The sequence below is a fragment of the Vreelandella arctica genome, assembly GCF_037070215.1.
Lineage (GTDB): Bacteria > Pseudomonadota > Gammaproteobacteria > Pseudomonadales > Halomonadaceae > Vreelandella > Vreelandella arctica.
The window spans coordinates 1-57671 of the sequence record NZ_JBANSN010000003.1 but is presented as its reverse complement, the minus strand read 5'-3'; the positions used below and the strand labels follow the sequence as shown (position 1 = coordinate 57671).

The following is a 57671-nucleotide window of genomic DNA, read 5'->3' as shown; positions in this document are numbered from 1 at the left end:
TCGTTTAGCGCTTACCCGCACTCCCGCGGCATGACGCTTTCGTTCTCAGGCTGGCGGGACGGGCAAACGCCCCTAATCGAGCAGGCGATTGAGCAGCTTAAAAACGCAGAGATTGACGACGGTGCTTTTGAGCGCGTGCGTTACCAGCTGCAGCGTGAATGGCGCAACGCGCCCCAGGCGTCGTTATATGGCCAAGCCAGCCGTACACTGGGCGAAGCCTTGCTTACACCTCAGTGGTCGACTGCGGATCTACTCGCCGCCAGTGAACGCTTTGACCGTCACCACCTAGAGAATTTCCGCCAACGTTTTCTGGATGATCTCTATGTCGATGCCATGGCAGTCGGCAATCTTGATGCCGAGCTGGCTCGCGAACAAGCAGAGCTGATACGCGCCGAACTACGTCCACGCTTAACCCGCGAGGAGATACCCAGCCTAACCCCGCTGGCGGTAAATAAAGAGCACACTGTGCTTCACCCTCATAGCTCGCGAGATGAATCGTTGGTGCTGCGCTATCTGCAAGCGCGTGATCACACCCCTGAAGAGCAAGCGACAACCAGCGTGATTGCCCAGTGGTTGGATACGCCGTTCTACCAGCAGCTGCGCACTGAACAGCAACTTGGCTACATCGTTAACGCTGGCTATTCGCCCCTTCTAGAAGCACCGGGCATTGCGTTAGTGGTGCAATCGCCAGATGCCGACAGCGATACGATCGCCGAGCGGATGGATGCGTTTCTTGAGGACGCTGGCCAGCGACTCGATCAGTTAAGCGACGAAGCGTTAGCGCCCCACCGCCAAGCAGTTCACGACCAGCTGCGCCAGCGCGACACGAGCTTATCGGGCATGGCCAACCGCTACTGGCAGGCCACGGCTCTGGAAGACGTGCGCTTTGACCGCCGTGAACAACTGGCGGAATTAGCCCTTAACGTTAGCCTTGATGACATCAAGGCCCTTTGGCCATCGCTACGTGAACACATGCTAGACGTGCGTTTCAATCCAGGCGATGAACCCAGCGATGTCGCCGATTATCGGGAGGCCCGCTCACCACTGCCCAGCGTGCATGAGCAGCAAGCCACCCCGTAACACTTAATTGTAACGACTCGTTATTGATAGCGGCTCAGGCGTCAAACGCCTGAGCTGGCATCATGGCTTCGACGAACATGACCAGCTCTTCCAGAATCTGCCGCTCGCGATCAGTAAGCGTTTGCTGATTGTACTGAGCGATCTCCCGCGCAAACGCCTTTAATGTAAAGCCCGCTAGCGCAGGGTCATTAATGCGCATCCAGCGATACGCCTCCCACTGCTCACGCTCTTCGCCTTCCAAGGTGTCGGGGTAGCTACGCGCACGAAAGCGAAACAACATCTCTTCCAAGCGTGGATCTTGGAACGCAAAACGCTGCCCCACTAAGTCCCACGGCTCCATTTCACGCACACGCTCCATCTGCTGGCGGTCGGCGGCGGAAAAGAAGCTGCCTGAATAGAGCATTAGATCTGGGTCTTGCGGTGCATCTTCATAGCCTGCGTTAAATACCTCTGCGACCTTCTCAGCCACACCGCTGGCATCACGCAGGGTTTTCCAATGCTGCCGACAGGCCGTCACATCCAAGCCTAAACGTTCAACGATAGAGCCATACTCCCCCTTTTGTGGCCCATCGACATCTTTTAAGGCACTGGCAGGAAAGACCACCGGGCAGCGGTTGATATGAATCACTTTCAGCGGAATGCGTACATCGCCTTCGGCCAAATCTTGCTGACTAACAAACACACGGTCACGAATCTGTTCCACCGACATACTAAGCATATCGCTGGGATCAATGCTTAAATCGTAAACGATGACCCCGTTGGGGTTGGTCGGGTGTTCAGCCAACGGCATCACCAGGGCGCTGCAGCCACGGCTAGCGGGATAACGGCGGGAAATATGCAATAGAGGTTTGGCATTGGCCAAGTCGAGCTGCTTAGCCACCGCACGCTTACCGCGCAGGCCGAGCAAGTAATCAAACAGCTTCGCATTGCGCTCCTTGAGAAGACGCGCCAAGGCGATTGTTGCGCGCACATCGGCCACTGCGTCATGAGCCCCCTCATGGGCAATACCGTTCGCTGCCGTTAAGTGCTCAAGCTTAAAACTGGGCGCACCATCTTCGCGCAGCGGCCACTCGATGCCCGTAGGGCGCAACGCATAAAAAGCGCGCACCACATCAATCAAATCCCAGCGGGAGTTGCCGTTTTGCCACTCGCGGGAATAGGGGTCGAGCAGATTTCGGTAAAATAGGTGGCGGGACACTTCGTCATCAAAGCGCAGGCTGTTGTAGCCGACTACGCAGGTGCCCGGTTCACTCATATGGCGCTGAATTTCGCCCGCGAACTCTGCTTCAGCCAAGCCATGGCGTTGCGCTTTTTGAGGGGTAATACCGGTGATCAAACAGGCGGCGGGGTGCGGTAAATAGTCATCGGCCGGTTTGCAGTAGAGCTCAATCGGCTCGCCGATCTCGTTCAATTCGGCATCAGTGCGCAGGGCTGCGAACTGGGCTGGACGATCGCGACGCGGGTCAGCCCCGAAGGTTTCATAGTCATGCCAGAGAAAACTGGCAGGGGCAGCATTGGGTGGCGCCATGAACAAACACTCCGCTGGGCAATGAAAAGCCCAAGCGTAGCACACCCGCTACCCCTTTCGCCGCGTCTTACGCTCTTAAGATCCGCTCTTGGGAAGCGTAACGTTTAGCTCCAGCACGGAGCAGTTGTCTTCGCTATCCAATGAAATCTGAATGGCATCGTCATCTACATGCACGTAACGGCGAATTACTTCAAGCAGTTCGCGCTCAAGCAGCGGCATATAGTCGGGCTGACCGCGCTGGCTACGCTGATGCGCCACAATAATTTGCAAACGTTCTTTGGCTACCGAGGCGGATTTCCTGCGCTCACGCTTCAAGAACTCCAGCAGTTTCATCGACGACCTCCCCCGAACATGCGGCTCAGCAGGCTTTTACGTTGCATTTCGTGGAAACGCAGCGGCATGTCTTCACCGAGCAGGCGAGATACGGTGTCGCTATAGGCTTGGCCCGCGTCACTCGCGATATCGTGAGTAACTGGTACGCCCTGGTTGGAAGCACGCAGTACGGCTTCTGACTCAGGAATCAAGCCCAACAGGTTGATCGCCAGTATTTCACGGATATCGTCCAGCGTCAGCATGTCGCCGGAGGTAACGCGTTCCGGGTTATAACGGGTAACCAGCAGGTGCTCCTTGATAGGGTCTTCGCCCTGCTCCGCACGCCGGGTTTTAGAGGCAAGCAGCCCTAAAATACGGTCAGAATCGCGCACTGACGATACTTCAGGGTTGGTAACCACGATGGCTTCATCGGCAAAATACATCGCCAACTGAGCACCACGCTCAATACCGGCGGGTGAATCGCAAAGAATGTAATCGAAGTCTTCTTTCAACTTCTCGAGAATTTCCGCGACGCCTTCCTGGGTCAGGGCATCTTTATCGCGGGTTTGAGAAGCCGGCAAAATAAACAAATTTTCGACGCGTTTATCACGAATCAGCGCTTGATTAAGCCCCGCTTCGCCTTGAATCACGTTGACTAAGTCATATACCACACGCCGTTCACAGCCCATGATGAGATCAAGATTACGCAGACCTACATCAAAATCGATGACGACGGTTTTTTTACCGCGCAGCGCAAGCCCTGTGGAAATTGCCGCCGCACTGGTGGTTTTGCCGACCCCTCCTTTACCAGAGGTCACTACAATTATCTTGGCCAAGAGTCACTTCCTTCTTGAAGTCGTTCTTCGCGAGCGCGAGTCATTATGCCGCTCTGCGCATAACGGGAACGTCAATGTCATCAACAAGCCATACTGTAACGGATAGCGTCTTCGGCGTCGCTAGTCATGAAACACCAACGCAGCCTCATACCAATACATTAGCCTAATGGCTTAATTTCAAGCTGTTCTTTTGTAAAGTGAACTTCTGTGGGGCGCCCCAGAAGCTGTGCATCAATATCTTCCGAACGTTTGTAATTGCCTGCCACTGACAGCAACTCGGCTTCCAGCTCACGGCAGTAAATACCCGCCTGGGTGTTGCCATGGATACCTGCGAGAGCACGGCCACGCAGCGCGCCGTAAACATGAATACTGCCTGCTGCAAGCACTTCTGCCCCCGCATTTACCGCCCCAATCACGACCAAATCCCCTTCAGAAGCACTAACCTGCTGCCCCGAGCGAACGGTACCACGGTATAGGCGAGTGGCAAGTGCCGGAGCGTCTACGTCGCTTATGGGAGCCTCTTCACGGCTGTCTTCCTGCACGGGAGAGCTATTAACGCTTTCGAGCACCCGCGGACGCCCCTCTTCGACCGGCGGGAACCAACCCAACCCCAGCGCCCAGGCCGACTGGCGCACAGGCTCAGCGCCACCGCGCACTGCTACCGGCAATAGCTTATGGTCGCGGCACACGGCACAAATACGCTCAAGGGCTAAGTGCGGTTCATCTAGCTTTTCCACGCTGAGCACAACCGGTGTATGCTGAAAGAAAGCAGGCGATTGGGAAAGTTTGCCAGCCAACTGCTGCCGGATTCGTTCCGGGTCAGCGCTACTTAGCTCCATGACGGTCATCGGCAGCATGCCGCCTTTGAAGGTAAAGGCCACTGCGGCACTATCCACGTTAAGGCTCATGGCCGAACTCCCTGTCATGTTCAGATAAGATAAAGGTAGCGTACTATCACGCATTGTGGTCTAGAAAATAGTCGCTTACCACACCATGCTTATTACAAGATAGTAAGGCCAAGCTAAGCGACAGCGCCGGCGACTGCAACCGCCGCATTGCTGACTAACGATTTTTTTCACGCTACGCACCAGCAGGATGATCCATGCACGGACTGTTAAGACGCCTGTTCGCACCTCGGTGGCAGCATCCCGACCCCGAAGTACGTCGTCAGGCCCTCCAGCGACTCGACCCTGAACAATCAGAACAGCGCCAGGCGCTGCAGTCGCTCTCTCAAGATCCCGATAGCCAGATACGCCTTGCTGCGCTGCTGGCGTTGGATGACTGCGCAGGCTTAGTCGATGCTTATCCGCATCATCAGCAAAATGAAGCCTGGTTCAATGCGGTTTGCCAACGGCTAAGCGGGCGTGAAGGCCATACCGACCTGCAGCAGCGTCAAGCGCTGGTTGAGCTTGTTGAAGAGCCGCGAGCGTTAAACGCGGTGGCCTTACAGGCCGACAATCTAACATTACGCTTAATGGCATTGAGCAAGCTTACTGATGAGAACGACCTGATACATCAGGCCTGCCATAACGGCGTGGCCGCGGTTCGTCACCAGGCTGCTGAGCGCATTGAGGATGAAGAGGGACTCAAACGCTTATTGAAAGAAGCACGCCGTGACCGCCAAGTGGTTCGTTTAGCGCGGGAACGCCTTAACCGCTTACGTAGCGATGCGCAGTGGCTAGAAGCTGAAGCACAGCAGCGTGAAACACTGCTTAGCCAACTGGAACAGCATGCCCGCGCACCGTGGGAGCCGCTTTACGGCGGCCGTTTCCGGCATCTTGAACGGCAATGGGAACAACTCACTCAACCACCAACCGTTGAGCAGGAGCAGCGTTTTCACCAAGCGCTGCTCAATTGCCGCAAAACACTGCACGATCATGAGACTCAAGAGCAGGCTCGCCAACAGAGCGCAGAGCGCCGCGACGAAGCCGAAAACACGCGCGAACAGTTACTTGAAGGGATTGAAGAAACCCTCGACGGCCTACGTCACGCCTCTGCCATGACCGTACAGGACATAGACAGCCTGCGCGCTCAGCGCCAGCTACTCGGCCAGCGCTGGCAAACGCTTTCCGATATGCATCCGCCGAGCGACACTATACGCCAGCGTTATACGGTAGCGATTCAACACTACGATCAATGCCTGGAAGCTTGGCAACGCTGGTGCGTGGTTAGCGCCAATATGGAAACAGCGCTGGCTAATGGTGACCACGCCACCTTGGCGGCACAGGTTAGCGAGTGCCAATGGCCCGACACGTTAACGCCCCCCGCGCTATTGGATCGGGCCCATGCGGTACTTAGCGACGAAACTACCGCCCCATCGCCTCCGGCGGAAGATCAAGCCACACTCACGACCTATGCGGGCGAACTCGATTCCTTTGAGCGCTTGCTAGAGCGTGGCGCCTTCAAAAGCGCCAGCCGCCTACACCAGCGGCTTAAACCTCGTATTGAAGAGCTAGAAAGCGCTGCCGCTCAACCGCTCAAAACTCGCTTGAAGCACTTAGCAGCACGGCTAGCGGAGTTACGCGATTGGCGTGGGTTTGTCGCCGGACCAAAGCGTGAGCAGCTATGTGCCAGCATTGAAGCGTTAGCCAACGACCTTCACATGGCAGAAGAAGCGCTTGACCGTCACCATCGTCAGTTGGTTAAAGAGTGGAAATCACTAGGTGATGCAGCGGCCAACCGCGAACAGTCCGCTCGTTTTCGCAGCGCCTCGGACCGTATTCATGAGCGTCTCGCTCCTTGGCGGGATCAGCTTAGCAAAGAGCGTGAGACCAACCTTCAAGCCCGCGAAGCGCTATGCGATCAACTTGAAAGCTTGCTGGCCCAGCCGGCTGAAAACGCCGACCCCGATGTCCTTCGGCAAATTCGCGACAAGGCACGCCACCAATGGCGTCACTACAGCCCGGTACCCCGTGACCGCTCAGAAGCCGTTGGTCGCCGCTTTGGCACTATTCGTCATCAGCTACAGGCGCTAATTGATCAGCGTGCCGACACGATCGCCTCACAGAAACGGGAGCTGATCAATCAGGTGTCCGCGCTGCGCAGTGATGACAGCCAGCCTTTGGCACAACGCATTCACCACACCAAACAGCTACAAGAGCAGTGGCGAGCGCTCGGGCGAGCCCCAAAAGGCGAAGAGCAAACGTTGTGGCAAACCTTTCGACATGAGTGTGACCAGCTTTTTGCCCAGCGCGATGCGCATAAAAATGAGCAAGCGGCACGCCAACAACAGCAGCTTGATGAGATGCAAGCGCTCATCAATCAAATGGATAGCTGGCAGCCCATTGAGGCCAGCGAAGCCGCCACATTGGATAACTTTCTAAACCAGGCCAACCAGCTCGAGCCGCTGCCACGCAATCGTCGCAGCGAAGGCATGCAGCGACGCATGAGCGGCATTGTGCGGGCGCGACGCGAACGCTTAAATCGTCTCGCCGTCGCCAGTACGATTCAGCAGTGGCACGCCATTATGCCGCTAGTGAATGCTCACTTGGCCGCCGACCAGAGCTACCTTGGCGAGGGAACACCCACCGAGGTGGACGCGCAAGCGGCACTCAGCTCCCCCCTTCCTCCCGCCTTTAAAGAAGCACACACCACCCGCAATCAGCAGCGCCATCGTGTAGCGGTGCCATTATCTGATAATGACTATGCCAAGCTGGCGGAGTCTCTCGCCCGATTGAGGGTACATCTCTCTATGTTGGCCATTGGTAGCGTCCGGCAAAGCGATGAGCCGCTGCGACTAGCCATCCAGGTAGAACGCTTGAACGAGGCTTTCAGCCAGGAGCGCAGTCGTGATGAAGAAGTCACCGACATTCTAGCCGCGCTTTTGGCACTGGGACCGATGCCTGCCGCACTATGGGATGAAGAAGTAGAAGAGTTGGATAACCTGCTAAGCCGCTTGGCAAGAGTTCCCCTGCCTTAACAAATGACGAACACATCAATAACAACGGGAGGCTGAGCGCCTCCCGTTTGCGTTCTCCTCTGAGTCAAGGAGCTAGTGTTTATCAGCCAGTGGCGAACCCCTAGCCCATAAACTGACCACCGTTGATATCAATGTTAGCACCGGTAATAAACCCTGATTCCTTGTCGGCTAAGAAAGTGACCAAGCGGCCAATCTCTTCTGGCGTGCCATAGCGCTTCACTGGGATTGTTTCCCGAATGGCTTCGCGCACTTTTTCGGGAATATTCATGATCATATCGGTAGCGATATAACCAGGCGATACCGTGTTAACCGTGATCCCTTTGGTCGCCGTTTCCTGCGCCAGCGACATGGTCAAGCCGTGCATACCGGCTTTCGCCGCCGCGTAGTTCACCTGACCAAACTGCCCCTTACGGCCATTGATGGATGAAATATTGATGATCCGGCCATAACCACTTTCAAGCATCATCTCAATGACACTACGGCAGGTATTAAAAACACTGTTGAGGTTGGTATCGAGCACTTCGTACCACTGCTCGTAAGACATTTTCTTCATGGTGCCATCACGGGTAATACCCGCACAGTTCACTAGCACACTGATGGGGCCGTACTTATCATGAATTTCACGGGCACCTTCCAGGCAAGCATTATGGTCAGAAAGGTCGACGCCGGACAATTCGATATTGTTATAGCCGTCAGCACGCTGCGTTTCTAGCCAGGTTTTGGCCTTATCGGGGTTGCGGTAACCCGCAACAACCAAATATCCCGCATCTGCCAACGAACGACAAATTGCCGTACCGATACCACCAGTTCCACCAGTTACCCAGGCGACGGGGGCTTGATTGGTCATTGACTACCTCCCTGAAATGACAAATGGCTTGGGTCTAAAAGTATATGGGTTGTGTCACAAGCCATTGTGAATAAGCGCGGTTGCGCCTGTATTACCCTAGTGCATTACTGGCTTGAGCAAGGCACCAACGTAAGCTTTTTGTTATGGCTATCTAAAGCATAGCTGCACTCCTCTCATGTTGCAGCAGGATGCTCGCTACTGCCATAAGCCGAACGTGTTAATCCCCTTATTGACTTCATGAGAAATCTCTGTAGAATACGCCACACGTTGATGCGGGGTGGAGCAGTCTGGTAGCTCGTCGGGCTCATAACCCGAAGGTCATCGGTTCAAATCCGGTCCCCGCTACCAATATTTTGAAAGGCAGATCAGTTACTTACTGATCTGCCTTTTTTGTTTTTATTTGCTGGCTAACTTCCTGTGACATATCTGTGACGTATATGTGACACATTGGCTTTTTTCTCTCCCTCAGAAATTTTTTCCTACGACCTTAAGGCAACCGACTGTCTTATCGCTTTGTGATTGTTTATTTTCCCCGATCGTCATCAAATTCGAGCAAATCCCCTACCCCACAGTTAAATAATTTGCATAACTTATCCAGCGCGTCCAACTCAATGCGCTGAGCTGTTTCTTTGTAAAGCAGCGTGATGGTGTTGCGGTTCAAACCTGTTTCACGCGCCACATCAACGATCTTCATTTTGTGCTCGCCCATCAAGCGCGCAAGATGACAACGAACCATCAAAACCTCCTGTAAATGCTTTTTGTCATCCTGAATGGCAAAAAACGCTTGCAAATGGTTTTTTGCTGCCTAAAATGCCATTCAGGGTGACATTCTGATATTTGGAATGCCTTTTAGTCACGCAGAATACCACTCCTTTTGGAGGCTTTCGATGGAATCATCTTATACCTATCTCACGACCGAAGAGCTTGCCCAGCGCATCAAGTACGACTGCCGTACTATCCGACAGCAGCTAAAAGACAGCGTCCTTATCGAGGGCACCCACTACATCAAGCCATTTGGCCGACGGAAAATTTTGTTCTTATGGGAAGCCGTTGAAAAAGAAATGCTGAAAGCCGCTCATGGCACTATTTCCATTCCGATGGCAAATGGAGGCTATAGCCATGGGTAAGGTTCGCCAACGAAAAGAGACGGGTAAGCTCTATCTGGATTTTTTCTACCAAGGCCTACGGTTGCGTGAACAAACCGCACTGAAAGACACGCCTACTAACAGAAAAAAGGTGGAGCAATTACTGGCAAAGGTAGAAGCAAAGATTTTGCTAGATGATCTCGACTATGCCGAGTTTTTCCCTGGCAGTAAAAATTTGCAGAAGTTGGGGTTAAATAACACCGCTAAAAACCAAACTCTTCAATCTGCCCAGATCGAGAACACTCTACCGGCTGTGGAGACACCACTCTTCAATGATTTTTCTGATCAGTGGTTCGACGAGAGCAAAATCCAGTGGCGTGCTTCCCACGTCCGCAATGTGAGTTCGATCTTGGATAGCTCGTTGAAGCCAGCGTTTGGGAAAAAACACATCGGAGATATCACCAAGGCGGACATCCTGGCGTTCCGCACCAAACTAGCCAAGCGCAAGGGCCGTGGGGCCACGGGGCTGGTATCGCCTAAAACGATCAACAGCCATATGTCCATTTTGCGTATGGTGCTCGATGAGGCGGCCGAGCGTTTCGATTTCGAGACGCCTTACAAAAACATCAAACCCTTAAAGCTACAGAAGACGCACATCGAGCCCTTCTCGCTCCATGAAGTCCACCGCATCATTGATAACGTGCGCCCCGACTATCGCAACTACTACACGGTGCGCTTTTTTACCGGTATGCGTACCGGTGAGATAGATGGATTGAAGTGGAAAAATGTCGATTTCGCTAAACGAGAAATCTTGGTGCGCGAAACATTGATCAATGGCGAAACGGAATACACCAAGACTGATGGCTCACAGCGTGAAATCCCCATGTTTGGGCAGGTATACGACGCTTTAAAAACGCAGTACGCCGCAACTGGGCGTATGAGCCAGTACGTGTTCTGCAATCAACTGGGGCAGCCGCTTGATCACAACAACGTGACGAAACGCGTGTGGTATCCCCTACTACGGTCACTGGGGATGACCAAACGCCGCCCGTACCAAACGCGCCATACTGCCGCGACGCTGTTTCTAGCCTCGGGTGAGAACCCAGAGTGGGTAGCGCGCATGTTAGGCCACAGTTCAACCGAGATGCTGTTTAAGGTCTATTCGCGCTATGTGCCTAATGCCACGCGTATGGACGGCTCAGCCTTCGAGCGTTTATTAGGCAATGCCACATCCACCAAGCCCGAGAAGGAGCACCGCCATGAAACTGCCTAATCAACAAGCTCCAGCACACCTGTCTCGCACTTTTACGGGCACTTATCGCCTTACGGGGCGCGTGGTGGAGTTCGACAATGCAAAAACGCCTTTTCTAAAGCTTCGGCTAAGCGACTGCGAAGGTGATCGTATCGCAATGCTGAATTTGGCCAAGACACACGTACCTGAGCGCATTGGCCATTTGGATTTTGTTACTGCATCAGGAGTAAAGTGCTTATCAGGCCAATTCCTACTTGATGAGTTCCGCAAGGCGACCCGTGAGGAAGTCCACTCACTGGACACGCTACAATCGCTACCACGTGTGTACGCCCCCGCACCAGCGGTGTTCGATCAATTAGTGAAGACCGTACAGTCGCTGCAATCGGAGCACTTACGCAGTTTTTTAACACGGGTATTGGAACGTAAGGACCGTATCGAGGCGTTTCTGAATGCACCCGCCAGCGTGACCTACCACCACGCCTATCCAGGTGGGCTGCTAGAGCATTCGCTGAACGTCGCGAATAATGCTGTTGCCATGCTGCGCTTAAATGAGCCAGCTATGCCGCGCCTGATGCAGGAAACGTGCTTTGTAGCGGGGCTGTTGCACGATATTGGTAAGACGTATACCTACGACTCGAAAGGCAAGCCTAACGCGGCGTGGAAGCTCTGTAGCCACGATGCGTTTACGCTAGAAGCGTGTGCCTATGGCCTTGCCTATTTAGACCAACATGAGCCTGATATTGCGATGACCTTACGCCATATCTGGACATGCGCTTCCCCGGGGGCGCGTTATGGCCAGCCAGCCGCCATGACACTGGCTCGCTACATTCGTGATGCAGATGGGCAAAGCGCCATGACAGATAACCAACAACGTGCGTTTCGTAGCAAAAGCCAGTGGGGCTTTAGCCGGATTGGGCAAAACGTTTTCTGGCGGCCAGAGACACCTATGTTGCAGGCACAATAGCGCTAGAGAGTAGAAGCATTAGCCTGCCGCCGACGCTAACGCGTGGCGGCTTTTATTTATCAGCAAAAGAAGTAGGCTCATATAGAGCGACATCAGTTGCACCGATCATCATTCTTTGAAGGCAGCATCCCTTTCAACTACACAGCATTTACCCACTCAGGCATCAAGCAGCCTGACTGAAACCCAAGCGCTTTAAACCTATGCGCCTACAGTTGAAATTACTAGTAACTCATACAGCTTTGCCAAACCCAACGCACAGTGGGGTTGGCAATGTACCCGACCTGAGCCCTTCTTGCTGTCGGGAAGCCTGCACCTATGGGCTGGCGTATTTGGATAAGCACGCGCCTGACCTTGCCATCATGCTGCGGCATGTTTGGACATGCGCCTCTCCGGGTGCGCGCTACGGTCAGAAAGCCGCCATAACACTCGCTCGCTATATCCGTGATGCCGACGGGCAAAGTGCAATGGCCGATAACCAAAAGCGGGCATTTCGTACCAAAAGCCACTGGGGCTTTAGCCGGCTTGGTCAGAACCTTTTTTTGGCAGCCTCAGCTAGCCCATTCGTTAACGCCGTAACGTCGGCACCTTGTAAAAACCGTCAGTTCACGATTCGGCATACTCTGCTGTTATGTGCGATCGACCCGTGTGCCGTTCAATCATGAAATTATCTATCAACTTCAGAATAATTGGCTATTTTAACAATAGAAGCTGTGGCTTTGACTCGGCAGCCGTTTTCCACTGGGCTAGAGTCCGCAGCAAAACGCTGAGGTTGACTGTCCTTGTGTCTTTTTTGTGGCTATTAAAGACCACTCCCTCTTCTAGCCATGAGCACGCTTCAGCATAAAAAGAGGTAAATAGCGCCATGCAAAGTCTAGATATCCGCCCCCCCTGCTCGTAGCTACCCTGCTGGTTAGCTCTGTCGCTTACAGTAACGAAAAACCGCAATCGTAATGAGGCATGTATGCAGCAAGCCTTTAGCACTCTCGATATGGTCACCTGCATATCAAACGAATATGAGCGTCAGGATCAGAGGCTCAATGAAAACGTGCTGGGGAGAACGCACATTTCTATGACCCGCAAGCACGGCAATTCAAGTGGATCTTAGCGCATTCGCTATCCTGAGGAGGTGATGCCTTCCCCTCAGGGGGTAGCTCGCCCCTTTTCTTTATCACGAAGGCGAGCATGATGACCCAACCCCGGCTCCGGCACTTCGAGGAGGCCGCGGGCCTATCGACAAATGCGGTTCGGCAGCCCGCTGAACCTCTGGCTGTCCAATCAGCGAAATCAGGAGCTCGGCCGGGGCAATCGACAGTGCTAGTGAACATTCCTAGCAACTGACGCTGAGTCTCAAGGGCCGGATATCAAAGATTATGGCCACTAAAGTGGCTTCAGCATATAGGTGTCTCGGAGCTACTGGCAGATTGCCGCGTCGTTGACCTCGACCAGCGAGATGCTAGTGATCTGCTGAGCCCCTTGATGGTTCAGATGCTTGGATTACGCACCTAATTGTACTGAATAGAATATTACCCGGCATGACAATGGGTAAGCCTATCGACCCGAACCATTAGCAAGGAGCTATGGGGCGGTCACAAATAGAAGTAGAAAAAATTAGTTCAAACAAATAATTGTTCGAAGAGATAGAAGTTCTATGTGTTGGTGTTTAGTAAGAATGCATGAAAAATAAATTCAAATTCCTATTTTCGTGCAATTCCCTCGAGAGGGTGCCATGGAGCTATCCTGCCAAGGCACCCGACAATAAACAGATGAATGCGAGGAGCTTACAATGTGGAGAGTAGGAATAGACGTAGGTGGTACGTTTACAGACTTGTTTGCATGGGAGGAAAGAACTGGTAAGCAAGTTTCCGCCAAAGTACTTACAACAAAGCAAGATCGTTCGATCGCCGTTCTGGAATCGATTGAAAAAGCTGGAATCGATATCTCTGATATCTCGTATCTCATGCATGGTACGACAACGGCAACCAACGCGTTGATCGAGCGCAGCTACCCGAATGCGGCCCTCATCACTACCGAAGGTTTTCGCGATACCATAGAAATCGGTCGACAGCATCGCCAGCACCTCTACGATCCTTACCAGACGAAACCCAAGCCGATAATCAACCGCCGGTATCGCTTTACTGTTCCCGAGCGAACCAATGTCCACGGTGAGAGTGAACGTCCCCTGGATGTTACCGCAGCACGTGAGGTGGCAGAAAAGGTCAAGGCCGCGAAGATCCAGTCTGTCGCCATCGGCTTCATCAACTCCTACGCAAGCGGAAAGCATGAAGAGCAGATGCGCGATATCTTACGCGAATGCTGCCCGGATATACATATTGTGCTGTCCTCCGAGACTCGACCTATATTCCGCGAGCATGGTCGTTTCGTCACCACTGCGGTGCGTGCTGCTTGCATGCCAGTGATGGTTAAGTACATGGACGACCTGGAGAACCGACTGAGCCAGAACGGTTTCTCCGGGAAACTTCTGATTCTGAAGAGCAGCGGTGGTGTGATGTCGGCGGATGCGGCGCGGCAACACCCAGAGGATATGCTGGAGTCCGGTCCGGCAGGAGGCGTGGCCTATGCAGGCTATCTGACTGAGAAAGTCGGGTTTGAGCGTATTCTGCACACCGATGTCGGTGGCACCAGCTTCGATGTCTCCATCGTAGAGCATGGCAAGGGACTAATCACTCGTGATCATGAGCTGGAGTGGGAAGTTCCAATTGTAGTTCCTATGCTGGATATCCATAGCGTTGGCTCGGGCGGCGGCTCGATCGGCTGGGTCGATGCGGGTGGCTCGCTCCGTGTCGGACCGAAAAGCGCCGGTTCGGAGCCGGGTCCCGTCTGCTATGGCAGGGGCGGGACTCAGCCCACCATCACCGATGCTAATTTGCTATTGGGGCGTCTGGATCCAACGTTGAATGGAAAGATAAATCTTGATGTAAAAGCCTCTCAAATGGCTATGGAGAAACTTGCCGGCGAGATCGGCTTGCCCACGCTAGCCACCGCTGAGGGTATGATCCGTATCGGTTGTGAATACATGGCTCAGGCGGTCAAAAAGGTGTTGGTAGCCCGCGGCCGAGATCCGCGTGATTTTGTCTATACCAGTTTCGGAGGTGCTGGTGCACTGGCGGCATGTTTTGTCGCCAAGTCGATGAATATTCCGAAGGTAATTGTGCCGCCTCATGCCGGTGTCGCCTCGGCCTTCGGGGCAACCGTTATGGATCTGAGGCAGGATGTTGAGCATTTCTATTATGCGCCAGTGAAGGATGCTGACTTAGAAAAAGTCAACACAATCCTGAATGAGCTTGAAACCAAGGCCCGGAAAGAGCTTATCCACCAGGGCTTCTCCAACGACGCTGAGATAGAAATTATCCGCAGTGCACAGATGCGCTATGTAGGTCAATCCTACGAGGTTGACACTCCACTGCCCAATGGGACGTTAAACGCAGATAACTTGCCTGATATCGAGAAGGCTTTCCATGGCGTCCACATGCAGGAGTTCGGCGTAAGTTCGGATGATTTCGCCCCAGCCTTTGTTTCTTTCAGCATCACCGCGATCGGTCAAATGGACAATCCTCCTCCGGTCGAAATGCAATGCTCAGAAGATGACCAGTCGGCCATCAAGGGACAACGCGATGTCTATTTCGATGGGGCATGGATCAACTGCAACGTCTATAAAGGTGAGTCGTTGACTACTCATCATCGCATCGAAGGTCCAGCAATCATCGAATACGATCATGCCTGCACGGTCCTACCGCCTCATACACATGCCCGTGTCAACACCATGGGTGCGTTGGTCATCGACATCCAAATCTAAAAGGGGACGAAAAGATATGAGTCAATACAATGATATCAACATTGACCCGATCACGTTTGAGGTGATGCGCAGCGTCTTTGAGTTTGCCTCCGATCGGATGGCGACAGTACTTCAGCGGTCGTCTTTCTCTCCGATTTTGGCGGACATGCTGGATTTTTCAAACGCAATCTATGACGCCGATCTACAACTGCTCAGCCAGGCTGCCAACTGCCCGGTCCACCTTGCTGCAATGAAATTCTCGGCCGAGGAGGCATTGAAAGGAATCGGGCAGGAAAATGTGTATGAGGGTGACGTATTGGTGCTGAACGATCCCTATCGGGGCGGCACCCATATCAACGACATCACCTTCATCAAGCCAATCTTCTACAAGAAGCAACTGATCGGCTATGGCGTAAGTCGCGGCCACTGGATGGATTTGGGTGGCGGTGGTGCTGGTGGTCAGGCCTTTAGCACCCATATAGCGGCAGAGGGGCTTCGCTTGCCGCCGTTGAAAATCTATACCGGCGGTAAGTTGAATGAGGATCTTCTCGCTATCATCCTCAACAATTCACGCACGCCACATTTCATCAAGGGTGATGTGCAGGCCCATCTCGGCGCATTGTTGGCAGCCGAGCATGAGCTGCAACGCGCCTGCAATCGCTATGGTGTCGATATCGTCAGCGCTGCGATGAAGAAGATCCAGTCTTATACGGACAAGATGGTGCGAGATAGTATCCGCACTATCCCGAACGGAGTCTATGAGGCCGAGGACTACGCTGATACCGATGGCATTACCCAGAATCGGGTCAAAGTCAAGGTAAGGCTGGAGATTGAGGATACTTCGATCAAGGTCGACTTTACTGGCACTGATCCAATCTGCCAAGGCGCGATCAACTCTCCTAAGGCCAACACCATATCGGCAGCGCTCTATTCGTTGCAGTTTTTCCTGGCACCGGATGCACCTCAGAACCAAGGCTTGTTCAACCCAATCGAGGTGATCTTGCCTGAAGGCTGCTGGCTGAACGCGACATGGCCTGCGCCAACCATCGGCTGCACGACGCTAACGGCAGGCAAGGTCACCAGCGCGATTTGGCAGGCCCTGGCCAAAGCTATCCCAGAACGGGTCACAGGGTCGACCGGCGCTGATGCCAACTGGTTTGTCGCTAGTTGCGTGGATGCCGGAGGCAGGACTGACGTGTTCTCGGACCTGCCGGCCGGTGGCTGGGGTGGTACACCCTATTCAGATGGCATGAACGTTACCATGGACCCATTGGGGAACTGTATGAATATGGCGGCGGAAACCGCCGAGCTGTTCTTCCCAATTGCATATGAAGCTTTCGAGTTGCGTCAAGATTCGGCCGGCGCTGGTCAGTATCGTGGTGGCCTCGGCTCTGTCTTCAAAGTGCGATTCTTAGGCGGCGGTGAGCTTGGCATGGAGACCTCACGCACTCTGGCAGGTAGCCCTGGTGCAGCAGGTGGCCTTGCCAGCGCCGTACAAAGGTCCAGCCATATCCGCAGTGACGGTACAACAGAAGTAATCGGTGGCATCGACGATGACGGCAACTGGCATAACCCTTTGCTTGCCTCGCACAAGTTCGGCCCCGGTGAGACCTTTATGTTCGAAAGCACCGGTGGTGGAGGTTGGGGGAACCCCAATAGGCGCTTGGTTGAGGACGTGTTGGAAGATGTCATCGACGAGTACATCAGTATCGATGCAGCCAAGCAGCTTTACGGCGTAGTTATTGATCCCTCCACTCTGAAGGTCGACGAGGCTGCGACTGCCGCGCTACGTGGCTGAGGCCTCTTCACGACAATGATCAGTGGCGCGGCAATAACCGTCGCGCCACTTGCAGATGCTTTGTGTTATGGCCGAAGTCACCGGCTTGCACGAACGACAGGGAAGAATCATGAAATTCCGTACTTCAAAGCCTCTCAAGCGCAGCTACTGGCAGGAATCTGTGGCGCCTTCTGATTTGTGTCCACCATTAACTGGCGAAAAATACGCAGATGTTGCCATCATTGGCGGCGGCTATGTAGGGTTGTGGACTGCGATAACCATCAAGCAGCACGAGCCTGATTGCCGAGTAGTGATCCTCGAGCAGGACATCTGCGGCGGCGGAGCGTCGGGCCGTAATGGCGGCTTCGTCATGACCTGGTGGCCGAAGATCGCCTCTATATTGTCCTTCTGCAGCAGTGAGGAAGCACTGTTCCTGGGGCGCCGCACGGAACAATCTATTGCTGAGCTTGGAGAGTTCTGCCGAGAGCATGCAATCGATGCGCATTTCGAGCAGAAGGGCTGGCTGTGGACCGCCACCACCCCTGCTCATCTAGATTCATGGAACAGCACATTACATGCTTGCGAAAAGCTGGGTGTTCAGCCGTTCCAGCGGCTTTCCACTGGCGAGGTGCGTCGCCGTACAGGATCGCCCGTGCATTTGGGGGGGGTCTTTGAAGCTTCTGGTGCCACCGTACAGCCTTATGCATTAATTCAAGGCATGCGTCGCGTGGCAATGGAGGCAGGCGTTATCATCCACGAACATTCAGCCGTGGAGCGCATACAGTCTGATCAACACTCTCAACTCATTACCCCAAACGGCACGCTGACGGCGAATAAAGTGGTGCTCGCGACCAACGCATGGTCGGCGTCAGTTCCCGAGCTTGCGTGCTTGTTCACTCCGGTCAACAGTTCAATGGTAGTTACGCGGCCGCTTGGCTCGCAGTTCCAAGACATCGGCTGGACGGGCGGCGAATCAATCACTGATTCACAGTTGCTGGTCGACTACTACCGCACCACACATGACGGGCGCATTGCCTTTGGCAAGGGGACGGGGGCTATCGCATATCGTTCGGAAATCAACGGCACTTTCAGCGAGGATGCAGATAGCATCGCGCAAACCTGCTCAGATTTATTCGCGACATATCCGATGCTCGCGCGGGATGCTATCTCTCATAACTGGTCAGGGCCTATCGATCGTACTTATGACAGTTTGCCCGTGTTTGGCTCACTGCGCCGCCAGCCCAACATTTTTTATGGAATAGGCTGGAGCGGCAATGGTGTTGGCCCCAGTCGTTTGGGCGGGCACATCCTTGCCAGTCTGGCACTCGGTCGTGACGATGAATGGAGCCGTTCTTCTCTTATCAGAAGGAAGTGCAAAGCTTTCCCACCCGAGCCCTTCCGTTATTTGGGTGGAAAAATGGTACGCGGTGCCGTCATTCGCAAGGAAAAGGCAGAATTGCAGGGACAGACAGCTGCTGTATTCGACCGACTGCTTGCACAGCTAGCCCCGTCCGGCCTCGAAGATAAACCTTGAGAGAACAACTATGACCCCGATGCTGATTCATCTTGAAGACAACAGTGCCTTTACCGCTTCCTCTGCAGTGGGCGCACCCACCAGTGCGCAAATTGCAATGACTCGGTCCGCTGGCCACACTGATACGCCCGTTGGCGGTGCTGGTATCTGGGAATGCACTCCTGGGCGATTTCGCCGCCAGATTGCCCAGTCAGAATACAGTTATTTCATCGAGGGTGAGGGTAGTTTCACTCCAGATGATGGCGAGCCCGTTGAGTTTTATGCTGGGGATATAATCTTCTTTACCTCTAATTCGAAAGGGGAGTGGAATATTCGGAAGACTGTCCGGAAGGCCTATCTAATTCTGAGCTGACTATGAGATAAAGTCGCGTTAGCCGGATATCGTCTCCTCTTACTCCCCAGCTATCGTGGCATACTCTCTTACGTGCCACCGTAACCTTATACAGAGGCCCCAATGCCCCTTCGGATCATAGACATCATCAAGATGCCTGAACTGCGCACTCGCCTGCTTAGTGGTAGTGAAGGGACGGGGCAGTTGGTTCGTTGGGCACATGTCTGCGAATTGCCCGAGCCAACCGAATGGCTGGGAGAGGATGATTTACTGATGACGACCGGCATCGGTATCCCATCTGAATCTTGTGCGCAAGGTCGATATGTGGAAGCTCTATCATGTGCTGGGCTGGCGGGCATGATGATCGGCGAGAATATGCAGGCACCTGATAATTTGCAGGCTCTTCTGGACACTGCTGAACGCCTGAGCTTTCCTGTATTGATGACGCAGTATGGTGTGCCTTTTGCCAGTGTGACCCGTGCGGTGGCTGATGCACAACGTAATGAAGAGTTCGAGCGGCGCAATGCCATTGCTCGGATATATGTTAGTGCCCGTATGGCTATCGAGGGTGTCGACCTTGAAACCCTGTTATACCGTCTAGAGAAGGACGTGCAGGCTTGGCTGCTGCTCTGGGATCCGCAGACGCAACAGCTCTGGCTGCCCAAGGGGCGCGAACTGCCAGAGAGTTTGCGAGAGGATCTGCTGCAAAAGCGGAATTTTTCTCATCCCCAGCCGGTGGTTCGCCACTATCCGCTGGAGGATGGCGAGGTTCTTGGCATCTCGATTCCCTCTCGCCGGACATGTGATCTGTTGGTACACCACACAGATCAAGATGTCCTTGATTACAGCTTGCTCAACCACCTATCTGCAGTGCTTGGTATCGCGCTGGAACGGCTGCATGTAGAAAACGAGCGAGCCATTCGGTTGGGCTCGGAGCTGCTCGAGGATCTGATGAACCACCGCCTAACCCGCCAGCAGGCGGACAAGCGCCTATTGCAATTTGGTATCTCATTGGACACGGCGCATCTGGCAGTAGCGCGGAGAGGCGGGCTGTCTCTGCCCGAGTGGGCAGCGTTATTCGAGCGTTCGGATATACAGCTCTTACTTTGCCCGCAGGACGAAGAGCTTTTGTTGCTCCTGCCCGGAGATTCTGCTCCTGCCGTGCAAAACATCCTTGAGTCCGGTATGGGGGTGAGTAATCAAGTTAGCTATTTCGAGCGTCTAGACGAAGCCTCTCGCGAGGCTCGACTTGCCGTGACCCATGCTAATTCCGACCAGCCAGTAGTGTTCTACGCGCTGGTCGCCGAAAAATTGCCATGGCTGCCTCAAAACCTTGAAGAGGCGCGGGAAACTTTTCGCAGTGTACTCGGGAGCGTAGCCGAACATGACAAGACATCCCGCACCTCGTTGCTTTATACGCTGAAGGTCTTCCTCGAACAGAATCGCTCCTGGCAGTCCACTGCCGAAAAGCTATATATCCATAAGTCCAGCTTGACCTATCGCATCCGTCGTATCGAGGAGTTGACTGGTCGCTCACTTGGTAATACGGGAGATGTGGTCGCCCTTTGGTTGGCTTTGCAGGCCGCTGAAATTCTGGGGTTGCCCCAAGTATTGGGCAGAAAACGCTGACCAATAGTATTGTCACAACCAAATGGTATTCAAATAATGAGCCAACTTGCCTTGCTTCGACAACAAGCTTTTATCGATGGTTGTTGGATTGGTGCCTTAGACGCTCGAGTTCAGTCGATTCACAATCCTGCAAATGGAACTCTGGTCGGCACGGTTCCTGTAATGGGAAGACAAGAAACCCGGAAGGCTATCGAGGCTGCTGACCGGGCGCTTCGTCCTTGGCGTGCTCTGCCAGCCAAGGAACGGGCTGCACTGCTGCGAAACTGGTTCGACTTGATCCTCGAGCACTTGGATGAACTCGCGCATCTTATGGTATTGGAGCAAGGCAAGCCGATGACCGAGGCGCGGGGCGAAATCCAATATGCCGCCTCCTTTGTCGAATGGTTCGCTGAAGAGGCCAAGCGAGTTTATGGTGACATCATTCCGTCGCCGAAGCCGGATAAGCGCATCTTTGTGCTTAAGCAGTCGATTGGTGTAACAGCGGCAATTACACCATGGAATTTTCCCTCGGCAATGGTCACACGCAAGGTCGCACCGGCGCTTGCTGCAGGTTGTACGATAGTGTTGAAACCAGCTCCGCAGACGCCCTTTTCTGCTCTCGCGCTTGCATATCTTGCTGAATGTGCGGGGATTCCTGCAGGAGTCTTCAACGTGGTCACGGGGACGGCGGCCGAGATCGGTGATGAACTCACAGGCAACCCTACAGTACGCAAGCTGACTTTCACCGGCTCTACCACTACCGGCCGATTGCTGATGTCGAAATGTGCCCACGACATAAAAAAGCTGTCGTTGGAGCTTGGTGGTAATGCGCCTTTCATTGTCTTTGAAGATGCCAATCTCGATGCTGCTGTCGAAGGGTTGTTGATTTCCAAATACCGTAATAATGGACAGACTTGCGTCTGTGCAAATCGAATCTATATTCATGAAAAAGTTTATGACGCTTTTTCTGAAAAACTGATGGCAGCAGTAAAAGAGTTCAAAGTCGATGATGGACTTAAAGACGGTGTCACCATGGGGCCCTTGATCGACAATGCAGCTGTAGGGAAAATCCAATTACACATTGAAGATGCCGTGACAAAAGGTGCAAAAGTTATCACGGGTGGTAAGCGTCACGAATTGGGCGAAAATTTTTTCGAACCGACTATCCTGACAGATGTTCCTGTACATGCCTTAGTAGCAAAAGAGGAAACTTTCGGCCCTTTGGCACCGCTATTCAGGTTCTCTGGTGAGGCGGAAGTCGTCGGTTATGCCAATGATACGGAATTTGGTCTGGCTGCCTATTTCTACACGCGTGATATGGACCGGGTTTTTCGTTTGGCTGAGGCGCTGGAGTATGGAATGGTCGGGATTAATTCTGGGGATATTTCAAATGAAGTTGCGCCTTTCGGTGGTGTGAAAGCTTCGGGCCTTGGGCGCGAAGGATCTAAGTACGGTATTGAGGAGTATCTTGAAATAAAGTATCTAAATGTTGGGTTATAGGCCTAATGCCAGTCAGTTAAGAGTTTCATCAATGAGCTGACAATCCGATATTCCGGTATCAGTGACGCTCTGATACCGGATTTTTATGCATTTTAGTCAAGCCATTGATGCCATCGCTCGCGTTTCGCCTGAACACTTCTCCAGCCTCGCGGATGTTCTCTCCACCGAGTTGATTGACAAATGCCTAGAACACTCCGGTGTAGCCACCTTGCGTAAACGTCGTTTACCGCTTGAGATGGTGGCCCGGTCGATTGTCGGCATGGCATTATTTCGGCACATCCCGATGGGGCAAGTCGTTAATCAGCTCGATATTGTCTTACCCGGCCAACGTCCTTTCGTGGCACCCAGCGCCGTTGCCCAAGCACGTCAACGCCTCGGGGTGGAGGCTGTCAAACGCGTTTTCGAACAAACGCAGGGCCTGTGGCACGAACACCCCCCTCACCCTCATTGGTGTGGTCTCAGGCTGCTAAGTGCCTATACAAAAATAATCAGGTATTCGCTGCCGTAGCCTGACAACACCTTATGGACATAGCCTTTCAAGGCCGAGAAGCTTTCATAAGCCGTCATCGGCAGCCACTCATACTTGACCTTGCGCCAAAGAATCTCGATGAAATTTAGCTCCGGCGAATAAGCAGATAAATAGCCTAGGTAGACACGATGCGACATCCATTCCAACTCCTTACGTCGGAAAGCCTTGGAGCGATGAACACTGGCATTGTCCAGCACCACGATCGCAAAAGTGTCCGGCGACTTCTGTGCAACCAGGCGGTCAAAAGCCTCGATGACCACCTCGGTGGTGATGGTTGCCATTGTCGAGTGGTAGATCAGCTTGCCCTGACGACTCAAGAAGCCCAGCACGTTCAGGCGCTGGCTATGTGAGTAGGCTGGTATTTCCCGAGGATGGCCGATAGCGATAGGGCTCCAGGCGTAAGGCAAGACGGAGAACTGGGCAAAGCCTGACTCATCGAAATAGTACAGTTTCGTCTCGCCCCGATCTTCCCAGCGCTGAAGCTCGGCCAGTGGGCTTTGTGTATGGCGGAAGTTAGTCTCGTTACGCTGGCTTCTCAGGGATCGCCGAGCACGCTTGAAACTATACCCCAGATTTTTTTAATGCTCGCTTGATCGTCATGGTACTGGCGTATTTCCCTGTTTCCTGCTGGAATCGTGCTTGGACGGCCTTCAGCTGATGAGGTTGCTCTTGTACGAGTTCAAGTAACCGCTCCCGCTCCGAATCACTATAGATGGTAGGCCGCCCGGCGCGTGGCTTATCCTGGAGCCCATCGAGGCCCTGTGCCTCCCAGGCATCGAACCAGAGCGAGGCCGTTTCGCGGGTAACGGACAGAATCTTGCAGATCTGATCGATGGTATGACTTTGGTGACTCAGCACGATGGCGTGAGCCCGACGACGCAAGGCTGGTTTCTCACCATAGGTATACGTCTGGATATCTGTGTCGGATAGGGAAGGCACAAAGCGGAATGTCATGCACATCGTCCTGAGTCAACGGATTAGGTTTATGAGCATAGCGGAAAATATGTGTTTTGATACTTAGCACTACTTAATCAGGGGGATGACGTCGCGCCCATAGCATGTACACTTATGAACACTAGATACTATTCATGCAATAACTAGCTGCATTGGTTGATGAAATACGTATTTGGCAGCAACTAAACAAAGAGAATAGGAACTGAAAAATGTCACAAAGTGAAGTAGTGGGTATTATTGGCGGACACGGTTGGATGGGGCGAGCACTCGGGCTCTCCCTGTTAGAACGGCGCATCATATCTGCCGACCAGTTAGTCGTTTCATCACGTTCCGAAAACAACAACGCATACCAAGACTGGCCAGACGTCCGTCGTGTTAAGAGCAACAGTGAGCTGGTCGAGTTGGCAGATGTTATTGTGCTTTCTATCCGCCCCGACGATCTCGTTAGTCTTAATATTAATGCAAATGGAAAATTAGTTATTTCTCTGTTAGCGATGGCTTCCTCGGAGAAGATTGTTAGCCAAGTAGGAAGCAGTCGAGTTATCCGAGCAATGCCAAATGCAGCAGCTGAAATCCAGCGTGCATACTTTCCATGGTATGCATCTGAGCAGGTTACTGAGGAGGATAAACAGCTCGTTCAAACGCTGCTAGAGAGCTGCGGTAAGGCGCGAGAGCTTCCCGAGGAAAGTAATCTCGACTACTTAACTGCCTTAAGCGGTGCAGGGCCCGCCTATCCGGCCTTGCTGGCTCAATCAATGTTGGAACACGCCAAACAAATGGACATAGCCGACGATATAGCGCAGGAAGCGGTCATGCAAACGTTGGTAGGTGGTAGCTTACTACTTGAACAGCTAGGAGCAGATCCGAAAGAAATGGTTGAGCGGCTGATTGCTTATAATGGCACCACAGCCAAAGGGCTAAGCTCGATGATCGAGCAGGGTTTTCATGAAGCTGTTCACCATGGTCTTACGAATGCTTACCGAGCAGCCTCCGGCCAACAATAAGGCTTCCCTGCCTCGCTGTTCCTAGATAACACTGTTGTAAGTCATAATCATCTAAACTCAAAAAAAGCCTCCGGCCTAAAGGCCGGAGATAAAATTAAACAAGCCCAAGCAATTTTGGGATAAAAAGTGCAAGCTCAGGAATAAAAGTAGTCACTAGCATTACAGGTATGCCCGCAAAGGCAATAAATATTAATGCCGGCACTATCATCTTATGAACTGAGACCTGTCCAATATTTGAAGCCATGTATAAAATTGGTGCCACAGGCGGGCTATTAGCACCTATCACAACAGAACATGCAACGATTGCGCCATAGTGGATAGGATCAACTCCCTGCTGTACCATAAGAGGTAGGAAAAGCGGTGCAATTACTACCGTTACGGTTACATCGTCTAGAATAGCGCCTGCTACAATTAGAAAGACATTGACGAGTAATAAAATCATTATGGGATTAGAAACCAAAGAACTCATAAATTGTGTAAGCTCTTGTGGAATTCGCTCCATCGATAAAATTCTGCCAATCATAAATGAAAATAGCAAAATCATAATAATTGAACCAGTCGTCTGAGATGCATCAACCAAACTACTTGTGAACTTAGCAAAGGTCATTTCTTTATAAAAAAACACGCCTATCATCAATGCTGCTACGGCTGCTACGGCCGCTGCTTCAGTGGGTGTAAAAACCCCACCATAAATTCCGCCCAAAATTAAAACAGGGAGAAATAAGGCCGGCAGTGCTCGTTTAGTCGCTTTGCCACGAGAAATATTTAGCGATTTATCAAAAGACTCGGTAACTTCTGTAAAAACCTTAGTGCAAAATACACGATTAATCACTGACAAAAGCACAATCAGTAAAATAGCCGGACCAATTGAAGCTGCGAATAGCGCCGCTACAGATTGCTGTGTTACAACACCAAAAAGAATCATTATAATCGAAGGCGGTATTAATATACCTAGCAGTGAAGATATCCCCAAAAGAGCAGACGAATAGCCCCTGGGATAACCGCGTTCTTCAAGTGCGGGAATCATGGTCTTACCAACAGATGCAACGGCAGCGGTAGACGTACCAGCAATGGCACCAAAAACACCGGAGGCAAGAATCATTGCGGTTCCCATCCCGCCTTTTCGCTTACCTACCAATACCTCCATAAAGTGTATTAGTCGCGTGGCTATGCCCCCAGTCTGCATTAAATAACCGGTTATCACAAATATAGGCAATGCAATTAAAACGACCGAGTTTATTGATCTAAAGCCTTGTAGCATCAACGTGTTTAAGCTTGCATCATAGGTAAATGCAAAATAACCCAGCGCCCCTGCAAATGCCCAGGCAATAGGAATACCGGTAATTAAGAGAAAAATCAACAAACACAAACCAATTAATGCTTCCATACTCACAACCTCTCAGGATCTAGTTCTTGAAATTATGGAAAAATACAGATCGCGTAGAGCAAAAGCCAAGCAGGCTAATGCTGCAACTAAAATAGCTGAACTAGGTAATGTAAGCGGGATTGAGAGCGCCGGAGTTGACTGAGGAAGATTTATCCCCCACATAATCATTTTATATGCCAAATATGAAAAGAGAGAAGTGACAGCTACAGTCACTAAGCTCACATAAATCTTATGATAAGCAAGCGCTTTTGTACCTTTTAGGCTTAAAGCTAAAAGATCAACTTCAAGATGTGTGTTATTTTTGCTTGCCAGAATTGCTCCTAACATATACAGCCATATTGCAAAAACCATTACAATCTCGAGTATTCCCATTAAAGACACACCCACATAACGCGAAGCAACTAAAAGAACCATCAACCCTACAATGCATATACTGCAAAGAACGATTAATGCCTCCAGCACTTTAGTAATGACGCTATTTTTAGACATTGACCTCGTTACTCCCTGAATGCCCCACCTTCTCGGCAGGGCAACTGACTATCTATTAAAATTCTCTCGCATTTTCCTCAATGACATCCATTAAGTCATCGCCAAGCTGAGATCTCATTTCAGGCCAAATAGCCTCACGCACAATGTCAGCATTTTGTTGCAGTTCCTCATCGGAAAGCTCAGCATATTTCATTCCTCCTTCAACTGCCTTCTCCACATAGAGCTCATCTGTTGCTTTACCATCTTCAAATTGTTTTTGAACCGCATCTTCAGATGCTCTATAAACAGCTTGTTGATGTTCCTCTGACAGTCCATTAAACGAATCATTGTGTATCAAGAACATAGCCGTCATGAACATATGTTTTGTTCTAACATAACAATCTAAAATATCATTAAAATATTCATAATCATGATAGATCACATTTCCTGCATCACCATCAACTACTCCAGTTTGCAGAGCAGTATAGAGTTCAGTCCAGTCAATGGCTGCAGTTTTATAGCCAAGTGCCTGTATAACTTGTGGAAATGGATAGACTGGGATAGTTCTAAGGTTTACACTATTTTTATCCTCTAGCTCAGTAACACACTCACCAATAGTGGCGATCCCATTAAAACCTTCCGGCCAAGGCCCAAGAAACTTAAGGCCATTGTCATTCATAACATCATTGACTGCTGAGTAAAGCCAACCATCAGGAGAATAAGCCTCAAGAGCGTCTTCCCAACCAGTCAACATATAGGGAGTATATACAACTCCAATACGACGATCATAGTTAGTCATAGGCCATGTTAGCATTCCATCAATGGCTCCCCCCATCAACAGATCAAACACCTCTTGCTGCGTGCCTAGTTCATTTTGAAAAAACAACTCTACTTCAATTTCGTTATTTGAATACTCTTCTATTTTTTCTCCCCAGTAAACTAACGACTCACCTGTCGGTGAATCTCTATTTGCTGAGTCTGAGGCCAATTTCAGAGTAGTAGCATACGAAGCATTACTGACACCAACGACTAATGCTGTGGCCACAAGTATTTTTGAAATTTGCTGGGACTTGTTTTTAGTAATCATCAGAGATTCCTTTTATAACTATTATAGTTAACAACGCAGATCATAAATTAAAAAACCATTAAACCATCCCCTACCCCCCTTAACTTAAAAATGTTAAAAAATTATTTAAAAGTCAAAAAATACTTGGAATTTTCTTCAAGATACCCTTTAACTTCAAGTTGCCTCCTTTGCTCTGACCAAGCCAGTGTTTTTGCGGCAATCTGTGATATGTCTTCTAATCGCCCTATACCTAAATCCTTACTCCATCCATAAGGCAGACGTCGACGCACAAGATCGCCTAAAGTTACGACGTATTCATTCTTAACGATATCCTCTATGCCATCTTTACTTAGAGATGACAAATCCGGCTTCTTAATTAAACGTTTTTTATTAATTGTCACGCTACCCTTTTTTCCCAGCTTCTTTTCTACAAGCTTTGCAGTTATACGTGCAGCATGCCGATGAAGCATAATCATAACGCCTGTTACAGATACAAAATTAGGCATATCTAAGCTTTCGTTTAGCTGGATGACTCCACTTAATGTTTTACCATCACGTGTTGAACCTGGTCGAACGCCACACCATGCGTGCAGCACATCTTCTTTATTTAAATTCAATGCAGGAAATAAGTTGTTTGCTTCATTTAGCAAGTAACTTACTTCGCTTTCCAGCACTCGCTGCCCTTCTGGCTCACTATCAACTCTATCCTCTGTAGGTCCGATAAAATGCATATCGCCCCAAGGAAAGATATAAAAAGGCTCACCACGACTTGAGAAACTTTCCAGACCTTGCCCACGAAACTCTTCAGGGAGCTTGACCATTACATTCACTCCCTTGACACCTAAAACTTGTCGACGAAGGTCTTTCGGTGCAGAACACTTCAAGACGTTGTCAATCCATGGTCCCGCGGCATTTACCACCATACGTGCGCGTATTACTTCTTCTCCATGGCACTCTGGTGCCTTCTCCTTGACCGTTACTTGCCAAAGTGAGTCCACGTACTCTAAGGATGTTACTTCGGTGTAATTTCGAACAGTAACCCCAAGTCTTCCAGCCTCTAATGCCGTATCAACACAGATTCTTTCTGGCCATGAGTATTGGTACTCATAAAAGCTCCCCACTGACTTAAGGTCAGAGCTCAAGCCCCGTACAAGCCCACTTAACTTACGTGCCTCTTGAGCGTTGTGCCGTTTATAGCCAAGAGGTACGTCCTTGGAGCCAAAGGTAGATAGCAGTCTGTATCCAAAATCAATAACCGCATCAGGATATTTTCTTCCGCCATGCCCAGCGTACGGAAAATAGAATGTCCGGCGTGTCAGGTGTTCGGGCATCTCTCGCACTAGTTCCGTGCGACACTGCATTGTTAACCAAGCACGATATATTCGGCCTATCATGTCCAGCGGATGAAATGGGATTTTCCAAAGCGGATAATCTGGTTTCATGTAGCCAAGCCCACAGTAAAGTAATCGGCTTGATCTAGATGATGTTCCAGCACCAATATCACCGCGGTCCAGTAGCAGCACTGAGAATCCCCTGAGAGATAACTCCCTAGCAGTTGCACACCCAGTGGCACCTGCGCCTACCACGACCACATCATATTCCGTAGCTATTTTATTTATCGCAGGCCGACCCATATCTCTCACCTGAATTTTTGTTAGTCACTAATTTCACAAATGATGCCAAGACACCCAACACCGCACCGTCATGTTCACCAGTGTCAGCTTAGAGTTCACCTGTGTCAAGAAGAGGCAAGCTTCATTGCCAGTAAGCTATTATTGGAGTAAGAATGGATATATAAGCCTTTATTTTCAAAGCTCTTAAGCCGAAGATTGTGCGCAGAAATCCTTCGGATCAACGGCAGATTTAATACTAAAAGGTAATACCACCTTTAGTATTAAACGCTTTGATCTCGATCAGCGAGTGTCGATAGAGTATTAAAAGCGACAGATAGGCGGATACTCGGCACCTGCTGTCCTCTCTTGGAGTATGAACAGGCGCATTAATTACAGTAGCTAGCCAAGATTAGGCACCAATCAGTGCCGGTCAACACGAATGCGCAACAGCAGTGTCGGCTGTTGCCATGACATATTTATCATTTAAATTCAATGCATTGTATGCATTCAACACTCAGCGTGGCACACCTCTTCCTCACGCGCATCATAAGCTTTCATCCACGCGGCAAGTCGAGGTGTATGTCGTGAAGCAAATCTTTCCATATCCTCCCTTCGGTGGGGCTGACCAGTAAATATCTCGATATAATCGGCCATTCGTCCCATACGCTCCTCTTTTGTTTCCTGGGTTCGCATAGATATATACCCGATCTGAGTCAGATAAACAGTACGAGCACGAACATTGGCGTTATGCGCTGAATAGTTAAAACGTACAAACATTGAAGTCAGCGCATCAAGCCTGACTTGATCGGCAGACGCGACCTCGTGGGCAATTTTTGGAGACTGCATGGCCCAATTACGCACAGCGAATTCGAACTCAGAGTTAAAAATTGTTTCATCTAACCAGCAATCAAATACGTTTAGCATGGCCTCAACGACGGTGTCAGCATAACGCTTTGTCTGCGAAACCAATCCTTGAGTATTCTTGGCTTTCCAGCGTTCTATCAAAGCCTCAAGCAGCGCATCTCTATCTTTAAAACACCAATAGAAACTTGTACGGGATGTCTTCAGCGACTTAGCCAATGGTAAAATCTTGACTGATTCAACCCCCGATGTAACAAGCGTATTGTAGGCGGCATCCAGCCAATCTTCTCTTCGCCCCTTCTCGACTTCCGCCCTCATAACTTACCTCTCTCCGTTGTCCGCTACCCTATCCAGTCGGCAGCACCTATGCTTATCCATATTCACTCATGACCAGCATGCTGACAAGAATGGACATTTCTTGTCAGTTTTACAGGAGGATCTCCTCTAAGCATACCAGCCATGGGTTTATCAACCGCCATTATACAGCCCGACTCTTCCCGAGGATGGTTCATTACGATTCAACTCTGCGCAACTCACCCAATAATGCCTGAAGTGGATGAGGTAAAATCGTGCCGGAGATCCGCCGGGCCTGACTGCGACAGGAATAACCGGTGGCTAGCAAGCGACCCGTGTTGGCCAAGTTCTCTACTATCGGTTGCCAAGACTGGGAGTAAATTACTTTTGAGGTATTCAGGTTACGCGTCTCGTGACCATAGGTGCCGGACATGCCGCAGCAGCCGCTGGCCACCACTTCGAGTTCGAGGCCAAAGGCGGCGAACACCCGCTGCCAAGCCTTAGGTGTGCCCGGGGCATTAGTCTTCTCGGTGCAGTGGGCAAGCAAGCGATAGCCGGGGGCGTCGAGAGCGAGGCCAGCCGGCGCCCGCTCGTCCAGCCACTCAGTCAGCCATTCCGGTAGCAGCCGCACCTCGGGCACGGCGGCCTCGCCCAGCGCCTTCACGTACTCCTGGCGGTAAGCCAGAGTCATCGCCGGGTCGATGCCGACCAGCGGCACCCCGGCATCGGCCAGTGTCCTGAGCCGCTCGGCCTGCTTCGCCGCAGTACGTTCGAAGGCGCCAAGGAAGCCCTGGACGTGCAGCGGCTTGCCATTAGGCGCGTAGGGGGCCATAAACACCCGGATATCGAGGCGCTCGAGCAACTCGATGACATCCATCACCAGTGTCGATTCGAAGTAGCTGGTGAAGGCATCCTGCACCAGTATCACGCTACGGATTTTTTCCGCTTCGGTGAGTCGACCCAGGCTGGTGGGGGTGGCCTCGCTGACACCCCGGGTCGCTAAATGCTTCTTGAGGCTGATCCGGGACAACCGTGGGCTATCAACCATGCCGATGGGGCCGGCCAGCAGTCGGTCTACTAGACGGTTGCCCAGGGCGGCGTTGTAGAGCGGAGCGAGCCGCGCGAGGGTCGGCACTATAAATTCCAGCCCGCCGATCAGGTAGTCGCGCAGCGGGCGCAGGTAGCGGCCGTGGTAGAGCTCCAGGAACTGGCTGCGGAAGGTCGGCACGTTGACCTTCACCGGGCACTGGCCGGCGCAGGACTTGCACGCCAGGCAGCCGGCCATGGCCTCATACACCTCGTGGGAGAAGTCCGCCTCACCGCGCCGCCGGGCCAGAGTGTTCTTGAGCCGCAAGGGGAAGCTCTTGATGCAGCCCCAGGCCCCCTCGGCCTGCTGCCCGCGGGACTCCTCGAGGACGTCGACGCCGGCGTGGCCCTGCAGGCGCAGCCATTCGCGCATCAGGCTGGCGCGGCCCTTGGGCGAGTGGACGCGCTGGCGGGTGGCCTTCCAGGACGGGCACATGGCGTCATCGGGGTCGTAGTTGTAGCAGGCACCGTTGCCATTGCAGTAGACGGCGTCGCCGTGGGCTTGCCAGACCCGCTCGTCGATCTGGCGGTCGTACTGGCCTCGGGTCGGCACGCCATCGATGGTCAGCAGCCCCGGATCGCTCCACTTTACTGCCTGCTCCTCGGTGGCGTCAGGCGAGGGGGAAGTAAGCAGCGGAGTCGCGATCTTGCCCGGATTCAGCTGGTTGTGCGGGTCGAAGGCGGCCTTGAGGCGGCGCAGGCTGGGGTAGAGCGGGCCGAAGAAGGCCGGTGCGTACTCGGAGCGCACGCCCTTACCGTGCTCGCCCCACAGCAGGCCGCCGTACTTCTGCGTCAGCGCGGCGACCTCGTCGGAGATCTCGCGGATCAGCCGCTCGTCGGCCGGGTCCTTCATGTCCAGCGCCGGTCGCACGTGGAGTACCCCAGCGTCGACATGGCCGAACATGCCGTAGGCGAGGCCGCGGGCGTCGAGCAGGGCACGGAACTCGGCGATATAGTCGGCCAAGTGCTCCGGTGGCACCGCGGTGTCCTCGACGAAGGGCAGCGGCCGCCGCTCGCCCTGGACGTTACCAAGCAGGCCCACGGCGCGCTTACGCATGCTATAGACCCGGGCGATCTGGGCGCGGCCTTCCGCCAAGGTATAGCCCAGGCGCTCGACGCCGGCGTCCTGTTCGAGATGGCGACAGAAGACGGCGACCCGCTCGGCGAGGCGCTCGGGGTCGTCGTCGTTGAATTCCACCAGGTTGATGCCGTGTGCCGGGGTATTCCCTGCGGCTGGGAAGAACTCGGCGACGTCGTCCCAGATAAAGTCCTGCATGGCCAGCCCCAGCACCTTGTCGTCCACCGTTTCGATGGAGGTAGGGCGCGCCTGCGGCTGGGTTTGTGAAGAGCTGTCGCTGGACATCAGTGCCTTGGCGTCGCGCAGGGCGTCCATAAAGCCCGCATAGCGCACGTTGACCAGGGTCGAGTGCTTGGGGATCGGCAGCACGTTAAGTACCGCCTCACTTGTGAAGGCCAGTGAGCCTTCTGCGCCGCATAGCACACTGTTGAGATCAAAGCGGCCATCCTCGGTGCGCAGGTGCGCTAGGTCGTAGCCGGTCAGGCAGCGGTTGAGCGGCGGGAAAGTGTCGCGAATGCGCTGGCGCTCACTGTCGATGATCTCGCAGGCGACCCGATGCACCCGGCCCACGGCATCGTCGCGGGCGCACAGGGCGTCGAGCTCAGCCTCGCTCACCGGCCGGGTGGTGAGGCACTCGCCACCGAGTAGCACGCTGTCGAGTTCGAGGACGTGATCGCGGGTCTTGCCGTACTCGCAGCTGCCCTGGCCGCTGGCGTCAGTGGCGATCATGCCACCGATGGTGGCGCGATTGGAGGTCGAGAGCTCCGGTGCGAAAAACAACCCATGGGGCTTCAGGGCGGCGTTAAGCTGGTCCTTGACCACTCCGGCCTGGACACGCACTCGGCGGGCCTCGACGTTGATATCGAGGATGGCATTCATGTGTTTGGAGACATCGACCACTAGGCCATCGGTGAGCGACTGACCATTGGTGCCGGTGCCTCCACCGCGTGGGGTGAGCACCACCTGCCGGTGGGCCGCCTCGCCAGCCAGTCGGGCGATTCGCGCCAAGTCGGCCGCGTTGCGCGGATAGAGCACCGCCTGGGGTAGGCGCTGGTAGAGGGAGTTGTCAGTAGCCAGCACCGTGCGGCTGGCGTAGTCCGGGGCGATCTCGCCTTTGAAGCCAGCATCCGCCAGGGCTTCGAGGAAGCTCAGGTAAGGTGCGTCCTGGCCAGGAAGAAGCGACGACTCGTTGGTATCCAGTCGTGTAATCATGACTTTGTATACTCTCTCGGGCTATCAGCGACCATGACCTTGTATACCACTTGAGGGAAAATGGATGTCACCTGGACAAGAAGAAATTGAACCATGCACAAAGAAACCGTGGAGTTTACCTTTCCGGCCCCGCCCGCCACTGGTTGTACATCAGGGTGGCGGCCACCCCGATATCCAGCAATGGCCTCGGTGGATTCTTGGCAGGACGTGGTTGCGCCAACATATATCTCAATAGATCAGAATCCTTGTTTGCCAGGTGATCGGCGATAAGCTTGCCGGTGATCGTTCCCTTGGTAACTCCAATGCCATTATGGCCGCCGGCACCAAACACATTCTTTCCCAGCTCGCCGAAGTAGGGCGCATGATTACGGCTCATGCACATTACCCCGCCCCAGGAATAATCCATTTCCACATTATCCAGCATCGGGAAACGCGCATTGTAGCCATTGACGATATGCTTTTTGGCATTTTCAAGATCAGTGGGCGAGCTCTTGCCGCCAGGGTTGAAACTGAAGCTGTTGCGCACCAGGATTCGCTGATCCAGCGTGCGACGGACGGTACTGCCAAAAGGGTCCGCGGGGATCACCCCCCAGCAAGCATCGCCACCCAGTCGCTGTTGCTCGGCTTCTGTCAGCGGTCGAGTCAGCCCCGCATAAGTGAAGATGGGAAGCAGAGTCCCAGAGAGGTAACCAAATTCCTGGGCGAAGACATTATTCGTCAATATCAGCTTACGAGTCTTGATCATTCCAGCGGGGGTATGCAACTGGATACGACTACCATGCTCAATTTGCGTCACCGGCGTCAGCTCACATAACTTGACATTCGCGGGCAGGGTGCGTGCCAAGCCACGAGCCAGGGCTGCGGGCTGCACTAGTACCGTGCCTGGGGTGTAGAGCCCCTGCTTATAGTAACTGGTACCCAGCTTCGCCTGCATGTCGGAGGTATTAATCATGTGGCACTCGGCGCCGAGCCTCTCTAGCCCCGAACGATAGGCTTCCAGGACCTTGATGCCCTTGTCATTGACAGCGGCTTGCACCTTGCCGCAGGCACGCCAATCGCAATCGATACCCTCTTCCTCAACGATCTCTCGAAGATAGCTAATAGCGGCACGATTAAGTGACAGATCCATGCCTGCGACGTTGAGATCCCCGATATAATCCGGAGCTGAAAGGTCGTGAGGCAAGTCGATCAAAAAACCAGAATTACGGCCAGAAGCACCGTCGGCAACACACTGGGCGTCCACCAGCAAGATGGTGTCATCTGGATGGTGAACCGCCAACTGTCGGGCTGCCGCAAGGCCGGTAAAGCCAGCGCCTATAATCACCCAATCGGCTTCGGCCGGCCCTTCGAGTCGCCGAGGCTCATGTTTCGGGAGAATACCAGTCCAGCCACAACTATCATCATCGGCAGGTAGGTTGTTTATCTTCATTGTTGAACACCTCTTAAGTGGGCACAAACACCCAACTACCCCAAATCACCTAAAACCCTTGCTGTTTTAATATCCGATTCCACCGTCGATAACGAAGAGGAGGCGTCGATGTAAAATCAGGTGGACTATCAGGAAGGCCCTCCTGCCTTGCTATTGCTGAGCGCGTCAGGGGATTCTATTTTCCGCACTGATCAAACGTCCCGCCGTTTCCCGATACACAGCAATGCTGTAGGTTCCAAGCCAGCGGGTAACCTCAATGTTTTCTTTACCTTTAAATCGTCGAATCCTGCCACTAGAACAAACCCTACTCCGAGAGCAACGCTCTGAAGATGGACGTTTTGTGCTAAAGCACCAGTTTCCATATATACATAGCGAGCACCGCGCGCTCCCTCGGGTGGCTGACATTCGAAGTGCCGAACTGCATCTTCGAGTCTTGCTGAAACCACAATGACGATGGCCGCCTCTTTTAACCACGGTTGATCGCCAATTCCTAGCTCTAGCATGGTCTCCTCTGGAACCTGATCACCGGCCAGCTCCAACGAATGGCTAGCAGCCTTATACTCATAGGTGCCGGGCTCAAGTTTTGATACATGCTTCACCAAAATGTGTAGATGTAGCGGGTATAACCCACCCGCCGATGGAGTTGCTATTTTTTGGTCTGGCCCAGTTACTCCTTGGGCCGACCAAAGCAGTTGAGACAAAACATTGATAGTTAGCGGTACCTTTGTGTACTCCCTTACGCTGCGCCTGGCCTCAATACAGCCAGCCAATGGCATAGAGTCTTGAAACTTCGGTGCAGGTAGCTCGAAGACCATGGATTAACTCCCTTTGCCAAAGTACCTTCGCTCAAGCCTCGCGCACCAAGGCCAAGTAAAATCAATGAATCAAGATGACTTCATTCACGTTTCTCCTGAGCAGGCACTTAACAAGCCACGTTGTAAATGACGTAATACTTGGTGACAGGCTCGATTACTTCCCAACTGCCCTTGAAACCGACAGGAATCACAAAGGCATCCCCTGCTTTGAAAGTGCTTTCTTCGCCATCTTCATCAGCCAAGACAATATGCCCTTCGACCAAGTAACAAAACTCGTGGCGTTGGCTGTAGTCGACGGACCACTTGCCAATCTCCGAACTCCAAATGCCCGAGAGCAACTCTTTGGCGGCAGAGGCGTACATGTTTTGCAGACTCTGCTCGGGAGCGCCACTAAGGCGACGCTCTGGCTCCATCACGGATGTGCTATTGGGTGCCGTACTATTTTGGAAGTCGATGATTTTCACTGATGGCATCGTTAGGCTCCTTTGGTGAGAGGGACTAGTTGGCGTACTGATAGGCAGTTTTTACCCGGGTATAAAACTCTGCGGCATAGCTACCCTGTTCGCGTGGGCCATAGCTTGAACCTTTAGTACCGCCGAACGGAACATGGTAATCGACCCCTGCAGTGGGCATATTCACCATGACCATGCCGGCTTTAGCGTGACGTTTATAGTGCTCAGCGTATTTCAGGGAGGTCGTGCAAATTCCGGAAGATAGGCCGAAAGGCGTATCATTGGCCTCTGCTAGAGCGGCTGCATAGTCAGCCACCCGAGAGACGGTGACCACCGGCCCGAACACCTCTTCCTGGCAAATGCGCATCGCGTTATTCACGTCCGCGAAGATGGTCGGCTGCAGGTAGTAACCATCGGTAGTCGCCTCAACCCGGTTGCCACCCGCCAACAGCGTGGCGCCCTCTTGCTTGGCGATGTCGATATACTCCAGGTCTTGTCGCAGTTGACTCTCACTGGCGACGGGGCCAATCTGGGTCGCTTCATCGAGTGCCGGGCCAACACACAACGCTTGCGTCTTCTCGACAAACCGCTTGATAAAATCATCATAGATACCATCTGTCACGATGACGCGCGAACTGGCCGTACAGCGCTGCCCGGTGGAGTAAAAGCCTCCCTGGACGGCAATATCAACAGCTTGTTCCAGGTTGGCATCATCAAGCACGACAAGCGGATTCTTGCCACCAAGCTCAAGCTGTGCTTTTACCATGCGTGCAGCACAGCGCTGGGCAATCATGGAGCCAGTGTTAACCGAGCCAGTAAATGTCACTGCCTGAACAGCATCGCTGCCGATAATGGCATCACCCACCTCCGAACCTGGACCAATCACCATATTGAACACTCCGTCGGGAAGACCGGAGCGAGAAATAATCTCAGCCAATGCCCAGGCTGAAGAAGGCACTAATTCAGCGGGCTTGAAGACAACGCAGTTGCCGTAACATAACGCTGGGGCAATCTTCCATGACGGAATAGCAATCGGGAAATTCCAAGGTGTAATAATACCCACCACGCCAACGGGCTCCCGAGTAACATCAACGGTTGCGCCTTTACGCACGGACTCCAGGCGCTCACCACCGATACGCACCGCCTCACCAGCAAAGAACTTGAATAGATAGCCGGCTCGGGTAACCTCGCCAATGCCTTCCGGAAGGGTTTTACCTTCCTCGCGTGACAGCAGAGCACCCAGTTCTTCGCGTCGGCTTAGGATCTCGCTACCAATGAAATCCAGAGCATCAAAACGTTCTTGAGGGTTAGAGTTCCCCCACTCGGGAGCGGCTGCCGACGCGGCTGCTAGCGCTTGCTCGGTTTCCATTCGTCCGGCTCGGCTGAAGCGATCGACTACATCGGAGACATCAGACGGGTTCTTGTTTTCAAGCACGTTATCCCCAGCGGAAATAAAAGCGCCATTGATGTAACTGGTTTTCATGACAGTTTTCCTAGTTGGAGAATTAGACTAAATTAGTGGGTGTACCTTTATTCCACTGGTTGATGTTCCCAATGGCTCGGTTCATTAACCCCTGCATCGCTTGCTGGCTACTCCAGGCAATATGCGGTGTCATGATGAAGTTAGGTAGATCCATCAATTGCAGTAGCGGCTCGTCTGGCCGGATAGGTTCGTGCTCAACAGCGTCGAGCGCAGCGCCTGCCAGAAGACCAGAACGCAGTGCTTCGGCGAGATCACTCTCATTGATGATGCCCCCACGGGCGGCATTGATGATCACCGCGCCCTTCTTCATGCGTTTGAATTCGGCCAGCGTGAACATATTCTGAGTCGAACTGAGCAACGGACAGTGCAAGCTGATAGCATCGCAGGTTTCCAGCAGCTCATCGAACGACACAAGCGGCAGATCATTAGCCGTCTCGACGTCGTTGTGATAGACCACATCCATACCCAGGCCCGTCGCGAGCCGTCCCATGGCCCGCCCGATCATACCGCTACCCACGATGCCGATACGGCTGGTATGAATATCGTTGACTTCGTAATCGAGAAAGACATTGGTCTGCCAATCATCCCCATACCACTTGTTGCTTTTCAGCAGTGAGTGATACGCGAGGATCTGCCGCCGTAGGGCCAACAGTAACCCCAAGGCGTGCTCGGCAACGGTGGCCGGAGAGTAAGCAGGTACATTGCATACCTGAATCCCATGTTCATGGCAGTAGTCCACATCGACATGATCGGTGCCAGTCATGGCGATGCAGACCATTTTCAAGTTCGGTAGTTGTGCAAGCTCAGCGGCAGGCACCGGTGCGCCGCAGGTTACGATGATGGTTGCATCCTCGGCGCGCTCAACCAACTGCTCACTTTCCGTGTAGTCATACTCAACCCACTGATGCGGGAAGTCAGGTTTGGGTAAGTGAATCTGCGGCGCCACAGCACTTTTATCTAGAAATACGATGTTATGCATAACCTCTCCATCAGCTCTTTTTTGTGGGCACATAACCAGCAGGTGCAAGCGATGCCAGCTTGCGCGTTACCCAGCCAGCTGTCTTATTTTGGTCTTCCAGCGCTTCCTTACGTACAAGTGCATCACGCACCATATACCCGCCGATATAGCGGAAGGGCTCTATCGGGAAGCGTTTGATTTTCGTATCGACAAGACCACAGCGACTCCACTCATCATTCTTCTCCAGCGTGAGAGAGGCGACAATTCGGCTTGCAAACACGGTCGTTGCAACTCCATTACCTGAGAAACCTATCGCGTAGACGATATTTTCATGACCACCAAGATGCCCAAAGGTGGGCAGCCCATTCATCGCTCGATCAAGAGGTCCCGTCCAACTACTAACAATGGGCACATCAGATAAATTGGGGTAAATATTGTGAAACGCCTCAGTCACCTTTTTTGCAGCAGGGGAAGGCCCTTCGTACATATCGCCAACACGACCACCGAAGCCAAATTTTCCTAAGGGCTTGCCGAAAATCACCCGCCCTTCCTGCGTATTGCGATAGTAGTTAAGCACTACCCGAGAATCGGTCATGCCTTCACCACCGGTAAAACCGATCTCATTGAGGCGCTCAGGCGCTTTAGCCGTTGCCACCATATCACTAGAGACCAGTGCAATATCGCGGCGAAGTTCCGGGAAGATAGCCCCCCAGGCATTCATGGCAACCACTACTTTTTCCGCCTTTACGCGGCCCCTCTCTGTATGGACGATGGGTGTCTTGCTGCGTTCCAGACGCTTCATCGGTGTCTGTTCGTAGATTTCAACACCTAATTCCAAGGCATGACGCCGCAGACCACGAGCAAGCATCGCTGGCTGTACGGTGGCCGCATTAGGATCAAAGACCGCTTCGATGTTGTTCGGACTTCCGGTTCTTGCTTGTGCTTCGCCAGGCGCTAAGGCGATAAAGGGATTCACACCATACTCATTGAGGGAATCCACCAGCGTGTTCCAGGAGCCTTTTTGCATTTCGGAACTGGCCGACCATATCCACCCCTCCTTGCGATACTCCGCATCGATGCCGTTCTCTTGGCAAAATTCACCTATTTCATCAATCGCGGATTCAGCTGCTCTGCAAATACGCAGGGCTTCTTCATGACCACAGAGCTTGCGAACCGACAGAAATTTCCCCCACCAGTTAGTCGCAACGCCGCCATTACGGCCACTGGCGCCCCCACCACACAGGTCGCGCTCAACGATGACAACCTTAAGGTTCGCCTTTTCCCGCTTGAGCCGAATAGCTGTCCAGAGACCAAGGTATCCTCCACCGATAATACAAACATCGGCATTAACATCAGTCTCAAGCGAAGGAGCCACGTGACTGTCATAGTCCAACGCCTGCGCATACCAAAAGCCTCTGTACTTATGCATATCTTGCATCTATCGTCACCCTATTTACTCTTGAGTTGGAAGGAGAGACCTCTGTCCCGCCAAACATGCAGTGGCATGCGCAATAAATATCGAACTATTGAGGTCTTACCCAGTGATTTCATATGGTTTAGTGCGAAACAGAAGGCGGCTGAGAGAACCTCTCAGCTAACTTAAATGCCTTTCACTTCCCAACCGTAATCTGCCGCTTAATTACCAATCTGTTCCTGAGAATCAAATCGAACTGACGTTGCACAGAGGCTTTCAGTGGCGGAGTAGTCACGCTAGCCATTTTTCACCTTATTTATTTGAAATTGTTGGAATATAAGAGTCGTCAATCAACTCTAACGATTGTTATCAACACACGGCGCCTACGGCCTTTGCCAGTAAACAACATTGTCCATAATGGTTTAGAGGCAATGTTGTCGGGCGACATGCGTTTTCTTACGCGTATAAAACGATAATGAGTTCATGCACTGTTCACCTGACAATAAAAGCAATGTACACATATGTCATGTAAAATGACAAGCATGTACATTTAAATTACAACCAAAGTCTCAGCAGAGATTCTAAGAACGCTAGCGCTCACTGATCATAAGTCTGCATAAATGGACACGGCATATTCGATATAAAGGTTAAAAAACAAAAAGATATTGAAAGGCATCAGCCATCTCTTCTGAAATCGGTAGGACATGCCACCTCTCACCATACGCTATGTACTGAAGATGACGACGCGGTTTAAAAGGTGTCGGGAAGGGGGGAGCCCATCAAAGAATCAAGTGATCTGACACTCATATAGTGTCAGATCAGGCTCAAATACACTCGAAACGGTCTGCTCGGAAAGGAGTCAGATTAATGACGGAGGGGCGCCCCATCAGATGATCGGCGATCAGCTCAGCGGTAATCGCCGCCTGAGTCAATCCTAGGTGCTGATGACCAAACGCAAACTGTACCTGCGGGTATTTAGGGTGTTGACCGATCACTGGCAAAGAGTCTGGCAATGTCGGGCGCGCCCCCATCCAGTCGCTGGCTTGCTCGACGCCACGGGCATCGCTCAAAAGTGCTGAGGCATGATACTTGAGCGTTTGTGATCGTTTAGGGTTGGGCTTTAGCGCCAGCCCGCCCAGCTCAGAGAAGCCAACCACCCTAAGACCGCACTGCATGGGCGTCATAACGATATTACGCTCTGCCGAACCAATTGGCTGGCGTAACGCATTCACGCGGTTGGTAATAGTGAGGCTGTGGCCACTTTCGCCCTCCAGCGGCATATTCAGGCCCAACTGTTTCGCTAGCTTAGCGCTCCAGGCACCAGTGGCGATGACCACTCGCGGCGCTTCAATAGTGCGCTGATCTGATCGAATGGAGACACTTTCCGCAGTCGCACTGATCTGCTCGGCACTTTCGCGCACGATTTCCCCGCCCGTGTTTTCAAACGCCTCGACCAAGCGCTGCATGACACGGTAAGGATCGCTCACCTGATGAGCGTTGGGGAAAAGTAGAGCATGATGAATATTCGGGTTCAGGCCGTTATCCCGCTCCTGTACCGCGTCGGCGTCTAACAGCGTGGCTTCGATACCGTACTTCCCAAGCTTGTCACGATGCCGACGCGCCTGCTCCAGAGCGCGCACGTTTTCCCAGACCATCAAATATCCCGAAGCAATCAGCTCGTCCTGGGCACCGATTCCTGCCAAGCAGCGCTTCCAGGCCGCCAAGGAGTGGCTATTGAGGGCGGCCAATGCTTGGCGTCCCTTGCTAACGCTAGGCTTCCTAGCCGCTATGGCAAAACGTAACAGCCACGGAAGCAAGTGTGGCAAGTGACGTGGCGGCAGCGCCAGAGGCCCATGCGGATTAAGCAGTAACTCTGGGGCTTTACGCAGTGTCTCGGGGGTGGATAGAGGATCAACCAGTTCAGTGGCAAGATAACCGGCGTTGCCAAAAGAGGCGCCCTTGCCCGGTTCATCGCGATCCATAACCAGCACTCGAAGCCCCTCCTGCTGGAGCTTCAGCGCCGCTGTCATGCCGATCAGACCTGCCCCGACAACGACCACATCGGGGTGACGTGGGGAAGTTTCAAAACTCATGAAACCCTCGAATTGTTAAGCACTAAGCTTTCGTCTTGTATCGGTGCAGATTCATCGTCCTGGGACGTGATCTTAGCAGGCTGGTCACTGTTGGGGCGCTTCTTAGGGTCGGCTTTATAGGAGAACCAACCGAACTGGGCGTAGATGATGCTCAACAGCGGCGATAGCCAGCAGGCAAATGCTAGAGGTATATAGAGCAAGGCGCTAAAATCACCATCGCCCACAGTTAGCCCCAGAGTGGTGATAACGAAAGCGCCACCTACGTTCCAAGGAATCAGCGGAGACATCAGAGTGCCGCCCTCTTCGATCGCACGTGCGAGGTTGAGTCGCGAGTAACCGAGTCGGTCATAAGCACTAACGTACATACGCCCGGGTAACGCAATAGATAGATAGACATCACCAGAGATAGCGTTGACAAAAATAGGCGTTAACACCGCGCTCGTTTGCAGTGCCCTAAAGCTACGCGCTTTTTCGGTAATCGTGGTGACCACTTTTTCTAAGCAACGAGTCTTCTCCAAAATACCGCCAAAGATCAATGCAAAGATGATTAGCGTCACCACCCAGGTCATGGACGTGACACCACCACGGTTAAGTAGGGTATCTAGCGGCCCGACTCCTGTTTCGACCGAATAGCCACTATGAGCATAGGTCAAAACATCGTGAAAGGAAGCGCCCTGGGTCAGTATAGCGATGAGACCACCTAAACAAGTTGCGGTGAACAGGGCAGGAATAGGCGCGACTTTCAGAAAGGCTAACGATAAAATCACTAGCAACGGAAGCAACTGCCAGGCCCCCAGTTGGAAAGCGTCAGACAGGCCTTCACGAATATCAACAATGCGAGCCAGCGTTGATGTGCCTTCCTGATCTCCCCCCCCCACCCAAGCATAAATCACCAAAGCAATGAGCATAGCTGGCACTGTGGTGGGCAGCATGTTTTTAATATGATCGAAAATATTGGTTTCGGTGACGGCCGGAGAAAGGTTGGTCGTATCAGATAACGGAGACATCTTGTCACCAAAAAAAGCACCTGAGACGATTGCCCCTGATGTCCAGTAAACCGGCACTTCGAGAGCAACACCGATCCCCATCAATGCAAGCCCAACAGTACCGACCGTGGTCCAAGAAGAGCCTACCACCAGTGACACAATGGCGCACATCAGCATAGTGGCCGCTAGGAACCACTGAGGGCTGAGGAGCTCTAGGCCATAGTAAATCAGCGTGGGAACAGTACCGCTGGCAATCAACACGCCGATCAACATGCCCACCACAATCAAGGTGGCAACAGCTGGCATAGCGACGTGGAGCAGCTTAAAGCCTCCGGCTTGCATTTCATCCCAGCGGTAGCCACGACTCCAGCCAAAGATTGCGGCAATACCCGCACCGAGCGCCAGCGGTATATGAGGCGTGAAGTCGCCGTAATAGAAAAGCTGAATCGCCAACAAACCGATAGTAAGTATGATGGGCAGAAGCGCCATACTTAGCGACGGTAGTCCAATGGCTTTACTTTTATTTTTCAAGCTGGTTATTCCTCTTATTCAGCATTAAATTGTCAGTAGCCTCTGATTAATTGCAGCTCCTTTCATAAGCGGTGATCGCAGCAGCCAGGTCTTCAGAAGATGCCCCTACTGCTTTAAACACCGTCACAGCTTCATTGGGGTTGTTTAGTTCGCTCCGTCCCAAATGCCGCATGCCACAAAGTTCATAAAAATCTGCTAATACGTCCGACTCACTTATGACACCGGACTTAATAGGATCAATTAAATCTCCACTCTCGGCTAAGGCACCCGCTCTAGTGTCAACGAACACATGGCCCCTGCGCATAACTTCATCGTCTGCTTCACGCATATAAGGCGTAAAACTACCTACTAAGTCGACATGCGTTCCTGGCGTGAGCCATTCGCCACGAATCAGCGGCTCTTGGCTAAGTGTGGCGCAACTGATGATGTCGGCTTCGCTAACGGCCTGCTGAAGACCATCCGCGGCAACCAGCTCTGCTTGATAGCCTTGCTCAATGAGCTCTTCGACCAGGGCGGCGGCTGATTTGGGATAAAGATCCCAAACGCGGACTCGTTTAATCGGACGTACCGATGCATGGGCGGGCACTAGGCGACGTGCCATGCGTCCAGCACCTACCATTAGCAGCTCTGCCGAATTTTCGTGGGAGAGGTATCGAGAGGCCAGCGCTGACGCAGCCGCTGTTCTGCGTGATGTCAACTCATTAGCTTCGAACTGAGCCAAATGTTTTCCAGTGCGTGCACAGCTAAGCAGGTAGTGGCCGGTAAGCCCAGGCTCACGACGCGCTGTATTGCCAGGAAAAACATTAACTTGCTTAACCCCTAGGTAGCGATTCTCTATCCATGCTGGCATCAACAATAACGTTGCATCTGGATCGCCACTGACTTTCAAGTGATGATGGTGGCGAATAGGTGACTGTACGTCGCGAGTAAAAATCACGTCGAGGGCATCGATTAGAGCCTTCCAGGGTAACGCATCGGTAACTTGTTCAGCGTTGAAATACATGACAGCCTCCCTTTATAGAATTCATCGATACAGACTAAGATGTAGGAGGTTGCAAAGTCTTGGCATGAACTCCGTAATAGTTGTCATGCATTCCGTTTGAAGGTTAGCCTTTAAGGTAGTTGCGTATACCTATACCTAACAAAAAGTGGGTCGGAGCCCGCAGCTATTCTGTGTCTCCCTACACTGAGCAACATCGCCAGCTTGCCTACAGATTGTACGGATTGAGTGATATCAGGATAACGACCATGCAACAAACTCAAGCAAGGTGTAACCGTATTGCCCGTAGTTCGGGCGAGCATTGCCATGATTTCCCCCAGCTATTGCTAGGGTGGCGTGGAGAGATGAATTGTGAGCTTGAGAAAGAGGCAGGAAGCCTGAATGCCACGACAGCCGCTATTATACCTGCCAATGAAAGACACATTTATGCTGGCCGTAATGATTGCAGTGAGCTACTGGTTATTGATTTAAGCAGCTACGATAGTTGTTTATCCATGCTTGAAAAAGACGCCAATATCGACGTGACGGAGCAGCTTTTTTCCAGACCACTGTTATTTGATATGCCACCGATTCTAGTGTCGACAGTTAGTCTTGCAGTTGAGCAGCTCCGTTTTTTTGGCCCCAGGGACTCGCGTTATCTACTGCGTCGACAGCTGGCAATGATGTTTGTTACTCAAATTTATGAGCTGATGGCTGTGGGCAGCCTGGAAGTACTGCCAAAAAATTGCCGTATTTCAGCTAGTGACATCAATTCCTTTATTGATGCATCGTTGGAAATACCACCTTCTAATTCGGCACTTTCAGATTTTCTGCACTTAGGGCAAAGCCAAATGCATCTACTGTTTGTGCGCCATTTTGGTAAATCTCCACAGCAATATGTATTAGAGCGGCGGTTATCGTGGGCGATGAAATGGCTGCAAACCACTCGGTTGCCGCTAGGTAGAATTGCCATGGACTTGGGTTTCTCAGACAGCTCTTCCTTCTCCCGTGCTTTTCGCAAACAGTTTGGTCATGCACCCTCTGCAATTCGGAGCCAGAGTGCTGCACGGACGTTAAGCAGTTAGTTTAATTCAGGAATTGCAGTCTCCTGCTTTTAACGTATCAAGTGTGAGACAACAGCGTTAACAAATACCGATAGCTGGCTTGTACAGCGCGATGTTCATTATCGACCTACTACCTGACGAAGTGCTATAGAAGCTTTCTAACAGCTTGTAAAGAATGACTTCTATAGCTCAAACGATTGCCAGAAATCATACACCCAGGCGTATACAAATAGATTTTACCCGACTTAACTGCACCTATCATAACCTCAGGTATTGCTTTGCACGCAAGAAAAGTAGTTTCCATTACTTTCTCCATAGTAATAGCTTGGATAAATGCTTGGCCGAGCCCAAGCAACAGGTAAGCACTAACTACAATGGCTCGTCGGGAGAAAAATTATGAATCTAAAAAAATCCGTAAAAATCAGCTCAATCACAGCTGCCGCTTCGATTATCGCTACTATGAGTTTCTCATCGTCAACATGGGCTAGCGACGAAGACTTAAGATTCACCATGGCAACAGAAGCAGGAGATCGAGAATCGCCCCAAGGACAGGCCGTAAAAAGGATAGCGGACCTAGTCGAAGAACAAACTGATGGTAGAATCAGGATTAACGTATTTTATCAAGATGAGATTGGTGGACCTCAAGAGCTCTTCGATCAGCTAGTTCGTGGCAACATCGACCTCTTTTTAGGTTGGCCCCAGACCTCCTACGATGAACGCCTTGGCGTCCTACAGTTGCCCTACCTCACATTGGGCTGGGAGGACGCTCTTAAGGCTTACAGTAAAGATGGTTGGGTATCGGAAATTATTGACCCAGTCCTTGCCGATATAGGACTCGAATACCTAGGCCCATTCCCCGAAGGCTTTGGTGGTATCGCCACCTCGGATAGCTACGCGACTAACTATGACGATGCCAGGGGCATTAAACTTCGTTCACAGCCAATATTCCCGCTGCCCCAGACAATTCAGGCCATGGGCTTCCAAGCAGTCCCAATCGATTGGTCCGAGGTTTACACGTCTATCCAAACGGGGGTAGTTGACGGCGACTCAAGCAACGTCATTTATTGGGATTATATCTACTTTAATGACCTGCTCGATTACTTTGTTCACTCTAAACATAACTTTTCTTTCTATACTTTTCTCATGAATCAAGACTCCTGGGAAGGAATGGATGATGAAGATCGCGGGATTATCGCAGGCGCTGTTGACCAAGTAATCAACAAACAATTCGAAGACGCCCAAGCAGAGGATGAAAAGTGGATTCAAACGGCTCAGAACGATGGTATGGAATACATCGTACCGTCTGATGAAGAGATGGCAGCATGGATTGAGCGTGTTCGAGAGGACGTTTGGGCCGAAGCTGAAAATTCTTTGGGCGAAGAAATCATGCAAGAGGTTCGCAATCTCGCCTCTGAGCCTAACTAAATAATACCTGCCAAGTGACATAGGATGTGCCTCTAGCAGGTGCATCCTACGCTCATTATCTACTAGGTAATATCATGAAGGTCATTATGAATTTTTTCGTCGTCTTAGATAACGCGATTGTGATTCTTATGAAAGCTGCCGTTACGCTATTAGGTGCTTTCGTCGCCTTCGCCATGGTGATTGGCATTGCTTCAAGAGCGGTATTAGACACACCTTTTTTTGGTCTTGAAGAATTGGTGCTTATGGCTGCCATGTGGCTTTATATGCTGGGTGCAGCTCTAGCTTCAAGGGATAGGTCCCACCTCAGTGCGGATTTCATCCAAGCCTTTTCCAAAAACGAGATGCTTAATAACGTTACGCGACTTATCGCCACTACCATATCTCTGATTATAGCCGCCTTATTCGTTACCTGGAGCTACAGTCTGTTTGCCTGGGGCTTTGAAAAAGGCCAAGTTACGCCGGTGTTCCGTATACCGCATTATTTTTCACAAGGAAGTCTCTTCGTTGCCAGTATTCTGCTGTTAATTTATACACTTAGAGACTTCATTAATGACACCCGCCTTTTATTCCACAAATCATAGCTCGCTAACAATAGTGTGCAATCAGACGTCTTTCATTAAAAGAACTTCTGACAATAACTGGAGAAACTCATGGGTGCCTTATTAGCCATAGGTGCAGTCATACTACTAATGATGATAGGCGTGCCTGTTGTCTTTTCATTCGCCGCCATGACGCTGGTTCTATCACTCGCTTATGACGTCGATATCTCTTCGCTGATGACAACCGGATTCTGGTCCATCAATTCGCTTATCCTATTGGCATTGCCGCTGTTTATCATGACAGGGTATTTGATGCAGTCGGGAGGGATTGCTGCCAGGCTTATACGCTTTGCCGAAGCAATTGTTGGTAAGTCACGCAGCGGCATGGGAACGACGATGGTCGTGTCCTGTGGTGTATTCGGTGCCATTTCAGGCACGGCGTCTGCTGCCGTAGCTTCTATCGGTACTATTATGATCGGCCCGATGGAGAAGCACGGCTATAGCCGCCCCTACTCCACTGCACTGGTAGGCATTTCGTCGCTACTGGGCCTGCTGATACCACCTAGCATCACCATGATCCTATACGCAGTGGTTACCCGACAATCAGTGGCAGCCGTATTCCTGGCGACCATTGGGCCTGGCATTCTGTTGATGATTTTGCTGTGCATTATCAATGCCATTAAAACACGCAAATACCCCGGCCCCACCACCGAGACGCTGACGCTGAGTAACCGATTTAAGCATATTGGCAGCACCGGTTGGAAAGCGATGCCTGCCTTGATGCTGCCGGTTATTATTTTAGGCGGGATTTATGGGGGGATTTTCACCCCGACTGAAGCGGCCGCGATTGCCGTTGTCTATGCCATTCCCGTCGGCCTGTTCGTTTATCGCGACCTTAACCTGAAGGCATTGGCTCACTGTTTCATTCAAGCCGCCACGACGACTGGCGTCATTATGATCATTTTGCTTTTTTCCTTCGTGGCCAGCCGCATCTTCACGTTTGAGCGAGTCCCCCAACAGCTAACAGAACTGCTGCTGGATTTATTCCAGAACAAGCTGCTAATCCTGCTGATGGTCAATATTTTCTTAATCTTGATGGGCATGATTATGGATGACGTTAGTGTTGTAGCTATCCTTAGTCCACTGCTGCTACCTGTTATGGAGAGCATCGGTGTGCACCCAGTGCATTTTGCGGCCATAGTGGGTACGAGTGTGGTTATCGGCTGTAATAGCCCCCCGATGGCGCCCATTTTGTTTATGAGTTGCCGAATAGGGAAGGTGGGCATGTCGCAAGTGATTCGACCAGCATTTAGCTTTATGTTGCTCGCTGCACTCCCTGTAATGCTAGTGACTACCTACTGGCCAGCGCTGTCGCTCTTTTTGCCAAAACTGTTTGGCTATGTAAGCTAAGCACTTCGAGGATACAGCGTTGTGTGGGCCGCTCTGCTCCCTTCCTGAGAAGTCTAAGGAAGGGAGAGTTTTAATAAAAGCGAGCTACAAGCAGAAAGCACTACCAGAACTACCAAATTCGTCGCTTACAAAAAGCGGCGAATTTTTTCCAGAACAGCGCTATCAATGGCAATAAAATCATCGTAGGAAACATCGCGGCGAATCGGTCGGCGGCCAGGTATATAGGCACCCAGCTCGGTGATTCGATCAAGCTGTTGAGTCAGGCGATTTGAGAAGTGTTCATCGATAACCGTGGGTGCGATCGTGATGATCGTTATGCTAGCACCGACCCTCTCCCCCCGCTTCTGATGATCAGCCATATCAAGCGACCACGAAGCACCCGATAAACCAGCAGATAGGCATTCAATCATCAATGCCACATTCGCCCCTTTGGCTCCTCCAAACGCTAACAATGCACCGCGCAGGCCAGCGGCTGCATCGGTGGTCGCACTGCCTTTCTCATCAATTGCCCAACCTTCAGGAATGGCTCTACCCTCTTCCGCGGCATTCACCAGGTTGATAAAGGCCGTTGCGCTAGAAGCCTGATCAATCACCAAAGGCGCAGTCGCATCGGCCAGCGGCACAGCAAACGCCATAGGGTTCGTGCCAAACGTGATCTTGCTACCTGGGGAGCCTGCCACCGCCGCTGGGCTATTAGAAACAGCAAAGGCAATGACACCCTCAAGCGCAAGACAGCGGACATAGTAGCCAAGCTCACCCGTGGTATAGCTATTAGCTTGGGCAAAAAGCGTGACACCCAGGGCACGAGTGTTTTCCACCAGTGCTGGCAAGGCCAGGTCGAACCCCAACTGGGCAATACCGCCATCCGCATCCGAATGCATAATAGCGGGCAGCGGCGCAGTGAGTGTCGGCTTAGCGTTGCCATTAATACTTCCCGTATTAAAATTGGCAAGATAATCCAGCAGGTGGGGAAAGCCGACGCTAGCGTGCCCGTAAAGCGCCGCAGATACAGTTGCTGCTGCCAGAGCACGGGCAGTGGCGTGATTGGCGCCAGCGGCGAGACACGCTTGTTCGGCCAATACTTCTGCATCGCAGGCAGAAAGTGTTTCCTGTTTCAAAAACGATACCTCTCGATAGTGTTGACCACCTAACAAGAAACGCCCCAATACGGGGCGCCTCTAAGATGCAAGATAACAAGACTCATTACACCGGCTTTATGCCCAGATGTCTTTCACGCAGAACCCTTCGGTAAAGGGATCATCATGATCCAGCACATAGGTATTGATACCGTAGATCCAGCTCGTGCCTTTAATCGTGGGTACCACCGCCTTTTTGTCACCCACGGCGGCTTCTTCAACCAGCCTGCCGGTAAACACATTGCCAAGGATGCCTTGATGCCGAAAATCTTGATTTAACGCAAGCTCACCCTTGGCGTGCAGAACCGCCATTTTAGCGCACGTGCCCGTACCACAAGGGCAGCGGTCGATCGCGCCAGTCCACGTACTTGGCTTGTCCCAATCAAACTCACCGGATGCGACGGTAACGACATTTTTCCAATCAGCATCCGGGCTGTCAGCAGGACCAGAAAGTTGCGAAATGGTAATGCCGACACCTGGGTAATGCGGGTGTGCAACAGGTAATTGTTCGATAGCGGCTTGTCTTATCATGGCAGAGATCCGCGCTATCTCGGCGCCATGTTCGGGGATTAACTCGATGCCAGGAAATTGACGCACATCGGCAATGACATAGAACATGCCTCCCCAACCCACGTCCACAGTGACTTTACCTAGATGCGGCACCTCTATTTCTGCATCAAGATACGCGGCAAAAGCCGGCACATTCTGGAACGTGACGTTTTTTACCTTACCGTGCTGGCACTCAGCTCTGACGTGAATCAATCCTGCTGGCGCTTCTACGGTAAGCTCCGTGACTGGCTCCTTCATTGGCAGCATGCCCATTTCCAGCAGAACAGTGACTACCGAAATAGTGTTACCTCCCGACATAACGGGATACTCAATCTGTTCCATAATGATATTCCCTACATCCGCATCTGGATGGCAGGGAGGAACAATAATATTGCAACACAGCGGCGGATAGCCACGCGGCTCTCGCAGCATTAACTTACGTAGCTGATCGTCATTCTCCCGCAGCCAAACCATTTTCTCATGGACGGTATTTCCAGGGATGTTAGGCACACCGCCTGTAATAACGCGCATAGGCTCGCCAGCGTGTGTGTCTACAGCATGGATTGTTCTTTTAAATGCCATATTTCACTTTCCATTAAGTATTTTCGTTAACTATTAGAAAATATTGTTAACTAAAGTCAGGTTATTAATTAAGCTTAAAAGGCCGGTTAAACATCGTTAACCGGCATTAATCAACCTTACCCAAGTTGAATCCAGGTCGTTTTAAGCTCACAGTACTGATCATGGGCATGGAGCGATTTGTCTCGACCACTGAAACCCGACTGCTTGTAACCACCAAAGGGCGTGGTAATGTCACCTTCCGAGAAACAATTGACGGAGATGGTGCCTGCACGAATCGCCGCTGACATTCGATAGACCGTGTTCAGGTTTTCGCTCCACAGCGATGCTGCTAGCCCATAGCAGGTGTCGTTGGCGATACGGATGGCCTCCTCTTCCGTATCAAAGGGAATCACCGCCAGCACCGGCCCAAAGATTTCATCAATTGCAACCGAGGCATTGGCGGGCACATCGTCAAAAATAGTTGGCGCCACGAAATAGCCGCCCATTGCTTCGTTCAAGCGCTGGCCACCCACAATCGGTTGAAGCCCATCGGCTTTGGCTTGCTCGATAAAGCCCATCACCTTTTGCATGTGTGCTTCTTCGATCAACGCGCCGAGCTGTACGGAGGGATCTAATGGATCGCCAGTGATCCACTCGTCACTGAGTTGACGGAGCATTTCTTCCAGCAGCGACTCTTTCACTGAGCGGTGCACAATCAAGCGAGAACCTGCCGAGCAATTTTCACCCATGTTCCAGAACGCAGCAGCCAGGACATTGCTGGCTATTTCCTTGATATCCCCACTATCCGACATGACGATCTGAGGATTTTTCCCGCCACACTCCAGCACGATACGCTTAAGGTTACTGGCGGCGGAATACTCAAGGAAACGTCGGCCGGTAGCCGTAGAGCCGGTGAAAGCGACCAGATCAATGTCCGGATGCAGACCAATCGCCTTGCCCGCCGTATGACCCAAGCCAGGCACAATATTGAGCACCCCAGCCGGAATACCCGCTTCCAACGCCAGTTCGGCTAATCTAAGCGTGCTGAGTGAGGTCAATTCAGAAGGCTTTAAGATAACGCTATTGCCTGTTGCAAGCGCTGGTCCTAACTTCCATCCCGCCATCATGGCAGGGAAATTCCAGGGCAGCACGGCAGCCACAACGCCGATCGGTTCACGGGTAATCGTCGCCACACAATCTTTTGCCGTTGGCGCTACCTCGTCATAGAGCTTATCAATCGCTTCGGCATGCCAACGTATCGTGTTCGCGGTATCGGGTATATCTACATTGAAGCATTCACTAATGGGCTTACCCGCCTCAAGTGATTCCAACACTGCCAGCTCGAAACTGTTCGCTTCAATGGCATCTGCGAAGCGTATCAATATAACTTTGCGTTCAGCCGGAGACAGCAGCGACCAATCGCCCTGCTCAAACACGCGACGTGCAGCCTGGACAGCTACGTCAACATCGTCTGCATCACAGGCGGCCACCTGAGTGAGCAATTCGCCTGTGGCCGGGTTCAAGGTTTCAAACTGCTCACCAGAGCGCGCAGGCACAAACTGGCCATCAATAAACGCTAAATTACGATACTTCAGCTGGCTGATTTGCTGTCGGATCGTTTCCTGGGTCAGGGCATTAGACATTGTTCTGCTCCTATTGACGCATGAGTTAAAGCTCTATTCCGGCTTGCCACTCTTTCCAGGCAAGGGTCGAGCGAACCCCTATGCTTAGCAGAGGTTCTGGAGGGTTTGCGGTTGGCTTAGGCTGAAGTAATGCATAATCAAGCAAGTCACTTTTAATCCCGAGCGCATATTCGGCTATCAGCTTTCCCGAAATAGTGCCGCGGGTTAATCCCAATCCATTTTGGCAAACGGCGCTGAAAACACCTGGATTGATTTCCCCAAAGGGGGCTCCTCCATTACGCGACACACACAGTGCTCCTCCCCAGGTATATTCCATCGCTACCTTGGGCAACATCGGGAAGCGTTTGTTAAAGGAGCGCTGGTGCGCGGCAAGCACAAGTTTAAGCTGCTGTGCACTTGCCCTTACGTTCGGGTTGTACGTGAAAGAGTTGCGAATACAGATGCGTCCGTTGGCTAGGCGTCTTACCGTTGACCCCATTGGATCCGCTGGTAGCAGCCCCCAGCTCTCCTCCCCGCCCAGAGTTTGCTGCTCAGAAGCAGTCAAGGGGCGGGTCAAGCTGCCGTAGGTGTACATAGGCAGTATGCGGCCCTTCAAGCCAAGCTGGCTAAACTGGGCAGCGTAAGCGTTATTGGCCAATACTATCTTTGGAGCCTGCAGATGGCCTAGATCCGTCACCAAGGTATGCGGATTACCAATGATAATGTTGCGTACCGGGCTGTCTTCATAGAGGGTGACGTTGCTAGGCAACGTAGCACCCAAGCCTCTTACCAATGCTGCGGGTTGAACCTGTACCGCGCCGGGGGCATGCAAACCAGCCCGGTAAAAATCAGTCCCGGTAATTCGCTTCATGGCATGGGCATCAAGCTCTTCATAAGGCTCGCCTAATTGGCTCAACCCTTTGGCAAACGCTTCCAATGCACGTATGCCGTGAGGCTCGACGGCGCCGTGGAACTTGCCCCTTTCTTGCCAATCGCACTCAATAGCGTAACGCTTGACAATATCGCGCATATAATCGATCGCCCCGCGATTGAGGCGGATCTGTCTGAGATCAGAGTCCTGGGCACCGGTGTAGCTATGTGAGGACAGATCATGAGGTAAGTCAATCATGAAGCCAGAGTTACGCCCGGCAGCCCCAAACCCCACACGACGGGCATCAATGAGCGCAATTTTCTTCTCTGGCTGCAACTCCCCCAGCCGGCGCGCCGCTGCCAAACCGGCAAATCCAGCACCTAACACTACCCAGTCAGCCTTAACCTCGCCCCTAAGCGGCGTGGCAACTGGTGGTTCAGGCAGCATTTCATACCAGCCACAGCGACCATCTTCCTGGGGAAGGAAATTACAGGGGAGCTGCATTTTGATAGCCTCCACCAACATTCATTCAGCTACGGTGGGCAACTAGCGTGTCATAAACACGCTTGAAATCAGCCTTTTCTTCATCAGTCAGCGGCAGCAAGGGGCGGCGCGCGGGGCCAACGGGCATACCGGCCAGTTCGCAGCCATGCTTAATGTATTGGCAGAACTTACCACCTTGCTCTAGGAGGTTAAGCATCGGTAACAGACGAGAAGCCAGTTCACGACCAGCCACAAAATCTTGCTCAATGACACATGCTTGATAAAGAGCAACGTGTTCTGGCGCGAGGAAATTTGATGCTCCTCCTACCCAACTACGCGCCCCCCAGGTGAAAAACTCCAGGATTTGGTCATCCATACCACAACTGAGTTGGATCTGGTCTTGAAAATCATTGGCAAGCGAATGCATACGCTCTATCGATCCAGTACTTTCCTTAATCGCCTGGATATTAGGGCGATCGCTTAAGGCCTTGATAAACTCTAGGCTCATCGGCGTTCCGGTGCGATCAGGAAAGTTGTAAAGCATGGTCGGCATATCGAGTTCGCTATCAAGACAGCGAACGTGCGCTAGCAACTCATCTTGAGTCGGCTGACAGTAGTAAGGAGCAGCCACCAAAATCGCATTGTAGTCAGCCGCTTTAGCATAACGGCCAAGCTCCAAACACTCGTCAGTCGTCGTTGCATTGATTCCGGCCATGATCGGAAGGCGACCTTTAACGTGCTCAGAGACAAACGTAAGCGTTTGTTTGCGTTCATCTTTACTCAAAGCATAGTATTCGGCCGTTGTGCCACCGATAATTAAACCGCTCACTTGCTGATCGATCAGGGTATCAACGACTTTACCCAGTGCATCAAAATCTACGGTTCCATCTGCAGCGAAAGGAGTCACGACAGGTGTCCAGATACCATCAAATTTCATATTATTGCCCTTGTTGTAGCAGTACTGTGAGTAGCCATATGGCCATGTCCACAGCATAAACACGCAGGCATAGTAATAAAAAGAAACCTTTTCTACTGCTTATCAGTTACCACAGGTTATTAATTCCCAATAGACGTTTGTCTAACGACTAATAGACACGCTACTAATATATAAATTAACTAATCGTAAATACTGAAACCTCTCATTAATTTCATCCACTAACCTCTCTCGACAAAACAAAACTTTAGACAACCCGCTTCCTACTTCGGTGAACGTTAGGCTTATACACATGTCTTTAAAACAGGAACTTTCACGCACAGAAAGCCTCTCTTATGAAAAGAGAAAACAACTTAGTCTCATCAGACTTAAGAAAGAAGTTTCCTGTATAATCAAAATACTACATATCTAACATTCTATTGCATTAACGGCTAAGCCACCTTGGGATGTTTCCTTGTATTTATCAAGCATATCCTTTCCTGTATCGCGCATGGTTCGGATCACTTTATCCAGTGAGATAAAGTGGTTACCATCCCCCCGCAACGCCATTTGCGCGGCATTAATTGCTTTTACTGTGGCAATAGCATTGCGCTCAATACAAGGCACTTGAACCAAGCCACCGACTGGGTCGCATGTCAGCCCTAAATTGTGCTCTAGACCGATTTCCGCCGCGTGCTCTACCTGTTCAGGCGAACCTCCCATGACGGCGGCTAGCCCTGCCGCTGCCATCGCACACGCAGAGCCGACTTCGCCTTGGCAGCCGACTTCCGCCCCCGAAATAGAGGCATTCTTTTTACAAAGGATGCCAATAGCGCCTGCAACAAGCAGAAAGTCGACCACATCCTTTTCGCTGGCATTGGCCTGAAACTTCATAAAGTAATGCAAGACAGCAGGAATAATGCCTGCGGCACCATTGGTCGGGGCCGTTACCATACGCCCACCCGCAGCGTTCTCCTCGTTCACCGCTAACGCAAAAATATTGACCCACTCCATCGCCGAAAACGTTGACGCGATCAGGCAAGCGTTTTGCTCTGCTGTTTGAAGTCGTTGATGCAGTTGTTTAGCGCGTCGTTTGACGTTGAGCCCACCAGGCAATACGCCTTCGTTATTTAACCCGTTATCGATACATTCACACATTACCTGCCAGATACGCCAAAGCCCATCGCGCACTTCTTGTTCACTTCGCCATATTTTTTCGTTTTCAAGCATAAGGCGAGCGATACTCATCTCTTCTGTCTTGCAGTAGGCAAGCAGCTCGGCAGCACTGTTGAAATTGTAGGGAATGTCAGCAACATCTGAATCGACCTCGCCCGCATCGACTTGCTCTTGGTCGACAACAAACCCACCGCCGATCGAATAGAAGGTTTTTTTGCATAACTCGTCACCGGTGTCGGTATAGGCAGTCAGGATCATCGCATTGGGGTGGTAAGGCAAACTCTCTTCGTGAAAATAAATATCCTGCTCCCATTGGAAAGGAACGCTGATCTGTCCTCCTAATGAGAAGTTATGTTCAGTTTTTAGCCTTTCAATACAGGGTGCAATAATACGTGGATCAATCGTATCAGGGCGCTCCCCCATTAACCCCATCATAACAGCATGGTCTGTACTATGGCCCACTCCTGTCGCTGAAAGCGATCCATAAAAGTGCACTTCCAAGCGTGACACTTTATCCATCAAATCACTTTCTTGTAATAAATTCGCGTATTTAAAAGCAGCCATCATAGGGCCGACGGTGTGTGAACTGGAAGGACCCACACCCACTTTAAAAAGATTAAAAACGCTAATTGGCATTGTAGACCCCATAACTAAATTTCTTTTGAGCACGTGTAATAGAAAACCACCTTGTGGTTTATTAGCAGTACACGAACGAAGAGCACTGTGATAACCACCAGCACTCTTAAGTGCTTATTCAAAATTAATCGCGTGATCAGCTTCATAGCTACCCAATAGCCGGTGTACCTCTTCACAGAGGTGATCAAACGAAAGGTAAGCACTCAACGGCAGCCATGCGTACTTCAT

44 protein-coding genes, 1 tRNA gene and 2 pseudogenes (1 of these 47 running past the window's edge) are annotated in these 57671 nt (G+C 51.8%); 18 read left to right on the top strand and 29 right to left on the bottom strand.

Going from position 1 to position 57671, the window contains the following annotated elements:
- A protein-coding gene (locus V8L70_RS03315; RefSeq protein WP_008958735.1) for an insulinase family protein crosses the window boundary here: on the top strand, window positions 1-1080 show its end. It extends 1809 nt beyond the left edge of the window; the window shows 1080 of its 2889 coding nt (coding positions 1810-2889); its start codon lies off the left edge, out of view; the stop codon is at window positions 1078-1080.
- Window positions 1081-1114: 34 nt separating this feature from the next.
- Here the strand turns inward: V8L70_RS03315 and sbcB are convergent, their stop codons facing one another.
- From sbcB to minC, 4 genes are all read right to left on the bottom strand, one after another.
- A complete protein-coding gene (sbcB, locus tag V8L70_RS03310; RefSeq protein ID WP_008958736.1) occupies window positions 1115-2608 on the bottom strand; it encodes an exodeoxyribonuclease I in 1494 nt (497 codons plus the stop codon).
- Window positions 2609-2683: 75 nt separating this feature from the next.
- A complete protein-coding gene (minE, locus tag V8L70_RS03305; protein ID WP_008958737.1) occupies window positions 2684-2941 on the bottom strand; it encodes a cell division topological specificity factor MinE in 258 nt (85 codons plus the stop codon).
- Entirely contained in the window at window positions 2938-3756 is an 819-nt protein-coding gene (gene minD, locus V8L70_RS03300) for a septum site-determining protein MinD (protein WP_008958738.1), read from the bottom strand. Before minD ends, minE begins: the two co-directional genes overlap by 4 nt.
- 158 nt (window positions 3757-3914) lie before the next feature.
- On the bottom strand, window positions 3915-4664 hold the full coding sequence (minC, locus tag V8L70_RS03295) for a septum site-determining protein MinC (protein ID WP_336268845.1): 750 nt from the start codon (window positions 4662-4664) through the stop codon (window positions 3915-3917).
- Between the two features lie 194 nt (window positions 4665-4858).
- On the opposite strand from minC, the gene V8L70_RS03290 reads away from it, so the two are divergent.
- Entirely contained in the window at window positions 4859-7675 is a 2817-nt protein-coding gene (locus V8L70_RS03290; protein ID WP_336268844.1) for a DUF349 domain-containing protein, read from the top strand.
- Window positions 7676-7775: 100 nt separating this feature from the next.
- Here the strand turns inward: V8L70_RS03290 and phbB are convergent, their stop codons facing one another.
- Entirely contained in the window at window positions 7776-8522 is a 747-nt protein-coding gene (gene phbB, locus V8L70_RS03285) for an acetoacetyl-CoA reductase (RefSeq protein WP_336268843.1), read from the bottom strand.
- Between the two features lie 271 nt (window positions 8523-8793).
- Between phbB and V8L70_RS03280 the strand changes: the two genes are divergently transcribed.
- Window positions 8794-8870: transfer RNA gene (locus V8L70_RS03280), tRNA-Met, on the top strand.
- Between the two features lie 175 nt (window positions 8871-9045).
- Here V8L70_RS03280 and V8L70_RS03275 read toward each other — a convergent pair.
- A complete protein-coding gene (locus V8L70_RS03275) occupies window positions 9046-9312 on the bottom strand; it encodes a helix-turn-helix domain-containing protein (RefSeq protein ID WP_431313211.1) in 267 nt (88 codons plus the stop codon).
- 97 nt (window positions 9313-9409) lie between these two features.
- Here V8L70_RS03275 and V8L70_RS03270 point away from each other — a divergent pair, with 97 nt between their 5' ends.
- The 10 genes and pseudogenes from V8L70_RS03270 to V8L70_RS03225 all read left to right on the top strand — a co-directional run.
- Complete coding sequence (locus V8L70_RS03270; protein WP_027957726.1) at window positions 9410-9649, top strand: hypothetical protein; 240 nt, start codon at window positions 9410-9412, stop codon at window positions 9647-9649.
- Window positions 9642-10880, top strand: coding sequence for a tyrosine-type recombinase/integrase (locus V8L70_RS03265; protein ID WP_027957725.1), 1239 nt, complete (start codon window positions 9642-9644; stop codon window positions 10878-10880). The genes V8L70_RS03270 and V8L70_RS03265 overlap by 8 nt, the downstream gene beginning before the upstream one ends.
- A complete protein-coding gene (locus V8L70_RS03260; protein WP_027957724.1) occupies window positions 10867-11823 on the top strand; it encodes a TraI domain-containing protein in 957 nt (318 codons plus the stop codon). Before V8L70_RS03265 ends, V8L70_RS03260 begins: the two co-directional genes overlap by 14 nt.
- A 1783-nt stretch (window positions 11824-13606) precedes the next feature.
- Complete coding sequence (locus V8L70_RS03255) at window positions 13607-15637, top strand: hydantoinase/oxoprolinase family protein (RefSeq protein ID WP_035537756.1); 2031 nt, start codon at window positions 13607-13609, stop codon at window positions 15635-15637.
- Between the two features lie 16 nt (window positions 15638-15653).
- Window positions 15654-17414 carry a hydantoinase B/oxoprolinase family protein gene (locus V8L70_RS03250; protein WP_027957721.1) on the top strand — a complete coding sequence of 587 codons (1761 nt, stop codon included), beginning with the start codon at window positions 15654-15656 and terminating at the stop codon, window positions 17412-17414.
- Between the two features lie 109 nt (window positions 17415-17523).
- Entirely contained in the window at window positions 17524-18927 is a 1404-nt protein-coding gene (locus V8L70_RS03245; protein WP_027957720.1) for an NAD(P)/FAD-dependent oxidoreductase, read from the top strand.
- A 10-nt stretch (window positions 18928-18937) separates the two neighbouring features.
- Window positions 18938-19279 (top strand): cupin domain-containing protein, encoded by a 342-nt coding sequence (locus V8L70_RS03240; protein ID WP_027957719.1) that lies wholly within the window; start codon window positions 18938-18940, stop codon window positions 19277-19279.
- Window positions 19280-19381: 102 nt separating this feature from the next.
- Entirely contained in the window at window positions 19382-20887 is a 1506-nt protein-coding gene (locus V8L70_RS03235; protein WP_035537759.1) for a PucR family transcriptional regulator, read from the top strand.
- A gap of 36 nt (window positions 20888-20923) precedes the next feature.
- On the top strand, window positions 20924-22366 hold the full coding sequence (gene gabD / locus V8L70_RS03230; protein ID WP_027957718.1) for an NADP-dependent succinate-semialdehyde dehydrogenase: 1443 nt from the start codon (window positions 20924-20926) through the stop codon (window positions 22364-22366).
- 85 nt (window positions 22367-22451) lie between these two features.
- Window positions 22452-22838 (top strand): annotated as a pseudogene (locus V8L70_RS03225) (transposase domain-containing protein); the annotation flags it as partial.
- A 2-nt stretch (window positions 22839-22840) separates the two neighbouring features.
- On the opposite strand, the gene V8L70_RS03220 reads toward V8L70_RS03225, so the two are convergent.
- Window positions 22841-23849, bottom strand: a protein-coding gene (locus V8L70_RS03220; RefSeq protein ID WP_155830855.1) for an IS630 family transposase whose coding sequence is annotated in 2 segments (ribosomal slippage) — window positions 22841-23464 and window positions 23466-23849 — 1008 coding nt in all. Because the reading frame shifts where the segments join, the coding sequence is not laid out codon by codon here.
- Between the two features lie 209 nt (window positions 23850-24058).
- Between V8L70_RS03220 and V8L70_RS03215 the strand changes: the two genes are divergently transcribed.
- Window positions 24059-24853, top strand: coding sequence for a pyrroline-5-carboxylate reductase family protein (locus V8L70_RS03215; RefSeq protein WP_027957716.1), 795 nt, complete (start codon window positions 24059-24061; stop codon window positions 24851-24853).
- A gap of 94 nt (window positions 24854-24947) precedes the next feature.
- On the opposite strand, the gene V8L70_RS03210 is transcribed toward V8L70_RS03215, so the two are convergent.
- The 15 genes from V8L70_RS03210 to lhpI all read right to left on the bottom strand — a co-directional run bounded on the left by V8L70_RS03210 (window position 24948) and on the right by lhpI (window position 45082).
- On the bottom strand, window positions 24948-26240 hold the full coding sequence (locus tag V8L70_RS03210) for a TRAP transporter large permease (protein WP_027957715.1): 1293 nt from the start codon (window positions 26238-26240) through the stop codon (window positions 24948-24950).
- Window positions 26241-26252: 12 nt separating this feature from the next.
- Window positions 26253-26729, bottom strand: a complete 477-nt coding sequence (locus V8L70_RS03205) for a TRAP transporter small permease (RefSeq protein WP_027965462.1) — start codon at window positions 26727-26729, stop codon at window positions 26253-26255.
- 55 nt (window positions 26730-26784) lie between these two features.
- Window positions 26785-27795 (bottom strand): TRAP transporter substrate-binding protein DctP, encoded by a 1011-nt coding sequence (gene dctP, locus V8L70_RS03200; protein ID WP_035537763.1) that lies wholly within the window; start codon window positions 27793-27795, stop codon window positions 26785-26787.
- A gap of 101 nt (window positions 27796-27896) precedes the next feature.
- Entirely contained in the window at window positions 27897-29408 is a 1512-nt protein-coding gene (locus V8L70_RS03195) for an FAD-dependent oxidoreductase (RefSeq protein WP_027957713.1), read from the bottom strand.
- Between the two features lie 486 nt (window positions 29409-29894).
- On the bottom strand, window positions 29895-30566 hold the full coding sequence (locus tag V8L70_RS03190) for a TetR/AcrR family transcriptional regulator (RefSeq protein WP_051430473.1): 672 nt from the start codon (window positions 30564-30566) through the stop codon (window positions 29895-29897).
- A 193-nt stretch (window positions 30567-30759) separates the two neighbouring features.
- Window positions 30760-33918 carry a D-2-hydroxyglutarate dehydrogenase YdiJ gene (gene ydiJ / locus V8L70_RS03185; protein ID WP_027957712.1) on the bottom strand — a complete coding sequence of 1053 codons (3159 nt, stop codon included), beginning with the start codon at window positions 33916-33918 and terminating at the stop codon, window positions 30760-30762.
- 115 nt (window positions 33919-34033) lie between these two features.
- Window positions 34034-35347 (bottom strand): NAD(P)/FAD-dependent oxidoreductase, encoded by a 1314-nt coding sequence (locus V8L70_RS03180; RefSeq protein WP_027957711.1) that lies wholly within the window; start codon window positions 35345-35347, stop codon window positions 34034-34036.
- A 191-nt stretch (window positions 35348-35538) separates the two neighbouring features.
- Complete coding sequence (locus tag V8L70_RS03175; RefSeq protein ID WP_035537765.1) at window positions 35539-36162, bottom strand: SagB/ThcOx family dehydrogenase; 624 nt, start codon at window positions 36160-36162, stop codon at window positions 35539-35541.
- Between the two features lie 107 nt (window positions 36163-36269).
- A complete protein-coding gene (locus tag V8L70_RS03170; protein ID WP_027957710.1) occupies window positions 36270-36635 on the bottom strand; it encodes a cupin domain-containing protein in 366 nt (121 codons plus the stop codon).
- Between the two features lie 25 nt (window positions 36636-36660).
- Complete coding sequence (locus V8L70_RS03165; RefSeq protein ID WP_027957709.1) at window positions 36661-38097, bottom strand: aldehyde dehydrogenase family protein; 1437 nt, start codon at window positions 38095-38097, stop codon at window positions 36661-36663.
- Between the two features lie 22 nt (window positions 38098-38119).
- A complete protein-coding gene (locus tag V8L70_RS03160) occupies window positions 38120-39076 on the bottom strand; it encodes an NAD(P)-dependent oxidoreductase (RefSeq protein WP_027957708.1) in 957 nt (318 codons plus the stop codon).
- 10 nt (window positions 39077-39086) lie between these two features.
- On the bottom strand, window positions 39087-40493 hold the full coding sequence (locus V8L70_RS03155; RefSeq protein WP_197029711.1) for an NAD(P)/FAD-dependent oxidoreductase: 1407 nt from the start codon (window positions 40491-40493) through the stop codon (window positions 39087-39089).
- Between the two features lie 800 nt (window positions 40494-41293).
- Window positions 41294-42562 (bottom strand): NAD(P)/FAD-dependent oxidoreductase, encoded by a 1269-nt coding sequence (locus tag V8L70_RS03150; protein WP_027957706.1) that lies wholly within the window; start codon window positions 42560-42562, stop codon window positions 41294-41296.
- Window positions 42559-44079 (bottom strand): Na+/H+ antiporter NhaC, encoded by a 1521-nt coding sequence (gene nhaC, locus V8L70_RS03145; RefSeq protein WP_027957705.1) that lies wholly within the window; start codon window positions 44077-44079, stop codon window positions 42559-42561. Before nhaC ends, V8L70_RS03150 begins: the two co-directional genes overlap by 4 nt.
- Window positions 44080-44125: 46 nt before the next feature.
- On the bottom strand, window positions 44126-45082 hold the full coding sequence (lhpI, locus tag V8L70_RS03140) for a bifunctional Delta(1)-pyrroline-2-carboxylate/Delta(1)-piperideine-2-carboxylate reductase (RefSeq protein ID WP_027957704.1): 957 nt from the start codon (window positions 45080-45082) through the stop codon (window positions 44126-44128).
- Between the two features lie 245 nt (window positions 45083-45327).
- Here lhpI and V8L70_RS03135 point away from each other — a divergent pair, with 245 nt between their 5' ends.
- The 4 genes from V8L70_RS03135 (at window position 45328) to V8L70_RS03120 (ending at window position 49496) form a co-directional block, all read left to right on the top strand.
- Window positions 45328-46143 (top strand): AraC family transcriptional regulator, encoded by an 816-nt coding sequence (locus V8L70_RS03135; RefSeq protein ID WP_276316047.1) that lies wholly within the window; start codon window positions 45328-45330, stop codon window positions 46141-46143.
- Window positions 46144-46518: 375 nt separating this feature from the next.
- Complete coding sequence (dctP, locus tag V8L70_RS03130; protein WP_231500623.1) at window positions 46519-47547, top strand: TRAP transporter substrate-binding protein DctP; 1029 nt, start codon at window positions 46519-46521, stop codon at window positions 47545-47547.
- A gap of 74 nt (window positions 47548-47621) precedes the next feature.
- Entirely contained in the window at window positions 47622-48128 is a 507-nt protein-coding gene (locus tag V8L70_RS03125; protein WP_027957702.1) for a TRAP transporter small permease, read from the top strand.
- A gap of 69 nt (window positions 48129-48197) precedes the next feature.
- Window positions 48198-49496, top strand: coding sequence for a TRAP transporter large permease (locus V8L70_RS03120; protein ID WP_027957701.1), 1299 nt, complete (start codon window positions 48198-48200; stop codon window positions 49494-49496).
- 125 nt (window positions 49497-49621) lie between these two features.
- Here V8L70_RS03120 and V8L70_RS03115 read toward each other — a convergent pair whose 3' ends face one another.
- From V8L70_RS03115 to V8L70_RS03085, 7 genes and pseudogenes are all read right to left on the bottom strand, one after another.
- Window positions 49622-50614: an Ldh family oxidoreductase gene (locus tag V8L70_RS03115; protein WP_233975297.1), complete on the bottom strand. Its 993-nt coding sequence runs from the start codon at window positions 50612-50614 to the stop codon at window positions 49622-49624.
- Window positions 50615-50710: 96 nt separating this feature from the next.
- Window positions 50711-51763, bottom strand: coding sequence for a proline racemase family protein (locus V8L70_RS03110; RefSeq protein WP_027957699.1), 1053 nt, complete (start codon window positions 51761-51763; stop codon window positions 50711-50713).
- A 116-nt stretch (window positions 51764-51879) separates the two neighbouring features.
- Window positions 51880-53385, bottom strand: coding sequence for an aldehyde dehydrogenase (locus tag V8L70_RS03105; protein WP_233975298.1), 1506 nt, complete (start codon window positions 53383-53385; stop codon window positions 51880-51882).
- 25 nt (window positions 53386-53410) lie between these two features.
- Window positions 53411-54739, bottom strand: coding sequence for an NAD(P)/FAD-dependent oxidoreductase (locus V8L70_RS03100; RefSeq protein WP_027957697.1), 1329 nt, complete (start codon window positions 54737-54739; stop codon window positions 53411-53413).
- Window positions 54740-54764: 25 nt separating this feature from the next.
- Window positions 54765-55712, bottom strand: coding sequence for a dihydrodipicolinate synthase family protein (locus V8L70_RS03095; RefSeq protein WP_336268828.1), 948 nt, complete (start codon window positions 55710-55712; stop codon window positions 54765-54767).
- Window positions 55713-56060: 348 nt separating this feature from the next.
- The gene (locus V8L70_RS03090) at window positions 56061-57443 is read right to left on the bottom strand and encodes an L-serine ammonia-lyase (protein ID WP_233975299.1); all 1383 of its coding nucleotides are present in this window, start codon (window positions 57441-57443) and stop codon (window positions 56061-56063) included.
- 114 nt (window positions 57444-57557) lie between these two features.
- Window positions 57558-57671, bottom strand: a pseudogene (locus V8L70_RS03085) (IS630-like element ISHsp2 family transposase); the annotation flags it as partial.

Excerpts from the sequence above, each read along its gene's own strand:
- sbcB (WP_008958736.1), bottom strand. The coding sequence starts at position 2,608 with ATGGCGCCACCCAATGCTGCCCCTGCCAGTTTTCTCTGGCATGACTAT.
- minE (WP_008958737.1), bottom strand. The coding sequence starts at position 2,941 with ATGAAACTGCTGGAGTTCTTGAAGCGTGAGCGCAGGAAATCCGCCTCG.
- minC (WP_336268845.1), bottom strand. The coding sequence starts at position 4,664 with ATGAGCCTTAACGTGGATAGTGCCGCAGTGGCCTTTACCTTCAAAGGC.
- V8L70_RS03290 (WP_336268844.1), top strand. The coding sequence starts at position 4,859 with ATGCACGGACTGTTAAGACGCCTGTTCGCACCTCGGTGGCAGCATCCC.
- phbB (WP_336268843.1), bottom strand. The coding sequence starts at position 8,522 with ATGACCAATCAAGCCCCCGTCGCCTGGGTAACTGGTGGAACTGGTGGT.
- V8L70_RS03270 (WP_027957726.1), top strand. The coding sequence starts at position 9,410 with ATGGAATCATCTTATACCTATCTCACGACCGAAGAGCTTGCCCAGCGC.
- V8L70_RS03265 (WP_027957725.1), top strand. The coding sequence starts at position 9,642 with ATGGGTAAGGTTCGCCAACGAAAAGAGACGGGTAAGCTCTATCTGGAT.
- V8L70_RS03260 (WP_027957724.1), top strand. The coding sequence starts at position 10,867 with ATGAAACTGCCTAATCAACAAGCTCCAGCACACCTGTCTCGCACTTTT.
- V8L70_RS03255 (WP_035537756.1), top strand. The coding sequence starts at position 13,607 with ATGTGGAGAGTAGGAATAGACGTAGGTGGTACGTTTACAGACTTGTTT.
- V8L70_RS03250 (WP_027957721.1), top strand. The coding sequence starts at position 15,654 with ATGAGTCAATACAATGATATCAACATTGACCCGATCACGTTTGAGGTG.
- V8L70_RS03245 (WP_027957720.1), top strand. The coding sequence starts at position 17,524 with ATGAAATTCCGTACTTCAAAGCCTCTCAAGCGCAGCTACTGGCAGGAA.
- V8L70_RS03240 (WP_027957719.1), top strand. The coding sequence starts at position 18,938 with ATGACCCCGATGCTGATTCATCTTGAAGACAACAGTGCCTTTACCGCT.
- V8L70_RS03235 (WP_035537759.1), top strand. The coding sequence starts at position 19,382 with ATGCCCCTTCGGATCATAGACATCATCAAGATGCCTGAACTGCGCACT.
- gabD (WP_027957718.1), top strand. The coding sequence starts at position 20,924 with ATGAGCCAACTTGCCTTGCTTCGACAACAAGCTTTTATCGATGGTTGT.
- V8L70_RS03215 (WP_027957716.1), top strand. The coding sequence starts at position 24,059 with ATGTCACAAAGTGAAGTAGTGGGTATTATTGGCGGACACGGTTGGATG.
- V8L70_RS03210 (WP_027957715.1), bottom strand. The coding sequence starts at position 26,240 with ATGGAAGCATTAATTGGTTTGTGTTTGTTGATTTTTCTCTTAATTACC.
- V8L70_RS03205 (WP_027965462.1), bottom strand. The coding sequence starts at position 26,729 with ATGTCTAAAAATAGCGTCATTACTAAAGTGCTGGAGGCATTAATCGTT.
- dctP (WP_035537763.1), bottom strand. The coding sequence starts at position 27,795 with ATGATTACTAAAAACAAGTCCCAGCAAATTTCAAAAATACTTGTGGCC.
- V8L70_RS03195 (WP_027957713.1), bottom strand. The coding sequence starts at position 29,408 with ATGGGTCGGCCTGCGATAAATAAAATAGCTACGGAATATGATGTGGTC.
- V8L70_RS03190 (WP_051430473.1), bottom strand. The coding sequence starts at position 30,566 with ATGAGGGCGGAAGTCGAGAAGGGGCGAAGAGAAGATTGGCTGGATGCC.
- ydiJ (WP_027957712.1), bottom strand. The coding sequence starts at position 33,918 with ATGATTACACGACTGGATACCAACGAGTCGTCGCTTCTTCCTGGCCAG.
- V8L70_RS03180 (WP_027957711.1), bottom strand. The coding sequence starts at position 35,347 with ATGAAGATAAACAACCTACCTGCCGATGATGATAGTTGTGGCTGGACT.
- V8L70_RS03175 (WP_035537765.1), bottom strand. The coding sequence starts at position 36,162 with ATGGTCTTCGAGCTACCTGCACCGAAGTTTCAAGACTCTATGCCATTG.
- V8L70_RS03170 (WP_027957710.1), bottom strand. The coding sequence starts at position 36,635 with ATGCCATCAGTGAAAATCATCGACTTCCAAAATAGTACGGCACCCAAT.
- V8L70_RS03165 (WP_027957709.1), bottom strand. The coding sequence starts at position 38,097 with ATGAAAACCAGTTACATCAATGGCGCTTTTATTTCCGCTGGGGATAAC.
- V8L70_RS03160 (WP_027957708.1), bottom strand. The coding sequence starts at position 39,076 with ATGCATAACATCGTATTTCTAGATAAAAGTGCTGTGGCGCCGCAGATT.
- V8L70_RS03155 (WP_197029711.1), bottom strand. The coding sequence starts at position 40,493 with ATGCAAGATATGCATAAGTACAGAGGCTTTTGGTATGCGCAGGCGTTG.
- V8L70_RS03150 (WP_027957706.1), bottom strand. The coding sequence starts at position 42,562 with ATGAGTTTTGAAACTTCCCCACGTCACCCCGATGTGGTCGTTGTCGGG.
- lhpI (WP_027957704.1), bottom strand. The coding sequence starts at position 45,082 with ATGTATTTCAACGCTGAACAAGTTACCGATGCGTTACCCTGGAAGGCT.
- V8L70_RS03135 (WP_276316047.1), top strand. The coding sequence starts at position 45,328 with ATGCAACAAACTCAAGCAAGGTGTAACCGTATTGCCCGTAGTTCGGGC.
- dctP (WP_231500623.1), top strand. The coding sequence starts at position 46,519 with ATGAATCTAAAAAAATCCGTAAAAATCAGCTCAATCACAGCTGCCGCT.
- V8L70_RS03125 (WP_027957702.1), top strand. The coding sequence starts at position 47,622 with ATGAAGGTCATTATGAATTTTTTCGTCGTCTTAGATAACGCGATTGTG.
- V8L70_RS03120 (WP_027957701.1), top strand. The coding sequence starts at position 48,198 with ATGGGTGCCTTATTAGCCATAGGTGCAGTCATACTACTAATGATGATA.
- V8L70_RS03110 (WP_027957699.1), bottom strand. The coding sequence starts at position 51,763 with ATGGCATTTAAAAGAACAATCCATGCTGTAGACACACACGCTGGCGAG.
- V8L70_RS03105 (WP_233975298.1), bottom strand. The coding sequence starts at position 53,385 with ATGTCTAATGCCCTGACCCAGGAAACGATCCGACAGCAAATCAGCCAG.
- V8L70_RS03100 (WP_027957697.1), bottom strand. The coding sequence starts at position 54,739 with ATGCAGCTCCCCTGTAATTTCCTTCCCCAGGAAGATGGTCGCTGTGGC.
- V8L70_RS03095 (WP_336268828.1), bottom strand. The coding sequence starts at position 55,712 with ATGCTGTGGACATGGCCATATGGCTACTCACAGTACTGCTACAACAAG.
- V8L70_RS03090 (WP_233975299.1), bottom strand. The coding sequence starts at position 57,443 with ATGCCAATTAGCGTTTTTAATCTTTTTAAAGTGGGTGTGGGTCCTTCC.